Origin of the sequence: Pseudomonas sp. rhizo66 (genome assembly GCF_031931925.1) — a bacterium.
In the GTDB taxonomy this organism is placed as follows: Bacteria; Pseudomonadota; Gammaproteobacteria; order Pseudomonadales; family Pseudomonadaceae; genus Aquipseudomonas.
The window spans coordinates 227260-280234 of record NZ_JAUJWZ010000007.1; the positions used below are offsets into that span (position 1 = coordinate 227260).

Annotated in this window: 37 protein-coding genes and 1 pseudogene (1 of these 38 cut by a window edge); 22 read left to right on the plus strand and 16 right to left on the minus strand. The window is 59.5% G+C overall.

From position 1 onward, the window contains the following. From QZR14_RS11240 to tadA, 5 genes are all read left to right on the plus strand, one after another. Positions 1-198: the final stretch of a maltoporin gene (locus QZR14_RS11240; RefSeq protein WP_311996560.1), read on the plus strand. 1026 nt of this gene lie to the left of the window's left edge; 198 of the gene's 1224 nt are visible here — the last part of the coding sequence; its start codon lies beyond the left edge, outside the window; it ends in the stop codon at positions 196-198. Positions 199-260: 62 nt separating this feature from the next. Beyond that, the gene (gene ptsP / locus QZR14_RS11245; RefSeq protein WP_311996561.1) at positions 261-2789 is read left to right on the plus strand and encodes a phosphoenolpyruvate--protein phosphotransferase; all 2529 of its coding nucleotides are present in this window, start codon (positions 261-263) and stop codon (positions 2787-2789) included. Positions 2790-2791: 2 nt separating this feature from the next. Then, on the plus strand, positions 2792-3082 hold the full coding sequence (locus QZR14_RS11250; RefSeq protein ID WP_250606288.1) for a PTS transporter subunit EIIB: 291 nt from the start codon (positions 2792-2794) through the stop codon (positions 3080-3082). Positions 3083-3198: 116 nt separating this feature from the next. Then, a complete protein-coding gene (locus QZR14_RS11255; RefSeq protein WP_250606289.1) occupies positions 3199-4575 on the plus strand; it encodes a multicopper oxidase family protein in 1377 nt (458 codons plus the stop codon). Continuing rightward, entirely contained in the window at positions 4575-5075 is a 501-nt protein-coding gene (gene tadA, locus QZR14_RS11260) for a tRNA adenosine(34) deaminase TadA (RefSeq protein WP_034156281.1), read from the plus strand. The genes QZR14_RS11255 and tadA overlap by 1 nt, the downstream gene beginning before the upstream one ends. Positions 5076-5545: 470 nt before the next feature. On the opposite strand, the gene cmoB is transcribed toward tadA, so the two are convergent. The 6 genes from cmoB to QZR14_RS11290 all read right to left on the minus strand — a co-directional run bounded on the left by cmoB (position 5546) and on the right by QZR14_RS11290 (position 17128). After that, the gene (cmoB, locus tag QZR14_RS11265; protein ID WP_311996562.1) at positions 5546-6502 is read right to left on the minus strand and encodes a tRNA 5-methoxyuridine(34)/uridine 5-oxyacetic acid(34) synthase CmoB; all 957 of its coding nucleotides are present in this window, start codon (positions 6500-6502) and stop codon (positions 5546-5548) included. After that, positions 6499-7242, minus strand: a complete 744-nt coding sequence (gene cmoA, locus QZR14_RS11270; RefSeq protein ID WP_008082499.1) for a carboxy-S-adenosyl-L-methionine synthase CmoA — start codon at positions 7240-7242, stop codon at positions 6499-6501. The genes cmoB and cmoA overlap by 4 nt, the downstream gene beginning before the upstream one ends. A 161-nt stretch (positions 7243-7403) precedes the next feature. Then, positions 7404-8048, minus strand: a complete 645-nt coding sequence (locus QZR14_RS11275) for a lysoplasmalogenase (protein WP_311996563.1) — start codon at positions 8046-8048, stop codon at positions 7404-7406. 2 nt (positions 8049-8050) lie between these two features. Continuing rightward, positions 8051-8443 (minus strand): protease inhibitor I42 family protein, encoded by a 393-nt coding sequence (locus QZR14_RS11280; protein WP_311996564.1) that lies wholly within the window; start codon positions 8441-8443, stop codon positions 8051-8053. A gap of 265 nt (positions 8444-8708) precedes the next feature. After that, a complete protein-coding gene (gene lon / locus QZR14_RS11285) occupies positions 8709-11126 on the minus strand; it encodes an endopeptidase La (RefSeq protein ID WP_311996565.1) in 2418 nt (805 codons plus the stop codon). A 275-nt stretch (positions 11127-11401) separates the two neighbouring features. Then, positions 11402-17128 (minus strand): membrane-targeted effector domain-containing toxin, encoded by a 5727-nt coding sequence (locus tag QZR14_RS11290; protein WP_311996566.1) that lies wholly within the window; start codon positions 17126-17128, stop codon positions 11402-11404. Between the two features lie 529 nt (positions 17129-17657). Here QZR14_RS11290 and QZR14_RS11295 point away from each other — a divergent pair. Next, a complete protein-coding gene (locus QZR14_RS11295; protein WP_311996567.1) occupies positions 17658-17846 on the plus strand; it encodes a hypothetical protein in 189 nt (62 codons plus the stop codon). A 61-nt stretch (positions 17847-17907) separates the two neighbouring features. On the opposite strand, the gene QZR14_RS11300 is transcribed toward QZR14_RS11295, so the two are convergent. The 4 genes from QZR14_RS11300 to QZR14_RS11315 form a co-directional block, all read right to left on the minus strand. Continuing rightward, entirely contained in the window at positions 17908-18273 is a 366-nt protein-coding gene (locus QZR14_RS11300; RefSeq protein ID WP_311996568.1) for a DUF6124 family protein, read from the minus strand. Positions 18274-18796: 523 nt separating this feature from the next. Beyond that, positions 18797-19132, minus strand: a complete 336-nt coding sequence (locus QZR14_RS11305) for a hypothetical protein (protein ID WP_311996569.1) — start codon at positions 19130-19132, stop codon at positions 18797-18799. 334 nt (positions 19133-19466) lie between these two features. Then, positions 19467-21878 (minus strand): glucose/quinate/shikimate family membrane-bound PQQ-dependent dehydrogenase, encoded by a 2412-nt coding sequence (locus QZR14_RS11310; RefSeq protein WP_311996570.1) that lies wholly within the window; start codon positions 21876-21878, stop codon positions 19467-19469. 224 nt (positions 21879-22102) lie between these two features. Beyond that, on the minus strand, positions 22103-23464 hold the full coding sequence (locus tag QZR14_RS11315) for a carbohydrate porin (protein ID WP_311996571.1): 1362 nt from the start codon (positions 23462-23464) through the stop codon (positions 22103-22105). 300 nt (positions 23465-23764) lie between these two features. Here QZR14_RS11315 and QZR14_RS11320 point away from each other — a divergent pair, with 300 nt between their 5' ends. Both QZR14_RS11320 and QZR14_RS11325 read left to right on the plus strand, forming a co-directional pair. Beyond that, entirely contained in the window at positions 23765-23995 is a 231-nt protein-coding gene (locus QZR14_RS11320; protein ID WP_123453874.1) for a VF530 family DNA-binding protein, read from the plus strand. Between the two features lies 1 nt (position 23996). Then, the gene (locus QZR14_RS11325) at positions 23997-24629 is read left to right on the plus strand and encodes a Pr6Pr family membrane protein (protein ID WP_311996572.1); all 633 of its coding nucleotides are present in this window, start codon (positions 23997-23999) and stop codon (positions 24627-24629) included. A 92-nt stretch (positions 24630-24721) separates the two neighbouring features. Here the strand turns inward: QZR14_RS11325 and QZR14_RS11330 are convergent, their stop codons facing one another. After that, a complete protein-coding gene (locus QZR14_RS11330) occupies positions 24722-25510 on the minus strand; it encodes a siderophore-interacting protein (protein WP_311996573.1) in 789 nt (262 codons plus the stop codon). After that, positions 25507-26082 (minus strand): PadR family transcriptional regulator, encoded by a 576-nt coding sequence (locus QZR14_RS11335; protein WP_311996574.1) that lies wholly within the window; start codon positions 26080-26082, stop codon positions 25507-25509. The genes QZR14_RS11330 and QZR14_RS11335 overlap by 4 nt, the downstream gene beginning before the upstream one ends. Before the next feature lie 511 nt (positions 26083-26593). Here QZR14_RS11335 and QZR14_RS11340 point away from each other — a divergent pair. The 5 genes from QZR14_RS11340 (at position 26594) to QZR14_RS11360 (ending at position 32268) form a co-directional block, all read left to right on the plus strand. Further along, the gene (locus tag QZR14_RS11340) at positions 26594-27085 is read left to right on the plus strand and encodes a CS1 type fimbrial major subunit (protein ID WP_311996575.1); all 492 of its coding nucleotides are present in this window, start codon (positions 26594-26596) and stop codon (positions 27083-27085) included. A 113-nt stretch (positions 27086-27198) separates the two neighbouring features. Then, positions 27199-29721, plus strand: a complete 2523-nt coding sequence (locus QZR14_RS11345; protein WP_311996576.1) for a CS1-pili formation C-terminal domain-containing protein — start codon at positions 27199-27201, stop codon at positions 29719-29721. Positions 29722-29725: 4 nt separating this feature from the next. After that, positions 29726-30943, plus strand: a complete 1218-nt coding sequence (locus QZR14_RS11350; protein WP_311996577.1) for a hypothetical protein — start codon at positions 29726-29728, stop codon at positions 30941-30943. Between the two features lie 44 nt (positions 30944-30987). Further along, on the plus strand, positions 30988-31731 hold the full coding sequence (locus QZR14_RS11355; protein ID WP_311996578.1) for a molecular chaperone: 744 nt from the start codon (positions 30988-30990) through the stop codon (positions 31729-31731). 33 nt (positions 31732-31764) lie between these two features. Beyond that, entirely contained in the window at positions 31765-32268 is a 504-nt protein-coding gene (locus QZR14_RS11360; protein ID WP_311996579.1) for a CS1 type fimbrial major subunit, read from the plus strand. 67 nt (positions 32269-32335) lie between these two features. On the opposite strand, the gene QZR14_RS11365 is transcribed toward QZR14_RS11360, so the two are convergent. Together QZR14_RS11365 and QZR14_RS11370 are read right to left on the minus strand one after the other, a co-directional pair. Further along, positions 32336-37450, minus strand: coding sequence for a dermonecrotic toxin domain-containing protein (locus QZR14_RS11365; protein ID WP_311996580.1), 5115 nt, complete (start codon positions 37448-37450; stop codon positions 32336-32338). A 192-nt stretch (positions 37451-37642) separates the two neighbouring features. Then, positions 37643-40786: a transglycosylase domain-containing protein gene (locus tag QZR14_RS11370; RefSeq protein WP_311996581.1), complete on the minus strand. Its 3144-nt coding sequence runs from the start codon at positions 40784-40786 to the stop codon at positions 37643-37645. Positions 40787-41312: 526 nt separating this feature from the next. On the opposite strand from QZR14_RS11370, the gene QZR14_RS11375 reads away from it, so the two are divergent. From QZR14_RS11375 to QZR14_RS11410, 8 genes and pseudogenes are all read left to right on the plus strand, one after another. Further along, the gene (locus tag QZR14_RS11375; protein WP_250606310.1) at positions 41313-42734 is read left to right on the plus strand and encodes an amino acid permease; all 1422 of its coding nucleotides are present in this window, start codon (positions 41313-41315) and stop codon (positions 42732-42734) included. A 72-nt stretch (positions 42735-42806) separates the two neighbouring features. Continuing rightward, positions 42807-43000: pseudogene (locus QZR14_RS11380) on the plus strand (glucosyltransferase domain-containing protein); the annotation flags it as partial. Between the two features lie 113 nt (positions 43001-43113). After that, positions 43114-43476: a polysaccharide synthesis protein GtrA gene (locus tag QZR14_RS11385; protein ID WP_311996582.1), complete on the plus strand. Its 363-nt coding sequence runs from the start codon at positions 43114-43116 to the stop codon at positions 43474-43476. Continuing rightward, positions 43473-44942, plus strand: coding sequence for a UbiA family prenyltransferase (locus tag QZR14_RS11390; protein ID WP_311996583.1), 1470 nt, complete (start codon positions 43473-43475; stop codon positions 44940-44942). Before QZR14_RS11385 ends, QZR14_RS11390 begins: the two co-directional genes overlap by 4 nt. Continuing rightward, positions 44939-46255: an FAD-binding oxidoreductase gene (locus QZR14_RS11395; protein WP_311996584.1), complete on the plus strand. Its 1317-nt coding sequence runs from the start codon at positions 44939-44941 to the stop codon at positions 46253-46255. Before QZR14_RS11390 ends, QZR14_RS11395 begins: the two co-directional genes overlap by 4 nt. After that, on the plus strand, positions 46252-46992 hold the full coding sequence (locus tag QZR14_RS11400) for an SDR family oxidoreductase (protein WP_311996585.1): 741 nt from the start codon (positions 46252-46254) through the stop codon (positions 46990-46992). Before QZR14_RS11395 ends, QZR14_RS11400 begins: the two co-directional genes overlap by 4 nt. Continuing rightward, positions 46989-47930, plus strand: coding sequence for a lysylphosphatidylglycerol synthase transmembrane domain-containing protein (locus QZR14_RS11405; protein ID WP_311996586.1), 942 nt, complete (start codon positions 46989-46991; stop codon positions 47928-47930). Before QZR14_RS11400 ends, QZR14_RS11405 begins: the two co-directional genes overlap by 4 nt. Positions 47931-47974: 44 nt before the next feature. After that, the gene (locus tag QZR14_RS11410; protein WP_311996587.1) at positions 47975-49387 is read left to right on the plus strand and encodes a glycosyltransferase family 39 protein; all 1413 of its coding nucleotides are present in this window, start codon (positions 47975-47977) and stop codon (positions 49385-49387) included. A 56-nt stretch (positions 49388-49443) separates the two neighbouring features. Here the strand turns inward: QZR14_RS11410 and QZR14_RS11415 are convergent, their stop codons facing one another. Then, positions 49444-51063, minus strand: coding sequence for an FMN-binding glutamate synthase family protein (locus QZR14_RS11415; protein WP_311996588.1), 1620 nt, complete (start codon positions 51061-51063; stop codon positions 49444-49446). Positions 51064-51221: 158 nt separating this feature from the next. Next, positions 51222-52022 (minus strand): helix-turn-helix transcriptional regulator, encoded by an 801-nt coding sequence (locus tag QZR14_RS11420; protein ID WP_311996589.1) that lies wholly within the window; start codon positions 52020-52022, stop codon positions 51222-51224. A 125-nt stretch (positions 52023-52147) separates the two neighbouring features. Between QZR14_RS11420 and QZR14_RS11425 the strand changes: the two genes are divergently transcribed. Next, positions 52148-52969 (plus strand): carbon-nitrogen hydrolase family protein, encoded by an 822-nt coding sequence (locus QZR14_RS11425; RefSeq protein ID WP_311996590.1) that lies wholly within the window; start codon positions 52148-52150, stop codon positions 52967-52969. Positions 52970-52975 lie beyond the last annotated feature (6 nt).

Here is a 52975-nt window from a genome sequence, read left to right on the forward strand (position 1 = left end):
ACCTGGTCGCCCAAGGGCCCGGAGTTCTGGGCGCGTCCCGAGGTGCGTCTGTATTACACGTACGCCACCTGGAACGAGGCGGCCAAACGGGCGGCCAACCAACTGGCCAAAGGCTCGGCACTGTCTGACACCGGCGCCTTCGGTAGCGCTCGCCACGGTGCGAATGTCGGATTGCAGGTCGAATACTGGTGGAAATAAGCGATGCTGATGGAGCGTCGCGCTCCATGGGCACTTCAAAGCACAAAACTGCAGGTGACGTCATGGCCACACCCCAACAATTGCAACTGCTGGCTCCCTTGTCCGGTGTCCTGATAGCGCTGGAACAGGTGCCCGATCCGGTGTTTTCCGGGCGCGTGATCGGCGACGGTCTGTGCATCGACCCGACCTCGTCGACCCTGTGTGCGCCTCTGGCCGGCATCGTCAGCAACGTGCAGGCCAGCGGGCATGCCGTGAGTATCACCGATGACCATGGCGTGCAGGTATTGATGCACATCGGCCTCGACACGGTGAACCTCGGCGGGCAAGGCTTCACCCGTCTGGTTGAAGAAGGGCAGCGGGTTGCCGCCGGACAGGCGTTGATCAAGTTCGATGCCGATTACATTGCCCGACATGCGCGCAGTCTGATGACATTGATGCTGGTGGTCAGCGGTGAGCCGTTTACCTGGTTGGTCGCGTCGAGCGGAGGGGTCGAAACCGGTCAGCCGTTGCTTGAGCTTGTCAGCGCACAGGCGATCAGCGAGGAGTCAGTCGCGGCAGAAAGTCCGGCGGTGTTTTCACAGCAGTTGAAACTGCCCAACCCCAATGGCCTGCATGCGCGCCCGGCAGCAGTGTTCGCGCAAGCGGCCAAGGGCTTCGCGGCAAAGATCTACCTGCATAAACAGCAGGCTCAGGCCAACGCCAAATCTCTGGTGGCGATCATGGCGTTGCAGACCGCGTTCGGCGACAGCGTGCAAGTCAGTGCGGTGGGCGAAGATGCTGACGCAGCAATCGAGGCGCTGACTCGATTACTGGTTGATGGCTGCGGGGAAACGGTGACGGCGCTGGCATCTGTCGAAGTGGTCGAAACCGAGGTTCTGACCCTGCTGCGCGGTGTCTGCGCGTCACCCGGTTCGGCGTTGGGGCAAGTGGTGCAGATCAGCGAACCGGTGTTCGACGTCAGTGAGTTCGGCGCCGGAGCGGACGTCGAACGCGCGGCCCTCGGCAATGCCCTGATCGAAGCCGATCTGGCCTTGCAGCATTTGCGCGACACCGCCGCTGGCGAGGCCGAAGCCGAGATCTTCAAGGCGCACCAGGAACTGCTCGAAGATCCGGGCCTGCTCGATCAGGCCCAAGCGCTGATCAGTCAGGGCAAAAGCGCGGCGTTCGCCTGGCGTGCAGCCACTGAAGAAACCGCGGCGATGTTTCGCCAACTGGGCAGTGCGTTGCTGGCCGAACGGGCGGCGGATCTCACCGATGTCGGGCGCCGCGTGCTCAAGCGGCTGCTGGGGATTGGCGAGCAGGCGTTGGAACTGCCGCAAGGCAGCATTCTGATTGCCGATCAACTGACCCCGTCGCAGACCGCCGGCATCGATACCAGCAAAGTGCTGGGTTTTGCCACGGTCGGTGGCGGCGCAACCAGTCACGTGGCGATTCTCGCCCGTGCCTGCGGTTTGCCGTCGATCTGCGGGGTGCCGGTGCAACTGCTCGCGCTGAGCAACGGCACCCCGGTATTGCTCGATGCCGACAAGGGCGAATTGCATGTGCAGCCCGATCCTGCGGCCGTCAGTCAATGGCAGGCGCGGCGCGCGCAACAGCGTCAACGCCATGAGCATGAGTTGGCCAGCGCAACGCTCGCGGCACGGACCCGTGACGGCCATCACGTCGAGGTGTCGGCCAACGTCGCCTCGTTGTCGGAAACCGAGCAGGCCATGGCCCTGGGCGGTGCGGGCGTCGGCCTGCTGCGTTCGGAGTTTCTCTATCTGGGCCGTAATCACGCGCCGGGCCATGACGAACAGGTCGCCACCTACGGCGCCATCGCCCGCTGCGTTGGACCTGCGCACAATCTGGTGGTGCGCACCCTGGATGTCGGTGGCGACAAACCGCTGGCCTACGTGCCCATGGACAGCGAAACCAACCCGTTCCTCGGCGTGCGCGGCATTCGTTTGTGTCTGGAGCGCCCGCAGTTATTGCGCGAGCAGTTCCGGGCCATGCTCGGCTGTTGCGAGCTGACGCGTTTGCACATCATGTTGCCAATGGTCACGCAACTGTCCGAGCTGCGTCTGGCGCGGCAGATGCTCGACGAGGAAATCCTCGCACTGGGGCTAACGCAACGGCCGAAACTGGGGATCATGATCGAAGTGCCGGCTGCGGCGCTGATGGCGGACCTGTTTGCGCCGCTGGTGGATTTCTTCTCGATCGGCACCAATGACCTGACGCAATACACCTTGGCGATGGATCGCGATCACCCGCGTCTGGCCAGTCAGGCGGACAGTTTTCATCCCTCGGTATTGCGCCTGATTGCCATGACCGTGAAGGCCGCGCACGCCCACGGCAAATGGGTCGGCGTGTGCGGGGCGATGGCTTCGGAACGTCTGGCGGTGCCGCTGTTGCTGGGCTTGGGCGTGGATGAGCTGTCGGTGAGTGTGCCGATGATTGCGCCGGTCAAGGCGACGGTGCGCGAGCTGAAGTTGGCCGATTGTCAGATCATCGCCAAACAGGTGCTGGGTCTGGAAAGTGCCGGGCAGGTGCGCGAGGCGTTGCAGCTGTTTCACGAGGCAACCGTCGATACTTTACGGGTTCTGGAGAACTGAAGATGTTGGATAAATTGCAGAAGGCATTCTGGAAGGCCCTGACCCCGGATCTGGTGGTGGACGCACCCGAAGCACCGGCCGCGCCGAGCGACGGATTGAGCCGCGAAATTGTCGCGGCGCTGGGTGGTGTGGATAACCTTCAGTCGCAGCAACCACTGGCGTTGACGCGGGTGCGGGTTGTATTGCGTGATGTCTCGGGGATCGATCAACAGGCGTTGAGCGCCGCCGGGGTCGCGGGCGTGATGCCCTTGACGGGCGGTGTGGTGCACCTGATTACTGGACTGCGACCTTAAACCGTCAGGGGCGTGCGGCCTCAGGTCGCCCTTACTGTTTCTCAACCGCAGGTGTATCGTATTCGCCTTTTGCAGGCTTTCAGGGCCTGTCGCTGATACGTGAGGTAGTTGAGTTCATGTCCTTTACCCGTCGCCAAATCCTCGGTGGCCTGGCCGGTCTTGTTGTCGTTGGTGTCGGTGCGGGGGGCGCGTCGCGTTATTGGCTGGGGAAAATGGCCGACGCCGAGGCGGGCCACGACTATGAGCTGATCGCCGCGCCGCTGGACGTCGAGCTGGTGCCGGGGCACAAGACCGAGGCTTGGGCGTTCGGGCCGTCGGCACCGGGCACCGAGTTACGCGTGCGTCAGGGGGAATGGCTGCGGGTGCGCTTCATCAACCATCTGCCGGTGGCGACCACCATTCACTGGCATGGCATTCGTCTGCCGCTGGAAATGGACGGCGTGCCGTACGTGTCGCAACTGCCGGTGCTGCCGGGTGAGTATTTCGATTACAAATTCCGCGTACCGGATGCCGGCAGCTACTGGTATCACCCCCACGTCAGCAGCAGCGAAGAACTCGGGCGGGGGCTGGTCGGGCCACTGATCGTCGAAGAGCGCGAGCCGACCGGCTTCAAGTACGAAAAGACCTTGAGCCTGAAAAACTGGCACATCGATGACGAAGGCAATTTCGTCGAATTCAGCATCCCCCGTGAAGCCGCACGCGGCGGCACGGCGGGGCGGTTGTCGACCATCAACGGCGTGCCGACTCCGGTGATCGAGTTGCCGGCCGGGCAGATTACCCGCGTGCGTCTGCTTAACCTCGATAACACCCTGACTTACCGCATCAACATTCCCGGCGTCGAAGCGCAGATCTACGCACTGGACGGCAACCCGGTCGAGCCGCGTCCGCTGGGCAAGGAATACTGGTTGGGCCCGGGCATGCGTATTTGTCTGGCGATCAAGGCGCCGGCAGCGGGTGAAGAATTGTCGCTGCGCAACGGCCCGGTGCGTCTGGGCACGCTGCGCTCGGTTGCCAACAACGATGGACCGAGCGACTGGCCGAAAGCCTTGCCCGCCAATCCGGTGGCCGAGCCGGATCTGGCCAATGCCGAGAAACTCAACTTCAATTTCGAATGGGTCGGCTCGGTGTCGGTCAACGTCGACAACGGCAAACCGCCGAGCCTGTGGCAGATCAACGGCAAGGCCTGGGACATCACCGACAAGACCTGCGCCGACCGGCCGATTGCCAGCCTGAAACTGGGACAGAGTTACATCTTCGAATTGAAGAACATGACCCAGTATCAGCACCCGATCCACCTGCACGGCATGAGTTTCAAGGTGATTGCGTCGAACCGGCACAAGATCATTCCGTACTTCACCGACACCTATCTGCTGGGCAAGAACGAGCGCGCGCAAGTGGCGCTGGTGGCCGATAATCCGGGGGTGTGGATGTTCCACTGCCACGTGATCGATCACATGGAAACCGGCCTGATGGCCGCCATCGAGGTGAAGTGATGCGCCAGATTCGCCCTGCCGCGATCATCGACCGCAGCCGTGATCGCGATTTCATGCGCGAAGCCCTGACCCTCGCCGCACAAGGCGCAGCCCTCGGCGAAGTGCCGGTGGGCGCGGTGCTGGTGCAGGACGGCGAGATCATCGGGCGCGGCTTCAATTGCCCGATCAGCACCAGCGACCCGAGTGCCCACGCGGAAATGGTCGCGATCCGCGCGGCGGCGCAGGCGGTGGATAACTATCGTCTGCCGGGCAGCACGCTGTATGTGACGCTGGAGCCGTGCAGCATGTGCGCCGGTTTGATCGTGCATTCACGGGTGGCGCGGGTGGTGTATGGCGCGCTGGAGCCGAAAGCGGGGATTGTGCAAAGCCAGGGGCAGTTTTTCACCCAGGGCTTTTTGAATCACCGGGTGTTGTATGAAGGTGGGGTGTTGGCGGAGGAGTGTGGCGCGGTGCTGACCGAGTTCTTCCGCGCCCGAAGAGCCAAAAGCCCCTCACCCTAACCCTCTCCCAGAGGGAGAGGGGACTGACCGAGCTGGATGGGCCAAGTCCGTCGACCTGAGATTCCGAGTCGAACTCAAGTCTTGAAAAGCTCAACGATCAGCCCCCTCTCCTTGGGGAGAGGGCTGGGGTGAGCTGGATGGGCCAAGTCCGTCGACCTGAGATTCCGAGTCGAACTCAAGTCTTGAAAAGCCCAAAGATCGGCCCCCTCTCCCAGAGGGAGAGGGCTGGGGTGAGCTGGATGGGCTAAGTCCGTCGACCTGAGATTCCGAGTCGAACTCAAGTCTTGAAAAGCTCAACGAACAGCCCCCTCTCCTTGGGTAGAGGGGCTGACCGAGCTGGATGGGCCAAGTCCGTCGACCTGAGATTCCGAGTCGAACTCAAGTCTTGAAAAGCTCAACGATCAGCTCCCTCTCCTTGGGGAGAGGGCTGGGGTGAGGGGTAGCCCCACTGCGGTGTTTGGGCGATTGGGTTACTTCTTGGCAACGATCACCGCACGCATCGGCGCCGGCAGGCCTTCGATGGTTTTGCTGTGGTCTTCCGGATCAAGGAAGTCGCTCAGCGACTGATACTTCATCCACTCGGTGCCGCGCTGTTCCTCGACCGTCGTGGTGCTGACATCCACACAACGAACATCGGTGAAACCGGCCCGACGCAGCCACAATTCCAGCGCCGGCACCGACGGCAGGAACCACACGTTGCGCATCTGCGCATAACGATCTTCCGGCACCAGCACCTGATGCTTGTCGCCTTCGACAACCAGCGTTTCCAGGACCAGTTCGCCGCCCTTGACCAGGCAATCCTTCAGCGCCAGCAAATGCTCGATTGGCGAGCGGCGATGGTAGAACACGCCCATGGAAAACACCGTGTCGAAACCTTCGAGGTTCGGCGGCAAGTCTTCGAACGGGAACGGCAGGTGCCAGGCATTGGGTTGTGACAGATAACGCTGCACGGCCTGGAACTGGCAGAAGAACAACCAGTTCGGGTCGACACCGATCACGCTGTCAGCGCCGGCACCGAGCATGCGCCACATGTAGTAACCGTTGCCGCAACCGACATCGAGGATGCGTTTGCCCTTCAGATCCAGATGCGGGGCGACGCGCGACCACTTCCAGTCCGAACGCCATTCGGTGTCGACGTGCACGCCGAACAGATCAAACGGGCCTTTGCGCCACGGCGACAGGCCCATTAGCGCGGTACGCATCTGCGCACGAGTTTCCTCGTCGCAATCGGTGTCGAGTTTCAGGCCGTTGAGCAGATCGACTTCACTCGGCTGGATCTTCGGCAGGGCATCCAGCGCACTTTGCCAGCGCTCAAGATCGCCGTGGCCTTTCTCCATCTTTTTATCGAGTTGCGCTTGCAGGGTGTTGGCCCATTCGGCCAGCGATGTGCCGGCCAGACGGCGGGCGAGGGGGGACAGATCAATCATGGCAAGGCAATCAACGAGGCAAAGTTAAGACACTGGAACCACGGCACGACTTTCGAGAACCCGGCGGCCAGCAGGCGTTCGCGGTGTTCTTCGAGGCTGTCGGGCTTCATGACGTTTTCGATGGCGCTGCGCTTCTGGGCGATTTCCAGTTCGCTGTAGCCGTTGGCGCGCTTGAAGGCGACGTGCAGATCGGTGAGCAGAGCGTGTTCTTCGGCATCGTTAAAGCGCAGCTTTTCCGAGAGAATCAGTGCGCCGCCCGGCAGCAGCGATTGGCGGATGCGCGAGAGCAACGCGGTGCGCTGATCCGGGGCGATGAATTGCAGGGTGAAGTTCAGCGCCACCACCGAAGCAGGCTGGAAATCGAGGGCGAGGATGTCGCCTTCAATTACTTCGACCGGCAGCAACTCCTGAAACATCGAATCCTGACCGTTGAGGTATTCGCGGCAGCGTTCGACCATGGCGGCGGAGTTATCCACAGCGATCACCCGGCAGCCGTCGGTACGCACGTGGCGGCGCAGGGCTTGAGTGACCGCGCCCAGCGATGAGCCGAGGTCGTAGAGCACGCTGTGCGGCTGGGCGAACTGCGCGGCGAGCACACCGAGGTTTTCAACGATGGTCGGGTAACCCGGCACCGAGCGCTTGATCATGTCCGGGAATACCCGCACGACGTCTTCGTTGAAGGCGAAGTCAGGCACCTGGGCCAAAGGCTTGGCGAAAATACGATCGGGTTCTTTGCTCACGGCGGTTCCGGCGGTGTAAATGGAAAGGCCGGCATTTTAGCCAAAAGGGCGCGGGGATGCTTGGGTTGTCTGATAAAGCGGAAAATCAAAAGATCGCAGCCTGCGGCAGCTCCTACATGGGAATGCGGTTTTCTGTAGGAGCTGCCGAAGGCTGCGATCTTTTAAAGGCTAGCGCGTTTGGTCTGGGAGAACGCCGAGGCAGCGATGCCCCACTGGCCCAGCCAGTAGCTGAGGATGATCACGTAAGGCGCGGCGTGGAATGGCGATACAAACCGGTCAATGCCAATCACGCTGTCAGAGAACACAAACGCCACTGCACCGCCCGCCGCCAGTAGCGCCGAACGTTTCGGCACATCGGTTCCGAGACGAGCGAGGGCACGCCAGAGCATCGCGCTGATGGCCGTGCCATAGACAATCACTGGCACCAGCAATGGCCCAAGACCGCTGGAAATCAGAAGACCCAGCAGCATCGCGCCAACACCGAGGGCGAGCACCAGCGGCAACACCGCCAGACGCTTGCAGTCACTCAGATAAGCTTTCAGATAAGCCAGATGCGCAACCAGAAACGCACCGAGGCCAAACACAAAGAGATCCCCCGGCCACGCCAGCAACACATCACCCAGCAGCGAGAAAATCAGACCCAGACTGATCCAGCGCCGATAGTCGCTGGGCGGTGCATCGTGCAACCAGCCGAGCAACGCCAGTACCGGCAGCGGTTTGACCAACAGGCACAGCAACGCCGCATGGGTGCTGACACCGTAGAGAAACGTCACCGCGCCCATCAGCGCCAGAATCAGCCAGCCCACGATCAGTTCACCGAAATGGCGCAGTCAAAGGTTTCCACCGGCAGCACTTCCGGCGCCCATGGCTGTTGCGAAGTCAGGCGCAGGCGGCCGGTGCCGGGGGCAAAAGCCTGGAAGCGCCAAGTGGAAATCCCGGCCGCGCCGACCACGCCAGCATCCTCCGGATTGCTGTAAACCTCGGGGCTGAGGGCGCGCAACACACCGCCGGCGGAATCCTGAATGGCCCAGCGATAACCCGTGGTCGGGTTGCTTGGCAGCGTCACGATCAGGTTCTGCCCATTGGTGAGTTTCACGGGGCATTCGCTTTGTTTTTCCACGGTCACGTTGTGTTTCGGTGGCGTGGCGCAGGCGGCCAGCAACGAGAGGGCGAGGGGGAGAAACAGGCGAGTGGGGGACATAAGGTCAGCGGCTCCAGGCGTTCACGACGAACGGCGAGCATAACTGAAGATGAGACAAAGTGTGACAACGCCAAGCCCTCACCCTAGCCCTCTCCCAGGGGGAGAGGGGACTGATCGGGGGATATTGGCGAGGTACGCCGACCTGAGCGTGCGTCAGCGAATCCATAATCGACCCGGTGTTTCAGGTCGGCGCATAGCGCAAGACCGCTCGGTTGGCTCCCTCTCCTGGGGGAGAGGGCTGGGGTGAGGGGCTACGGGCTACCGGTCAGAACAGTACCTTCGCCACATCGGCAAACCGCTTGGCGAAATGCACAGTAATCCCTTCCTTCAGATAATCCGGCAACTCCTCAAAATTACCCCGGTTTGGCTCCGGCAAAATCAGCTCGAAAATCTTCTGCCGCCGCGCCGCGATCACCTTCTCGCGCACCCCGCCGATCGGCAGCACATGCCCGGTCAGGGTCAGTTCGCCGGTCATCGCCACGCCTTTCTTCGGCGGTTGATTACGTGCGAGGGAGAGCAGGGCGCTGGCCATGGTCACGCCGGCGCTCGGGCCGTCTTTCGGCGTTGCGCCCTCGGGGACGTGCAGGTGAACGAAGGCTTCGTCGAAGAACTTCGCGTCGCCGCCGAACTGTTTCAGGTGCGAACTGACGTAGCTGTAGGCGATCTCCGCCGATTCCTTCATCACCTCGCCCAGTTGCCCGGTAAGTTTGAAGCCACGGTTAAGCGTGTGAATCCGCGTCGCTTCGATCGGCAACGTGGCGCCGCCCATGCTGGTCCACGCCAGACCGGTGATGACGCCAGTGCCGGACAGCACTTGTTCGTTGCGGAACACCGGATGGCCGAGTGACGCTTCGAGGTCTTTCGGCCCGAGTTTGATCACCGCTTTCGGGTCATCAATAAGCTTCATCACGGCTTTGCGCACCAGTTTGCCCATTTGTTTTTCCAACTGGCGCACGCCGGCTTCGCGGGCGTAACCGTCGATCAAGGCTTTGAGCGCGGTGTCGCTGATGCTCAGGCTGCCCTTGGACACCCCAGCCTTTTCCAGCAGTTTCGGCCACAGGTGCCGCTTGGCGATGGCGACTTTTTCTTCGGTGATGTAGCCCGACAGACGAATCACTTCCATGCGGTCGAGCAAGGGGCCGGGAATCGAATCGAGGGTGTTGGCGGTGCAGACGAACAGGACTTTCGACAGGTCCATGCGCAGGTCGAGGTAGTGATCGAGGAATTCGACGTTCTGCTCCGGGTCGAGGGTTTCCAGCAGCGCCGAGGCCGGGTCGCCCTGGTAGCTCTGGCCCATCTTGTCGATCTCGTCGAGCATGATCACCGGGTTCATCACCTCGACGTCTTTCAACGCCTGCACCAGTTTGCCCGGTTGCGCGCCGATGTAGGTGCGGCGGTGGCCCTTGATCTCGGCCTCATCACGCATGCCGCCGACGCTGAAGCGGTAGAACGGCCGGCCGAGGGATTCGGCGATCGATTTGCCGACGCTGGTTTTACCCACGCCCGGCGGGCCGACCAGCAGCACGATGGAACCGCTGATCTCGCCTTTATAAGCACCGACGGCGAGGAATTCGAGGATGCGATCCTTGATGTCGTCGAGGCCGGCGTGGTGCTTGTCGAGGACTTTGCGCGCGTGCTTGAGGTCGAGCTTGTCCTCACCGTAGACGCCCCACGGCACCGAAGTCGCCCAGTCGAGGTAGTTGCGGGTGACCGCGTACTCCGGCGAACCGGTCTCGAGGATCGACAGTTTGTGGGTTTCCTCTTCGAGGCGCTTCTGCACCTGCGCCGGCAGGACTTTGCCTTCCAGGCGTTGCTCGAACTGTTCGAGGTCGGCGCTGCGGTCGTCCTTGGTCAGGCCGAGTTCCTGCTGGATAACCTTGAGTTGTTCTTTAAGGAAGAACTCGCGCTGATGCTCGCCGATCTTGCGGTTAACTTCCGCCGAAATCTCTTTTTGCAGACGCGCGACTTCGACTTCCTTGCGCAGCATCGGCAGGACTTTTTCCATGCGCTTGAGCATCGGCACGCAGTCGAGCACTTCTTGCAACTCATTACCTGTCGCCGAAGTGAGGGCGGCGGCGAAGTCGGTCAGCGGCGACGGGTCGTTGGGGCTGAAGCGGTTGAGGTAGTTCTTCAGCTCTTCGCTGTACAGCGGGTTGAGCGGCAGCAGTTCCTTGATCGCGTTGATCAGCGCCATGCCGTAGGCCTTGACCTCGTCGGTCGGCTCGGTGGGCTGGTGCGGGTATTCGACCTCGACCAGATACGGCGGGCGGTGGTGTTTCAGCCAGGTCTTGATCCGTACGCGGCTCAGGCCTTGGGCGACGAACTGCAGTTTGCCGTTCTCGCGGCTGGCGTGGTGGACTTTGACCAGCGTGCCGTATTGCGGCAGGGCGTCGGTATCGAAGTGGCGCGGGTCTTCCTGGGGCGTGTCCATGAAGAACAGGGCCAGGGAATGGTGTTCGGATTTGCTGACCAGTTCGAGGGTTTCAGCCCAGGGTTCTTCGTTGACGATGACCGGCAGGACTTGCGCCGGGAAGAACGGGCGATTGTGGATCGGGATGATGTAGACCTTGTCCGGCAGGTTCTGGCCTGGCAGGGCGAGGCCTTTACCGGAAGAGGTGTGTTCGATGTGTTCGGCTTCGGTGTAGTCGTCGGGGTTTTCCGGGAATTCTTGCTGGTCGCTCATGGGGCACCTGCGCAATGGGGTATGGGTCTTAGATGGGGCAGGCCTTGGGTGGTTTCAATGGGGGGCGGTGTTTCTGCTTGTGTGTTCAGGGTTTTGACAGGGTTTCTCTGCACTTGGCGATCGTTGTTTTTTATCTGAACGCTACCCGAAACATCCACGCTTGCATTGGCCTGCGCTATTGCTGTACGGCGCAGAACGGTGGCATCCGGGCTATAAAAAACCACCGGGCCGTCACGCCCGGTGGTTGTTGGCAATGTACAGGTCAGACCTGACGGTTATTTCACCTCGATCAATTTCAAATCACTGACCAGCATATCGATCAAGGTCCGCAGGTATTTGAAACCCTCGTCTTTTTTCTCCCAGCGATCAACGAAAAACAAGCCGTGATCGTTGACCTGGATCGGTGTCTCAACAATCTCACCGGACCTGGATTTATGCACCAGACGGAGCCCGTCCGTATCCGTATTTTCGATCATGAACATCCCGGACCGGGTCAGTTTGCTGCGATCGACGGCCGGCGTCGGGGCTGGCTTTTGCTTTCCGGCGACGGCCACTTCCAGCAGGAAATCGCTGCGCAAGGCCCGGCTATTGGTGCCGCGCATGCTGGCCACCACTTCCCATGTCCCGCGATGGATACCTCTGGCCAGTTCCGGCACGGTGTCGCGCACATTCAGACTGACCGCCGAGAGGGTATCCGCCAGACCCGGCACACCCAGGTTGTAGTTAGTGTGGGCATTGCCGATAAAGGCCACCCACTTATGCGGTCCGTGTGCCAGTTGGTCGGCTTCGATGACTTGGGTGGCGAAATAGCTGAACATCTCGTTTCGCGAGATATCTTCGTCAAGCACACCCTTGAGGTGATAAGACGCCGTGCAATCGAGTGCCCTGATCCGGATGTTGTACTTGGCTGCCGCCTGACACACCTCTGTATAGTTATCGTTACCGTCATAGGTGGGCATGTGGCCATGGTCCTGAGCGCGCAGGTAAGCCTTCAGTCTGTCCGGCATGCGCTGCGTCCGATGGAAAATATCCAGATCGGCCTGGTGCAAATCGGTGAACAGATGTTCCACGTACAGCGTGTCATACCCGGCTTGCTTGAGCGCCTTCATGTGCTTTTTCAGCAGCGCTTTGCTCGATACGTGGGGATGGGCCTCGCCGATCAGCAGGTTCAAGCGTGCGTCGGCCAGCAGCCGCAAAAACTCTTCGAATGTGGTGTCTGAGTTGAGCGTCGGGAGTGTGGCCGCTTCGGGGGGCGTGTAGTGAGTAAATGCGTCCCTGGCCTTTTTCTCCAGACGCCTGCGGTTGGCGATGAACTCATCATACGCCTGTCCTTCACTCGGTACGGTCGGCCTGTAGCGTGAGTCCATGGCATAGCGTTGGTTCAACATTTGCGCAATATCGTCGCGCATGGAGGGCGCGATATCGTATTCGCTGAAATGCTCGACAACGGGGGCAATCGCTGCCGGCCTGGAGACGGGCTGAGGCGCCTTGTACGCCGTCGGCCATTGCACACGATAATCGCCCTTGGCTGCCGAATCCCCGGCGATTGCCCCGGCTGAATCGAGGCTGATGCGTGCCGCCTGACCCTCTGCGACATCTTCCACGCGCACGGCGACAGCCGCGTGCAGGTCGGCCAGGCCGGGGGTGCTGTCGAAGGTGCACATGCGTGATTGTTCGGTGAGGATCACCCAGCGCTCTTCAGACGCGTCGGCGATATCGGCGGCCAGCGTCTTGTGCGAATAGAAATTCCTCAGGCTGTTGCTGCGAGGGGTCAATGGCGAAACGTCGTCCAGCACCAGAGCGCCTTCCAGTTTGTAGCTGGTCGAAGCATCCAGCGCATGGATTTTCAGGCCCTTTTCGCGAGCGGTACGCACCAGCGCCAGATAAGAAAATGGCGCGTTCTTCTCATGGCCCAGCGCACGATCGACCGCTTCAAGATGTTTTTTGATGTGTCTCCAGGATTTTCCCTTGTTCATTTTTTCCAGCTTGGCGTTGAAGACATCCGCTGCCAGGTATTCCACGTAAAGTCGCTTGAAGCCACTTTCAACGAGGGTGTCCAGATGATTGATCAGCAGTTGTTTGCTGGCGATCGAACCGGGCTGGGCACCGATCACCAGATTCTTCCCTTTGACCGCGTCACTGGCGATCAACTGTGTAAATGACAAGTCGTCGGCGATCGGCGGGACTTCGGCGCGGGCTGGCAGCGCGGCAAGGTCAGCGAAATGCGCGGCGGCGTCTGTGCTGAGCTTTTCGACCTGCTTCAGGTAAGCGGTGCGTGTCGAGGCAAGATCTTCCACGACCCCGACAAGGATCAAGCGGGGATCGCTGCCCATGTAGTCTTGACTGCTAAGGAGGATGCTTTCCCGGGTTTGCGGATTCATCACTGTTTCGATGCGCTGGCGGTATTTGGGCTCGACGCCATAGATCTTGTGCGGACCGTCTGGCTCTGGCACGGCCTCGTACTTCGGCGCACCGCCGGACACGCCGGCGCGCACCATCACCCCGTCGGAATTGCGCACGGCGAGAATGCCGCTCGAGAGGGGGGCGCCGAATTCCGGGTTGTTCAGGTAGAGCACATGACGACCGAGCAAGTCGGCATTTTCCCGGATATAGAACACCTGGCCTCTGAAAATCACCGCACTCAATTTATCCCGTTCGGGGCCGGATGACACTCGATCGATCACGGCCATTGCATTCTGTTGTTCGTTGCTGGCGCTGGCGATGCTCTGTCGCAACGGCCGGCGCGCGAGTTTGAGTGAACGCAACGCCGGACGCAGGTCGGTCAGCACCGCGCCGGCACTGTTGAACAGATAACCGAGCAGATGCTGGAAGGCTTCGCCGTGGTCACCCTGACGGTACGCGTGCAGGGCGAGCATGGTGTCCTTGAACGCCAGCAACAGGCCGGTGCTCAGGCTTAGCAGCGGGAACGGTGCAGTCGCAATGGCGGTGATCCATTCGACACTGGTCCAGACCAGACTGGCGATCATCTCGGCACGGCTGGTGGTGGTGGCGTTGACGTCGTCGATCCGGCGTTGCAGCTTCATGTCGTAAAGGGCCGTGCGCAGATCACTGACCGCCGTGACTGAGCGGGTAGCGTCATAACGTGCCGGGCTGGGCGTGGTTTTATTGAGGTCCCTGGGCAGCCCTTTCTTGATGGTTTCAAGGTGCGAACGCACCCGCGTGCGGGCACTGATGCCGACCCGCAAGGTCAGGTATTCGAGCATGCCGGACTGCTGCTGGAGCAGATAATTGAACAACCGCGCTTCGCGAAAACCGACACCGTCGGGCGCATCGGGCGTGTAGAGCAGGACCGGGTTGTCGCCATGGCTGAACAGCCACGTATCGAGCACCCATTCGCCGTCGATCATCAAACGGTGGATCGGATATTTCGTACGCATGGCTCCGGACGTCTCAGCCATGCTGTCGATACTCTGCTCCAGCCATTGCAGATCACGGCTGGCGATATGGCCTTGCAGCTGGCATTCCAGCGCGGCGCTTTTCATCTGGCGCTGGGTAATGGCCAGGGTCGCGTTGCGTCTGAAGTCGTAGCCTTCGCTCGTCGAACCTTGCAGTTCAGCCTTGACCTTGTCGATGTAGCGCTGGCCGATCCACACACCGGTGACCGAGCGCGCGACATTCTGTGCGGTCAGGCTGCTGATATCGATGCCTTGCGGGCCTTTGAAGCGGGCCGAGCGGGAAAATTTCTCATCGAGAAAACCGACGCCGTCGGCGTAGCCGTCGCGATAAAGCGTGGTGTAGGTCAACGGTTTTGGCGTCCACGAGCGCACGACCGAACTCGGCGAGTACGCCCAGACGGTATCCGGATCGACATCATTGGTCGTGCGCTTGAGCAAGCGGTTCAAGCTGATTTTGGCTTGCGCGTGGACGTAGTCATCAAACGCCGGAAAGCGACTGCCCGACAAGGCGTGGCTGTTGAATGCACGCAAGGCACCTTCAGCGTCTTCGCTCAGGGTCGTCAGCTTCCGGCGGTTGGCAGCCGTGGTGGAGCGATACCACGACGGTGTACAGAAATCGTAGTCGTCTATCCGTGTGGCCAGCACATGTTCAGCCATCGCACGCAGGCAATCGGGATGGCTGCCAGTGTGATCGAACGTGACCTTTTGATGCTCCAGCGCCTCAGGTTTGAAACTCAGCCCGGCCAGCACGTGGCGCAGCTTCGCGCGAAAGCGCATCGGCGCGCGGCTGATCAGGTAGCCGGCCATGCTCTCGGCGACATCGCTGTGCCTGGCCCAGCCCAGCAAGTGGGTCTGGCATTCGCGCTCACTGGCGAAGGCCTGGAATTGTTGCGCTCGCGGCGCCTGTGGCGTGCACAGCAACAGCCGTTTGAGCGCGCCGCCGTCGTCGTTCTGGCGCAGTACCCACAAGTCTTGCAACTGTGCACCGTGTAACGACAGGGTGGAGGCGCGCAGGCGCGCATCGCTGCCGTCACGCAGGCGCTCGATCAGTTGCAGGTCACTGTCGAGCAAGTGCCCTTGCAGCAACGCCGTGTGAGCGAGGGCGAGGATACGTTTATCGAGCATCTGCTCGATGGCGGGCTTGATCGCGGGCCTGGCCAGCAGCTCTTTTTGCTGGTGATTGAAGTCAATCCGTGGCTGCAGCTCCACGGCTTGCCTGATCAGCCACGCCGGTGTCACGTCAGCGTAGGTTGGCGGCAAAGGCGCATCATCGTAGGTGAGGGTGGTGTGCTTCAAAAATTCCGAGCCCGGTAATTCATCGCCGGTGTGCGGGCCGCGCAAGGACAGCTCAAGCAGACTGGATTGATGCACATAAACGCCGTAGCCCGGCACTCGGCGATCGGTCGAAAGGCTTAACTTTTCCGGTTCGAGATCGTCGATTTCCAGGTCTTCGCTCAGGCGTTCCAGCCATTGCTGGCGGGCCAGTGCCGTCAGGCTACCGGCCGGCTCCATCAAGTCGAGCAGTTCTTGCCGTGCCTGCTGGTAGTTGCGCAGATGTTGCGCCAGTGCGTCTTTTTGCGCAGTGCTGGCGCTTCGAAACCAGTCCGGTGCGCTGTAGCGCAGGTGGCGTTCGAACAAGGTTTGCGCGCGCAATGCCAGGCGCGGCGTGAGATCCGGCAGGGCGGCAGCAATTGCGCGTTCCAGCGCAGTGAACAATCGCTTGGGGTCTTGCTGCGGGTTATCGGCGAAGCTCAAGGCGCGCTCGATATCCTGCGTGCGTTTTTCGATCAGCGCATCGTAGGTGTGTTCGAACAAGGGTTTGCTGTCGATCGGCGCCAGCTCTAGCGGCCAGATCCCTGCTGCGCCGACGGCGTGATAGCGCGTCGGCAGCATGGCCATGAACTCCTCGCTACCGCTGGCCTGGTTCAGCGATGCACGCAGTTGGCTGTCGAGATCAGCAAGGGAGTTGAAGAATTCGATGCCTCTTGCGGGGGTGAACAGCAGGGCGAAACCCATGCTTTGGTCGGTCTGCAAGTCCTTGACGCGGCGAGTGTCCTTTTCCGTGACAACGAAGGCGCCGGCCAGCTCGACGGTGGTGTCTTGATAACTGAACTGCAGCGCGTAAATGGCCGGGCGCAGCATCGGGAGCAGATCCAGCTTTTGCAACAGTTCGCCGGCTTGCGGGTGCAGCAGGCGGTCGGTGACGGCTTGTCTGGCTTCGTGGCCGATGGCGGTGAAGCCTGCGTCGTATGTGAGGAAGGTTTTCGCCGGTTTGTCGTCGATCCGGTCGCGCTGGTCCATGTTGACCAGTTGGGTGTTCAGCCTGACTTTCAGCGTGGCGATCAGCTGTTTGCCTTCGTCGCTTTGCAGATCGCTGTTCTCCAGCGCTTGAAACAGTACGCGGCTGCGTTGCAGGTAGCTTGTTCGGTAGGTTTTCAATTGCTCTTCGAGGCGTGTCAGGAAGACCTGTTCGCTGGTCGGTTTTTGTTCGGGAAGCAATGGGGTTTGTGTACCGAACAGGTGGTGAGCGATCGCGTTGAGATCGTTTCTGATCTCTTCGGGTGTGGGGGCTGTCGCGGGGTTCATGGGCGCTTTTTCCATGCTGAGGATGAGGGGCCAGCATGGCGAGGGGCAGTGGGGGGCGGGTGGTATATATGTATGCCGCGACGCCCCATCGCTGAATTTGCAGCGACCCCCAGAGCCTATCCAGCCCATTTCCGAGGGACAACCGACACGACTTGTCGGAAACTCCGCGTAATAACCAGCGTCCGTAGGACGAGCACATTTTCCACAGACCAACACATTTCAACCTGTAGGAGCTGCCGAAGGCTGCGATCTTTTGATCTGGCTTTTAAAAACAAAGTCAAAAGATCGCAGCCTTCGGCAGCTCCTACATGGGTGATTGGCGTGCGCAAAAAAGGTGATGTCTCTCGAGGGGCATCTTCAACGGGTGCATCACTCATAGATCAAAATTCATTGCGGTTTATTTCGAAGCGGTCTTGAGCCCCTGTAATTTCTGACAGTAGACACATTGCCCGTTCGATCCGAGATTAACCAGGCGCCCTTGGGCGTCAGGATGCTGCATGCCAATCTACCGACTTCAAGGAATCAGACCGTGAGCTATACAGATTCGAGTTACAAGGATTACATCATTCGCAACTATTCCTCCGACACTCCGGGACTGCATTTTCGGGTGATCTATGGCCCGACAGAAGAGAGCTTGTTGCTTGAGACCCGCGAACAGGCTGAGAAATTGATCAATGATCGATTGCAGCGGATGAAAAGTGGAGGCAAAGCGTTTTGAGTCAGCCGGGCTAACGCTGACCATGTGCAGGAGCTGCGGCAGCTCCTGCGCAGGGGGGTTGTCAGGTATTTGCGGGGATTTCGTGGTTATCCAGCACGCGGTTCACGGCCAGTTCGGCGAGCATGATGATCTGCTGGATGGCCAGAATCGTGCGCCGCTGCGGCAGGTCGATGTAGGCGGCGATGTCGCTGGTCATCAGGCTGGCCTGGGCCAGGGATTCGCAGGCGTGGACCAGCAGGCTTTCGCTGTCCTGATCAGGGGCGACCTGGAACATGGTGCTGGGTTTGTGGAAGCGCAGGGTCAGTGCGTTGGGTTTGAGGTAGTGGTCGAGGGCGCGTTCGGCGGCTTCGTGGAATTTCTTGGAATCGGGGGATTCGTAGGGCGAGGTGTCGTTTGTTTCGGGTGGATTGGGTGTCGGCTTTTTCATTTGTTACTCCTCAGGAATTGGGCCATTCCTCTAATTGCCGCGACGCAAAAAGAGGGGTGGCAGCTGTACGCGGGTTCGCGGACCGACCTGAGGCATTCGGCATACCCGAAGGTATCCCGCGTACAGCCACCATAAAACAAGCACTCGGGGTGCTGCTGTTAAGCGGTGGCAATTATGCCCCAGAAGTCGGGCCGCGACGCCCGTTCGCTGAATTTGCAGCGACCCCCCGAGCCTATCCAGCCGATTTCCGAGGCACAACCGACACGACTTGTCGGAAAACTCCGCGCAACTTTCAGCGTCTGTAGGACGAGTACATTTCCCAAAGACAAACACTTTTCAACTTGTGGGAGCTAGCCTGCTAGCGATGGGGCCCTGTCAGCAAACAGAAATGTTTAATGTCAGAACGCAATCGCTCGCAAGCTCGCTCTTAAAGGAAGTTCGCCATTCTCAGCAAATTATTTAGCACTGGCCCCGCCGGCATCATCACCCACCGGATCGCTTGTTCAAATAAGCCGTAGTGCAATTATCTTCCCATGTACGCTGGAGAGTAGTAGTGACACGCAACGATTTCAGCCCCGTCATAGGTAGTTGATGTGACTGGTCCATGTGCGTCGCAAATCTCACGGGTTTTATTAAAGAGCTCCCCTGGGGCATGGGCTCGCCAGGACATTTCCTTCTTGGTATTGGCTTCACAACTGGCTTCGCTAGGTGTAACTCCGATAGCCTCTAGCTCTTTCAGCGCTTTTTTGCAATTTGTTTCCTTTACTACAAGAAGTGGTTCGGCGTTAGCAAGCGTTGAAGCGCCCAACGCTACGATGGCTAACAAGAGCGCAGCGCGTCTGTTTCCTGGATTGCTCATGGGGGATTCCTTGACTATTTAAGGGAACTCCTGAACTTCCGGAACCAAGCATCAGGAGGTGCGCAGCCACTCGCCTGGAGGGGAAGTGCTATTCACACAACTGCATGGTTATCTCTTTTTATTAGGGGGGGTACTGTCATAGTTGACAGTTTTTTAGTTTGTTTTTGCTGAATGTTGATCGGACTAATGCTATTTGGTTTTGGATGCTGAATTAAGTCTACATATAGCCATTGATGCCACGCACCTTGGTGTGAATGGCATTTTGGGCACTCCTCTATGTAAAAAGGCGCCACCCCTTACAGGGTGGCGCCTTTTTGTTACCTGCCGCTAAAACTTACTCCGGCAGTTTGTACGCAATCACATAGTCACCCATTTTGGTGCCCAGCGAGCCGTGACCGCCGACAACCAGCAGCACGTATTGCTTGCCGTCCTTGCCGGTATACGTCATCGGGGTTGCCTGGCCGCCAGCCGGCAGACGCGATTTCCACAGCTCTTTACCGCTGTTCACGTCGTAGGCGCGCAGGTACTGGTCGAGGGTGCCGCTGAGGAAGCCGACGCCGCCGGCCGTCACCATCGAACCGCCCATGCTTGGCACACCGAGGGTGAAGCCGATCGGGATCGGCGAGCTGTCGCGGCTGGTGCCGTTCTTGCGTTTCCACACGACTTTGCTGGTGGTCAGGTCGATACCGGCCACGTAGCCCCAGGCCGGGGCCTGGCACGGTACGCCGAACGGCGACATGAACGGGTGCATGATCACCGCGTAGGGCGCGCCAGTGTTTGGCTGCACGCCAGCGGTTTCGCTTTCGCGTTTGCTGCCGGCGGCGACTTGCTCGCGTGGCACCATTTTCGACACGAAGGCCATGTAGTTCGGGCTGGTGAACAGCATCTGGCGAACCGGGTCGACCGAGACGCCGCCCCAGTTGAACACGCCGACGTTACCCGGGTAGATCAGGCTGCCCTGTTCCGACGGCGGGGTGTACTGGCCTTCATAACGCAGTTCCTTGAACTGGATGCGGCACAGCATCTGGTCGAACGGGCTCGCGCCCCACATGGCTTTTTCGGTCAGTTCCGGGGCCAGCAGGTTGAGGTCCGAACGGGCCTGGGTCGGGGCGGTGTGGTCGCCTTTGACGGCGCCTTGCGGAACCGGGATTTCCTTGATCGGGATGATTGGCGTGCCGTCACGACGGTCGAGGACGTACAGGCTGCCCTGTTTGGTCGGAGCGATCAGTGCCGGTTTCACGCCGTCGGCGGTTTTCATGTCGAGCAGGGTTGGCTGGCTGCCAACGTCCATGTCCCACAGGTCGTGGTGGGTGAACTGGTAGTTCCAGCGCACTTTACCGGTGGCCAGGTCCAAGGCTACAACGCCGGCGCTGAATTTCTCAGCGCCCGGGGTGCGGTCAGCGCCCCACTGGTCTGGAGTCTGGTTGCCCAGTGGCAGGTAAACCATGCCGAGTTTTTCGTCGACGCTGGCCAGCGACCACATGTTTGCCGAGTTGCGGCTGTAGGTTTCGCCGGGTGCCAATGGCTCGGTGGCGTCTGGCTTGTCGCTGTCCCAGTTCCACACGAGGTGACCGTCGCGCACGTCGAAGGCGCGGATCACGCCCGATGGCTCGTTGGTCGATTCGTTGTCGGTGACGTGACCGCCCATGATCACCAGATCACGGGTAATCGCCGCTGGCGAGGTGGAGTAGTAGCCGCCAGCGGTGAACGGGCCGATGCCTTGGGTCAGGTCAACCACGCCGTTGTTGCCGAAGCCTTCGCAGATCTTGCCGGTGTCGGCGTTCAGGGCGATCAGGCGGGCATCAGCGGTTGGCAGGTACAGACGACGCGGGCAGGCCAGAGCAACGGCTTTGCCGGCTTCCGAAATCACCGCCGAGGCTGCGTTTTCAGTCTTGGCGTACGCGGCTTCGTCGTAGTACGACACGCCACGGCAAGTCATGTGCGCGAAGCCTTTGAAGCCGACCGGGCTCTTGATCTGCGGGTCGAAGCGCCACAGTTCTTTGCCGGTGTCCGGGTCCAGGGCCAACACTTTGCTGTGCGCGGTGCAGGCGTAGATCATGCCGTTGGCTTTGAGCGGGGTGTTTTCGTTGGTCAGCTCGACCGGGTCATCCGCAGTCGGCAGGTCGCCGGTCTGGATGCGCCAGGCTTCTTGCAGCTTGCCGACGTTGGCCGGGGTGATCTGCTTCAGCGGCGAGTAACGGTCACCGAACTCGGTGCGGCCATAGGCCTGCCAGTCGCCATCGGGCATGGCCGGTGCGGTGCTGGTCATGTCCGCAGTGTCGCGGCCCAGTTCGCCGAAGGTTTCGCCCGGATGGGTGAACAGGCTGGCCAGAGCGGTGACGCCGGCCAGCACTACAGCGACGGTCAGACCGCCGGTGCCCATCGGCGCCGGGCCGTTCAGCAGCAGAGGACGACGGAACCACGGCAGCAACATCACGAAGCCGAGGACGAACCACAGGGCCAGGCGTGGCACCAGTTGCCACCAGTCCAGACCGACTTCCCACAGCGCCCAAACGGTGCTGGCAAACAAGACGATGGCGTACAGGCCCAGCGCCGCGCGACGGCGCATCAGCAACAGAATGCCGGACAGCGCGATGCCGATACCGGCCAGCAGGTAGTACAGCGAGCCGCCGAGCATGCTCAGCTTGACCCCCCCGGCCAGCATGGCCAGGCCCATCAGTAGAAGCAGAATGCCGAGCAGGCTCGGTAGCAGACGGCCCCGACTCGAAGCACTTTCGGTGCTCATAGTGTGATTCTCCGTGACGTTTATGTAGTCCCGCGCTGTAGTCACTTTAGATGACGATTTGGCGCAGGCATGGTTCAGATAAAAACTTGTCTAGCTAACGAATTTTCCTTCGCCCCCTGTGGGAGCTGGCTTGCCAGCGATGGCGGTCTATCAGTGGGCATTTTCAGTGACTGACCCACCGCTATCGCTGGCAAGCCAGCTCCCACAGGTTTTTGCGGTGTTGGTTAGAACGAGGACTGGATCTTCAGTCCCGCGATCAGGGCGTCATCAACCTTGTCCACGCCACCGGGGTGGCGGATGTATTGCAGGTTCGGGCGCACGGTCAGCCAGTTCGTCACGTGCACGCCGTAATACAGCTCCGCGCTGTATTCGGTGTCTTGCGGCGGCAGGAAGGACGGGTCGTCGTAGTCGTATACGGCGTTGGCGCGGTTACTGGCTTCGGCGTTTTTGCGGAAGGCCGGGTTGACGTGCACGCGGGCGAGAGCGAAGCCGATGTCATCCTTGGCGCGCGCATCGAACGGGCCTTTATAGGTGATGCCGGCCTGCACATAGTTGTCGATCGCGTTGGTTTTCTTGTCGTGCATCGTGCCGTTGGCGAACACGCTCAAACCGCGACTGTTGTCGCTGGCCACGCTGGTGATCTGCTGCTGGATGCCCAGCCACACGCCGTGTTTGCTTGATGCGCTGCGGTAGGCTTCGCCGCTGAGGGCGGCCGGTTGGCCGTGGCTGTCTTTATAGACGTCGCTGGCGTTGGCGTTGCTGTAGTAGTAACCGGCGCGGTATTCGCCCGGCAGGCCATTGAGTTTCGGCGTCCACACCAGTTCGATCGGCAGGATCGCGCCCTGGGTGCCGCTGCCGCTGAGTTTGAAGCCGTTGCCGCGATCGAGGTTCGACGGGTTCTGCTCGTAGGCGCCGACCTGTGCATACAGCTCTGGGGTCAGGTGATATTTGACGCGCAAGGCCCATTGGCTGACCGGCCAGTTGTACCAGATGCCGCCGACCCAGTTGCCGACCTGGGAGCCGCAGAACGCGAGGTTCTGGAAGTCGCACGGGAAGCTGTTGAAGTCTTCGCCTTCGCCGAAACGGCCGACCTTGATGTCGAGTTTCTGATCGAAGAATTTCTGCTGGTACCACATCTGCGTCAGGCGCGTGGTCTGGCCACGGCCCCAGACTTCCTGGGCCGAGGTGAAGCCGCCAACGCGCGGATCGTTGATGCGGTCGTTGCTGATGTTGTTGCCGCTGCGCTTGGTGATGGTCAGTTGAAACTCGGCGTCGTCCCAGCCGAGGATCTTTTGCAGGTCCAGGTGCGTGCCCAGGCCGAATTGATCGCTGTAACGCGCAGTGCGGTCGTGGTCGTAGCCGCCGTGCAGGTTGCTGCCCATTTCGCCGGTGTAATCGAGTTTGAAGTCGTAGCCTTTTTCCGAGAGTTCGGTACGCGTGCCGTTCCAGTCGCCGAGCATGTACGGCGATTCACTGTCGAACGCGGGTGCCGCCTGGGCGCAAGTGACAAGGCCGAGGGCGGTACAGCCGCCAAGGGTGCGCAGGGTTGAGATAGCGCTGTCTCGGTAAAAGGAAAAATCGGGCATGGCTCAGTCTTTTTTTGGTGTTTTCGGGGTGCAATTCGAGCGCTTCAATATGTCGCAGGCAGTGAAGCGATTCAGCGGAAGGGCGGCAGGATAATGATCTGTTACAAAAAGACAAAGTCCTTTTGTGAACATGCAGCGTTTCGGATTCGGTAACAGTGCGGCAAACGGGCGCATTGTGAGTCGCGTCGGCGCCTGCGATCTTCGCTGGTTGGCCTACATTTGAAGTCAGGCCTTCCACCCGATCACCCCCTCGGCTAAGGTGCGCGGCTTGTGCATTTTCACTTCGTCCAAAGGCCTGGCATGAACGAACACACCCCCGATCCGCTGCACGGCGTCACCCTCGAACAGATCCTCAACGCACTGGTGGCCCATTACGAATGGTCGGGGCTGGCCGAGCGCATTGATATTCGCTGCTTCAAGAGCGATCCGAGCATCAAGTCGAGCCTGACGTTCCTGCGCAAAACCCCGTGGGCACGGGAGAAGGTCGAGCGTCTGTACGTGAAATTGATGCGCACCAAGCGACCGCTCTGAAATGGATACCGGTTGTTGGCGCCGCCGCCTGATCATCCTTGCCGCTGTGTTGGGTTGGGCAGGCTTGGGCATTCAGCTTTACCTGATTTTCTTCGCGCGTTTGAGCGTCGGTGCCAGCCTGTTGGGTGGGCTGGTGAGCTTTTTCAGTTACTTCACGATACTGACCAACACACTGGCGGCGACGGTGCTGACCTGCGCCGTGACCGCGCGTGAATCTGCCTTGCGCCGCTGGTTTTTGCAGCACTGGGTGAGTAGCGGGATTGCCGTGAGCATTGCGGTGGTCGGCCTCGCCTACAGCATTTTGCTGCGCCATTTGTGGCACCCGCAGGGTTGGCAATTTATCGCTGACGAGTTGCTGCACGACGTGATGCCGCTGCTGTTTCTTGGCTATTGGTGGCTGTGCGTACCGAAAGGCACGCTGCGCTTGTGGCACCTGCCGGTGTGGCTGATTTATCCGCTGGTGTATTTCATCTACGCGCTGCTGCGCGGGCATTTGCTCGGCGCGTATGCGTATCCGTTCATTGATGTGGCGGTGTTGGGTTATCCACAGGTGCTGCTCAATGCCGGGGGGATATTGGTGGGGTTTGTGGTGATTGGGTTGTTGGTCATTGGCTTGGACCGATTACGGCGATGAAGATCAAAAGATCGCAGCCTTCGGCAGCTCCTGCAGGTGTACGCATTCCAATGTAGGAGCTGCCGAAGGCTGCGATCTTTTGATCTGGGGATTTACTCCTCTTCGGAGGTGCCTTCGGCGCGCCAGTAGCCGACCGCTTTAATCAGTTGCTCATCCAGCCCGTGCTCATCGATCAGCACCCGGCGGATCTGCCGCGAAACCTTGGTCTCTGTCGCGACCCACGCATACAGATTGCCCTTGGGCACCTGCAATTGCTTAACCGTGGTCAGCAGGTTGTCCTTGCCACCCTCGCGCAACACCCAGATCACATTGACCTGTGCCGCACTTTCCAGCACTTGCTGTTCGGCGCCGTTTTCCACTTCGATCACCACCAGCGCCTTGCGATTGGCCGCCAGGCCTTCGAGGCGGCGGGCGATGGCGGGCAGGGCGGTTTCGTCGCCGATCAGCAAGTAGCTGTCGAAGATGTCCGGGACGATCATCGAACCGCGTGGGCCGCCGATGTGCAGGAACTGCCCGGGTTGGGCCTGTTCGGCCCAGGTCGACGCAGGGCCGTCACCGTGCAGAACAAAATCGATGTCCAGTTCCAGCGCATCGAGGTCGTAGCGACGCGGGGTGTAGTCGCGCATTGGCGGCTTCGGTCCATCGTCCTTGCCGGCGCCTAGCACCATCGTCTTCAGCGCGGCGGCTTGTTCGGCGTTCTGCGGGAACAGCAACTTGACGTGATCATCGCTGCCGAGGCTGATGAACCCGGCCAGCTCCGGCCCGCCGAGGGTGATGCGGCGCATGCGCGGGGTGAGGTCGACGACGCGTAGAACCTCTAACTTGCGGCGTTTGATTTCGTGCATCACGCGGTGAATGGTTTGGGTATCGACTGCAGTCATTCGGCTTTCTCCGGGGCAGGTTGAACGGCAGGGCCGTCGACGATGGCTTTGGCGGTGTCGTTGAGCAGGTCACGCACACGCAGGATTTCTGCGGCGCTCCAGCGGCCGTGATGCATTTGCAGGGCATGGCGCAGGTTGTGTACGGCTTCGTGAATTTCCGGCGGACGATCATGGCCGCGCAGTGAGCGTTTGCTCACATCGATACGCATGCGCACGCCGTCCAGCGCGACCGCTTGCTCGCTAAGTGATAAACGACCGGCCTCGGTGACGCTGTAGCGTTTTTTGCCGCCCTCGGCGTCGCCGGAGATCAGTTCGCTCTCTTCGAGAAAGGTCAGGGTCGGGTAGATCACCCCGGGGCTTGGGCTGTACGCGCCGTCGAACATGCCTTCGATCTGGCGGATCAGGTCGTAGCCGTGGCACGGCTGTTCGGCGACCAGCGCCAGCAACAGCAGTTTCAGATCGCCGGGGGCGAACACCCGGGGGCCACGGCCGCCGCGCTCGCGTCCGGGGCGCTTCTCGAAGCCGTCACGGCCGTCGCCGTGTTCGCGGTGGGGGGAATGATGGTCTCTCATTTCAGTCTTCTCTCGTCGTGTTTAGATACAACTTAAGATATATCTTAAGGTCTGCACAAGACGTTTTTCCCCACGCCGCGACCTCGGCTGACGAGTGGCAGCCGACCGGCCAATGCAAGCGCTGATTTTTCAGCGGGATGTAAGTCGGCGATAACTTGAAAGTTAAAGTCATCACTCTATTGATGTAGAGTATATGTTCTAAATGGCGCTAAGTTGCCGCACTGTCGGGGCGAAGTTGCTGTATGGTTTTTTAACTTTAACTGTCTGTAGGGGAGAGCTTACAGTTACTGTTTCGAATATCGTTATTTTGTTCTTTTTTCTGGCGGGTCATGGGGTTGTTTAACTACGAGGTTATCGGAAGTTACTTGCTTACTTTCCAGAGGTAACAGTCGATGATGCCCCGGCATTGAAAGTTCAAGTTTGACCTGGCTCAACTCGGGCAGCGACTCGGGCAGTGATTATCTTGAACTTTCAATGTTCATCCCCCTATCAAGAAAACAGGTACATATCGATGTTCAAGAAACTCGCAATCGCCGCTCCACTGGCTCTTCTGGCACTGGGCTCCACTGGCGCATTCGCCGCTGGTGAAGCGTCGCACTCGATCAGCCTTGTCGCTCATGTGCCGACCAACGGTTTCTATGTGGTGCCGACCGACCCGGATCTGGTCAACAAGGACCAGGACATGAGCTATCAGCCGACCACCGGCAAGATGCGTGACGTCAATGGTTACTTCGATGTGCGCAACAACAACGGTTCGGTACACGCCAGCCTCGAAAGCCAGCCGAAACTGATCGCCGGTAATACCTCGATTGACCTGCGCGTGCTGCTTAACAACAAGGAGTTGACCTTGACTCCGCAACTGGTGGTGGGTGAGTCGGAGTCCGACGTCAACTACCGTGCGCCGCTGAACATCAGCGCCGTAGGCAGCAACTTCCAGCCGGGTGATTACACCGGTTCCGTGGCAATGATCTTTGATGCCGTGCCGCCAGTTGGTGGCAACTGATCGCATTGATCGGGCAATAAGCGTGCACTTGTACAAGTGACGCTCACCGGCGGGGCAGGCCGTAGTGTTGGCCCCGCCGGACTTTCCTTGTTTGTAAATCAGAGTACGAGTTCATGTTCCCGATGACACCCATCGCGGCTGCGCTTGCGCTGTTGTTTTGTGCCAGCGCAGCCGTGGCGTCCAACTCCACCGGTACCACACCCCGCAGTCTGCTGGCGCAGGCCAAGGGTTTGCCGGCGGATTTCGAAGAGCATTTCTTTGATGTGCCTCTGGCGGTACGGGTCGAAGTCGATCAGCAGCCGTTGGGTGAGGCCATGGTGGTGTTGTCCCGCGACGATCGCATTACCCTGCTCGAATTCACCGACACCAGCGAAAACCGCCTTGGCCCCGCCGAGCGTGAAAAGTGGGCGAGCTACCTCAAGCCCGGCGTGCCGCTGGGGGCGTGCAGCGGTTCCTGCCCGGATCAGTTTCTGGCGGTGCACTACAACCTGGAAAGTTCGCTGGTCTCGATTCTCACCGAGAACGCCGAACGCGATGTCGAGGCCAAGCGTTATTACGCACAGCCCGACAGCGGCAGTCACGGCTTGATGGTGCGTAACCAACTCAACCTCAACGGTGGTCAGGATCAGGATCTCGGCGGACGTTTCGGCCTCGAAGCCAGTTCAAGCCTGGGCAACTGGAGCCAGACGCTCAATCTGCAAGTGGCGCGTCTTGGCGGTCCGGACGACAAGCTTTATCACGCCATCCAAGAGCTGCACACCCAGCGCGAACTGCAAGGCAGTTTTTTCCGTCTGGGCTATTTCACCCCCAATTCCGAAGGGCTGACGCGCCAGCCGCGCACGTTCGGCACCAGCCCCGACACCGCTGTCGGTGTGATGTACGGCAGCTCCGACAGCCTGGCCATCAACAGCCCGATGCCCAGTGTTTATCCGATTTATGTCACCGCCAACCGCCAGGGTTCGGTGGAGATCTGGCGCGACGGTCTGCTGATCAATACGCAGTCGGTGCCGGCCGGTTTGCAGACCCTCGACACCCGGCCGCTGCCCGGCGGCATCTATGAAGTGGAAGTGCGCCTGATCGAAGACGGCCAGATCACTTCTACCACCCAGGAGTTGGTGTACAAGCCCAACAACTGGCGCAACCTCGACGAGCGCTGGCGCTACAACGTCTTCGCCGGCGAAGAACAGAAACTGCTGAGCAACTGGGACACCCAGGCCAGCGGAAGCCCGACGGCGGGCGCGTCGGTGAATTACCTGCTGCATCCGCGGGTGATTCTCGGGCTGTCGGCGCGGCAGATTCGCGAAAAACTGCAATACGGCACGTCCATCGACTGGACCCTGGCCAATCACATCAACCTGTACGCCAACGTCTACAAGACCGAGGATTACGGCACCGGTCTCGATCTGCAAAGCCTTTACAACTATGGCTCCGGCAGTCTTGTCGTCAGCCATAACCGCAGTTGGCTCGACACCACCAATACCTACGATACGTTGCCGGACGGCACCCGGGTGCGCCCGCGTAATGTGTTCGTCGGCCAGACCAGCAATTCATCGCTGGCGCTCAACCATCGCCTCAGCAGCAAGAGTTCGGTCAACGCGCGGGTCTCGCACAGCGAGGGCAACGTCGAAGGCATGGGCGTGGATCTGGGCTGGACCCAGCGCGTGATGGTGCTGGGCAGCGATGCCAGTTGGCGCCTGTCGATTTTTGATCGACCGGGCAGTTTCAGCAGCGGCGATGCGCGCAATCGCGGGGTCGACCTGAGCATCAACATGGCGCTCGGCGCACCCGGTCAGCAGATCACCGGCAGTATCGGTTCGCGCACGGCCCGTGATGGCGCGCGTGACAACAATGCCTCGCTCGGCTGGCGCAAGGACTTTCAGGATCACGTCCTGCAGAACGTGTCGCTCACGGCACTCACCGACACGTATGGCGTGGGCGTATCGAGCCTGGCCAACTTCCGCACCGATGCGGTCAACGGTGACGGCTTTATCCAGCGCTCCTCCTACAACGGCAACTTCACCGGCGGCCTCAACCTCGACAGCACGCTGGTGGTTGGCGGACAGCAAGTGCTCATGACCAGCCAGACCGAAGTGCGCGGCGCCGGGCTGATCGTCGACGTCGAGTCGGACATCGAGGACATCGTCCTGCGCGCCGACGATTACACCGGTGGCGGTTCGGTGTTGAAGCCGGGGCGCAATTTCATCCCGATCACCGCATACCAGAACAGCTCGGTGAGTTTCGACTTCGAGGGCAACCACGTGCCGGCGGCGACCATCGAACCACCGCGCACCCGCTATCACCTGAACAAGGGCGGGGTGGAGTACCGCAAGGTCCGCGTGATGAAAACCCTGACCGTGCTCGGCCGACTGGTGGATGGCCAAGGGCGGCCGCTCAAGGGCCACCACGTGATCAACCACGCCAGCCGAGGGGTGACCGAAGTCGACGGGTTCTTCTCGATGGAAATGAACGCCGGTTCACCGACCCTTGAAGTGCGTCAGGGCAACCAGTTGCTCTGCCAGTTCCGCCTCAACGAGTCCGACCATCGCAGCGAAAACAATGTGCTGATGATCGGCGATCTGCGCTGCACGCCGGACACGCTCGCTGACGCCACCTCTACCGAACAGAAGGCAGGTTGATTCCATGAAGATATTTACAGGTGGTTGTGCATGGGTGCTGGCGCTGGCCATGCCCACGGCACAAGCGATCAATCAGGAAATCCGTGCGCAGTTTCAACCCGATCCTTCGCAGCCGGGCAAGAACCTGTTCGTCAACCAGACACCCAATAGCGGCTATTGCGTGGCTTTTCCCGGCAAATGCGCTGACGGCAAAATGTTCAGCATCGAGTTGCCAGTTCGGTACACCGCAAACCGCTCACTCGTACCGGGTGACGGTATCTCGTTGCAAGTCCCCGCAGATTGGCGACGGTTGACGATCACGAATCAGGATACCCAGGAAACGGAGAGCGTCGAGGTACGTATTACCGGCATCGGCTCCACATATGTTCTGAGTGATCGGGTGCAGGAGCTCACTGGAATATCGAACGCCGCGCAGGCACATGACAAGCTCTGGAGATCTGAAACAGGGTGGCTTTATGCCCCGACGCCTTGTGTCGGTAGCGGCTTGGCGGGGTATTCCGACACGACCTATCGTTTTTTCTGGCATACCCCAGTGGAGGCGTCCTGCACCAAAAATACCGTTTTCCGTATCCCCTCGATGTACTTCGACAAGCTGGATTTTTCGTATGAGCTAAAGACGCCTAACCCGTTGAGCATGTCGAGCGGTCTGTATACCGGATCCATCACCTACACCATGGGGCCAGGGGCTGATTTCCATATGGGCTACATGATGTTCCCGGATGACAGCCAGTTGACCCTCGACTTCGTGCTGGACGTCCAGCACACCCTCAAGGTCGATCTGCCACCGGGTGGCAATAAAGTCTCGCTGGAACCCGAAGGCGGCTGGGCGCCGTGGCTCGACAGCGGGCGCAAGCCGAGAAGGATCTTCCGCGATCAACCGTTCTTCCTCTCGGCGTCTTCGCGCTTCAAGGTGATGATGCTGTGCAGTTCCCAGGGCGGGCCGTACTGCAACCTTGGCAGCCCCTTGGGCGACACCACAAGGGTCAATGTCTCGATGACTTTGCCCGCGGGAATCGACGGCCCCGGCAATGGCCCGGTCAACAGAATTCCATTGAATGTCAACAACTGGATGGGCCCGTTCCAGCCCGGCATCTATGTGGATCGCAAGCCCGGCACGCTGCATTTCGAGCTGGAACCTTCGGCCATCGATTTTCTCCTGCGCCCCGGCAAGAACGACCGGCTGCGCGGCAACATCACCATTATCTGGGACTCGGATGTGTGAGCACGCCAGTCAAACCCCTTTCGATATTCATGGAGTTGAACGCGATGAACCGTGGTTTTCTGCTGGGCGTGCTCAGCGTGTTTTGCCTGACGGCGCAGGCCGGTCCGCAAATCAATGTCGGCACCGTCTACGACTATCTCGACGCCGATAAAAGTACCTACCTGAAACGGGTGTTCAACAGTGGCGACGCCACGGCGTTCGTCAAGATCAATGTGCTGGAGATCATCTACGGCGCCGATGGCGTGCCGCAGGAAGTGCCTGTGAAAAACGCCGCCGATGGCGCGTCGCGCAATGGCGTGATGGCCAGCCCGGCGCGGCTGATCGTCCCGGCGCAGGGCATGCAGGGCACGCGTTTGCTGTACATGGGCGAGCGTGACCGCGAGCGTTATTTCCGCGTGCGTTTTGTCCCGGTGGTGCCGGAAAAGGAAGACGACTTTGTGGTCAGCAGCGAGGAGCGCGAAGACTATAAAAACTCGCTCTCGGCCGGGGTCAACGTGATGACAGGCTTCGGCACGATCTTCTTTGTGCGGCCCAAGGATGCGCGTTATGCCACCGTCATCAATGACACCGACAGCCGCTACGAACTGCGCAACGATGGCAATACCGCGCTGATCGTCGATGAATTCAAAAGCTGTTCGCTGAGCAAGGAAAACGACTGCGGCGCGACCACCAAACACCATGTGCTGGCGGGCAAGACCTTTGCCTTCGACAAGGAAAAGGGCCGCGAATACCGCTTCTTCCTGATCGAAGGCAGCGAGAAGAAAACCATCAAGATCGCCAGTCGCTAGGTTTGTTTTCCATTGACGCATCGGGTAACCAACATGATCAAGCAATGCACCGCCGCCGCGCTGATGGCCGCCACTGCGCTGACCGGCGCCGGGGCGTGGGCCGCGCGCGAAGAACACACCTTCGAAGTGTCCCTGACCATTCCCAGCCGCCCGTTCTACATCATTCCGGCAGAACCGGACTGGATTCACCGACCGCAGCGCCTTGAATGGGACTACCCGCGTTCAACCCTGAACGGGCTGCAGAGGAATTTCGATGTGCGCCATGACAGCAGCGCAATTGAAGCGCGTCTGGCCTTCGACCCCTATCTGGAGAATGGCCGCCCCGGCGGAGTGATCGATCTGCGGGTCTCTTTCAATGATGTCGAGCTGAGTTCGCACGCCACCCCGCGCCAGGTGCTGTCCGAGGAAGAAGCCGCTGGCGGCAAACGCGTGGCGTTGAAGATCGATCCAATCGAGCCGGAAGGGGGGTATCTCTCCGGGGATTACCAAGGCACGGTGGTGCTGATGTTCACCGCCAGGGCGCCGGGGGCAGAATGAGCGCGGTCTGGCCAATGGTCTGATTCCGGCCAGCCCCTGAGGGGCCGGCCGGGTGGTACACCGGCTGTCAAAGGTCGGCGATCCTCATCGCTTCCCGGGTCAGTTGGCGGGACAGTTCATTGCGCTGGTAGCCGATTTTTTCCAGCTGAGCCTTGTATAGCTCTGGGGCCAGGGGCTCGTCTTTGAGCATGTCTTCCACGGAAAGGCCGAGTTGATTGGCCAGGCTTTCCAGTTTTTCCGACAGTGGTTTGATCTGACGCCGATCCTTGAGGCCAGCCCATTGCTCTTTTACCTCTTGCAATTCATCCAGCCATTCGAGTTTGTTCTCGAACAGTTGATCATTACGCTCGTATTGCGTCGGGTGGGTCTTGCGCAGATGACGCTCCCAGAAGTTGTCTGAAGACAGGTTGATCATTTTATTGACCAACCCGTCGCCCTGTTCCCGACTCATGATCATTCGGTGAGCCAGTTCGATCTCTGCGTCATTGACTCCGGATCGAGGCTGATAGCGCATGCCTTCCGATTGCCAGGGCAGTTCCAGTCTTTGCGCCAGGCCGGTTTCGAATGCCAGATGAATTTCTACTTCATCCGGTGCAGGCTTTCTCGGATCGATCAGGTTCTGTTGCACCTGGCTGCTGTATTCCACGCGAGCCTCGTCGCTCACCAAGTCCAGCCGCGCAGCACTGCGGGCCAGGCGTACGAGGGTGTTGTCCAGCACCTGGGCCGATGTCGGCGCTGTATAGGCTTTGGACACCAGCACTTTCATTCCCAGTGAGTTGAACAGTTGCGCTCCGAGATCGCCGCAGTCCTCCGGTGACACAATCTGTCTGAACAGTTTTTCGCGCAGCTCTGAATCGAGGGCGGCGGCTTCGACCATTTCCCAGACGCGTCGGGTCAACTGCCGGCGACCGTGATGGGTCCGGTAATCCGCGCTCTCTCTTTGCTTGGCAATCACGCTGAAAAAACCGGCGGAGTCCGGCTCGGCCATCAGGTCATGCCAGGTTTCTTCGCGATATTTGCTGAACGCTGATGAGGGGCTGAAACCGCCCGGCTCATCGGAAGAGACTTGCCAATGGCGAAGCTCGGTTTTGATTGCCTGTGAATAACGCTGCTCAAAAGCAAACCCTGAAGACTCCCGGTATTGGCCAAAACGCACGCGGTCTTCATTGGTGAGTCCCGATAAACCAAAACGCGCGCGACTGAGAACGAACGCCTGTTCGGTGCCCGGCGTGACCTCGGGCAAGGTGTTGATCGGCGCCTGTCGCATATCGAGCATGAAACTGCGCGGTCGCTGTCGGTCAACGCTGCCCACCTTGAACAGCCCCTCGGGCCAGGTCTGGATGTCGGTGTTAGCCAGGCTCAGCTCTTCGAGCCGGTACATCCGCCCGACATCCGGAGGCAGGTGCAAGGGGTTGCCGTTGAGGTTGAGGGTGCGCAGACGCACCAGTTCCTTGAGTTGAGGCGCCGAGCCGATGCGGTTATCGGCCAGATCCAGGTCTTCGAGTTGACGCATCCGGCCGATGCTGGAGGGTATCTCTTCGAGCTTGCACTGGCGGGCGCTCAATTGACGCAGATGAGGGAAGCTGCCGAGCAATCCCTCGGGATCTGCCGAGAGGGATGCTCTGTTGATGCGCAGTGAGGTGATCTTGTCGAGGTGCACCTTGATGTCGGGTCGCTTGCGCAGATCTTTCCACCAGCGTTCGAGATCATAAGTTCTGAGTTCGGAGCTCAGGTCCAGCGTATAGCCTTGATCGGGATCTAGGCTGCGCTCACCGAACGGATCGCTTTTGCGCTCGAAACATTCGATCAGCTGTTCTTCGATGTGCAGGCCGCCGTTTTGCATGTAGTCCACGGACGCTCCGTAGGCCGGATCTCCAGCGTCGTCCAGTCCGGCGGGATGGTCGTCACGCCATTTCTGCAATGCACTGTGAAATTCCTTGCGTTCGCTTTCCAGCTTGGCAATCGCATCGACCGCATTGCCGTCGCTCTTGCGCTGCAAGACTTCAATGAAGGCGTTCACCTCTCTTGTGTTCATTTTCGGGTAGAGCGTACTGATGCGTTGTTCCGGCGTCGGTTCAGCCCAGAACCACGGCCAACCGCGCACCAGCGTTTCGGTCTCGATCGTCGCCACTGGGCGGATCGGCGGTTCTGCCAGCGCGGTCCGGCGCTGCGCAGGGGCGGCAGCCTCTTCCATGATCCACAGTTTCAGCGGGCGTCCCTGACCGTGCCGGTAACCCACGGCTGGTAATGTTTCGGCAGGCACGGCCTGCAGAATCGACTCGTAGAAATCATCCGCGTCATGCAGCGTACGGTTGCCTGCGTCGAGCACTTCATAGCGACCCTGTTGGTCGCGGATCAGGCGCCTGACGACGCTTGCATCATCGGGTCCGACACTGCAGCGCAGTGGCCCGTCGTAGGTGCCGTCGCGCACTTCCAGACGCAGATCGGCAAAGGTGTCGGTGTTGAGCCTGAGGGTATTGAGGGCGAGGCGTTCACTGTCTGCGGTCATCAGCTCGTCATGATAAAAGCCCTCGTAGGCGCGGGTGGTGCAGGCTTCAAAAGCCATTTCGCGGGCCTGGACCTTGAGGCGCAACGGCAGGCGTTTTTCATCGGCGATTCTTTTCAGTTCGCTGGGGCTGGCCTGGGCCACGAGTTTTTCGGCAAGCGGCAGCGGCAGGTCAGGGAAGGTCTGTTTGACGATTCTGATGTCGGCTTTATCTGATCTTTCCCCTGCTTGATAGACATGACGGGATACCTCGCCACGGCGCTCATCGACGGCATTGGCGAGCCGATTGCGCAAAGCCGCGACGCGCTCGTCCCAGGGAATGTCCGGGCCCAGCAGATGGTTGAATTCTTCATCGGTGAGGAAGTTCGCCACGCGATCCGGCAACTGGCCCGCATTCAGATCGTTGAGGCTGATGCGCAAGGTATCCGCCGGTGCAGCCTGTGGATTGCCGTACTTGCGCGAATAACCGCTCAGGCTGGCATCGGCAAACACTTCCAGCGCTTTGCTGTAAGGCCAGCCCGGTAATCCGGTCAACAGCGGTTCCAGCCAGACGGCCTGTGGATCGATCGGGCGGCCAGCGCGGATGTCGGCAGCCGCCGTGAGTACATCATCGTAGGCGCTGAAGCGCCTGACCGTGTCGGTCAACAGCGGCGGAGGCGGGCTGTTGTCGATATGCATCTGACGAAGGGCGTTGTGATCGGTGCCGCTGCCGATGCGGATCTGCTCAAGTTCCGCGGGCGAAAACCGTTCGACGCTGTGGCCCAGTCGCCGCATCAGCGCGTCATTCGGCCAGTCTTGGGGCGTTTCCACTTCATGCACCCAGGCGCCGTGGCCGTTGGGTTCGATTTGCGGTCGGTAGGCGTTGGTGCGGGTCGGGTGTTTGATGCGGTGGGTATTGGACGTCGCTTCAGGCGAGGCTTTTTCGACGACGTACAGCTTGCCCTCCAGCGGCAGGACGTGTTCGTTGCCGTACTGATGCAGGCCATGGCGATCGGGTTTGGCGCCGGGCGGGAGCATCAGTTCATTGCGTTCGTAAGGACCAAGGTCCGGGTGCCACAAGCTGTTTTTGCCATTGGGCAGCTTGACCGGTTTCATGCCGTCTACCAGCGACGACAGTTTGACCCAAAAGGTTTTGCCGATCTGTGCGCCGGCGGCGAAGGCGGCAAACTGAATGATGTCGGTGACCACGCTGATGACATGCCCGGCAGCTTCTTGCCAAAGCCCTTCGGCCAGATCGACGATGCCTTCGATGACGTCGCTGGTCAGTTGGTAGGCGGTGTAGGCCAACATCAGCTCGCCCAGCCCCGGCACGAACGGTGTGGCAATCAGCAGCGCCACGTTGAAAATGTCCGACAGGATTTTCTTGAAGTTGTCCCACCACGCCCAGCGCGCCTTGCTGTCGGTGTCGGCGGTGGAGACGGCAATTTCCCGCGCGTCGTTGAGGATCTTGTTGAGCTTTTGCTTATAGGCGTGGCGCCAGTAATCACCCTGCAATTTCACTCGACCGAACTGCAGGTTGGGATTGTCCAGTGGGTCCTTGCGCCACGCCGGTCGCTGGTCAGTGGGATCCTGGCGCGGGTGATACCTGACCACGAACAGCCGTTGTTCCAGCTCGGCAAAGAAGTGTCCGCGCTGCTGATGGTCGACAAACTGACTGAAGAACTGGCGGTAGGTTTGTCGGGTCGTCTCGCTGAGCCGGTCTTCGCGAAACTGGCGCGCCAATTCATCACGGAAAGCTTTCAGAGAGGCGTATTCCTTGAGCGGATGATCCGGGTCGTGGGGGATGTAGACGATCAGGCGTCGCACGCCACGGTTGTCCGAGACCGTGTGCGTCAGCAGCAGGATCCCGGTCAGCCGGGTGCCCAGCAGCGTCAGGTCGGAGCACTGCATCGAACGGCCATTGAGCATCAGTTGCGGTTTCTCTTCGGTCAGGCTCAAGAGCATTTTGTAGGCGTCGTACTGGATGTCATCCTTGATCAGCGCCAGGTGCGCCGCAACGGCGAGGGCGTCCTTCTGGCTCTCGTTGACCTTGTATTGCAACACGCTCTCGGCCAGCGCTTCGCCGGGCAGCAGGTAACTTTCCAGGTGTTTTTTATACTGCGCGCCGATATCCAGATCGCGGCACAGCGTCTGAAACTGGCTGATCGGCATGGCGCTTTTGATCGGCACGATATCGAACAGACCGCGTTCATCGGGTTTGCTGATGTAGTCCGAGCCATGGCCGACCGTTTCACTGCTGGCGAAGTTGTGCAGGGCGGCATCCAGCAATGAGACGGTGCGGGTCACGCTGCCTGTGGAAACATCGATGGCGTACCACGGTTTGTCCTTGGGCAGGTACAGGCGTAGAAAGGTGTTTTTGACGTCCAGCTCGATGCCGTGCCGCTCCTTGATTTTCGCCTTGAGCAGCGGCTCGGCGAAAGCGTAGAGATCGGTTTTCGCCAGCAGATGGTCAACCTGGTTCTGCGAACCCCAGGCCTTGAGGTTGGCCACAGCGAGTTTGCTCAGATACGCGGAAGGCGCGTTGGTGTACCAGGCTTCATTCTTCAGAGGCGAGGCTGCCAGCGCGAGGCCTCGGCTGACGGTGGCGGTTTTGAAGGTGTCGTTGACGGCCGACTTGATGAATTCGTAGTGCCGTCCTTTGTCCGCGGTTTGCGCAGGCAGGGGAGAGAGAGACATGGCCAATCATCCTTGATTGTTGAGGAGTGATCAGCCTACTCAGGGCAGGGCAAAACAAAAGTTCAAAGATCGGGAGGCAAACCGCGTTGCGCAGCGCCAATTCGACGAAAATTCGAATCTGAAAAATATATAAATACCACCCGCCGAAGCGAAAATTCGTCACCCTGATGCAGAAAAAGCCGACACGATTTGTTACCTCGCTGTAAGGCGCGGCGCTTCGAGCATCGCCACGCTGGCGGTCTGTGTCGGCTTGCATTGCGAGTCGCTGCCCGGTTGCAGATACGGCGTCAGAATCGGTGCCATGCCCTTGAGCACCTGCACTGGCAGGGCCGAGGTGAACTTGAAGTTCTCCGCCGAGCGCCCCGGAACGAACGCGGTGAGGGTGCCGAAATGGTGATCGCCGATGAAGAAAACGAACGTCGCCGTGCGGTTGATCGACTTCGAACTGAGGATGCGTCCGCCCGAACCGATGGCTTCGATGCGGTTGTCACCGGTCCCCGTTTTGCCACCCATGGCCAGTGGGCTGCCATCAGCCAGTTTGAAACTGCCGGAAACACGTTTTGCCGTACCGGCGTCGACCACTTGCGACAGCGCCTCGCGCATGGCCGTGGCGACCTCGGACGGCATCACCCGTTTGCCGACATGCGGGTCATTGACCAGTTGTGTTTCGTAGGGCGTGCCGGCGGCGAAATGCAGGCTGTCGATGCGCAGCGTCGGCATGCGCACGCCGTCATTGAGAATGGTGCCGATCAACTCGGCCAGTGCGGCCGGGCGGTCACCGGAGCTGCCAATGGCGGTGGCCAGCGATGGCACCAGATGATCGAACGGATAGCCGACTTTCTGCCAGCGCTGGTGAATCTCGAGGAACGCTTCGATCTCGAGCATGGTGCGAATACGACTGTCGCGAGCGCCCTTGTGCTTGCTCTTGAACAGCCAGCTGTAGACTTCCTGACGCTCGAAGTGACTGGCCTTGACGATCTCGCTGAAGGTCGCGTCCGGGTGATGCAACAGGTAGCCCATCATCCACAGATCCAGCGGATGCACCTTGGCGATGAAGCCTTGATCGGGCAAATCGAAACTGCCGGGGCCGTAGGCATCGTAGAGGCGGATCAGGCGATCATCGGTGAGTTTTTCGCTGAGCCTGGCGCCTTTGAGGTGTGAGCGCACGAAGGTGTTGAAGTCTTCCTGGCTGGCCTCGGGCAGCAGGTAGCGATGCACGGCGGCCATGCGGATCGGCGTCGGGCGCATGCTGTCGAGGAAGGTGTCGAGGCGCGCCTGAGTGTCTTTGTTTTTGTATTTTTTCCAGAACTTGAGCTGGAACGCCGTGCCTTCGCGGTCGGCGAAATTCGCCAGGTATTCCTGCCGGCGCGGGTCACGATCATCCTTGAGCAGTTCGGCACTGCTGTTGGGCCCCGAATAAGTGACGTAGCGCACCACGTCGCGCATCAGGCGAATGAACGGCAGGTTGATCGATTCGCGCAGGGCATCGCGCAGGGTCGGCAGGCGGCCGTTGTCTTCCTTGCGAAAGTTGTGGAACGTGTGCAGTCCGCCGCCGGTGAAAAACGCTTCGCCGGGGCTCGCCGAGTATTTGCGGTCAAGGGCTGCACCGAGCAGCGTCGACAGGTCGTGATCCTTGTTCTGGATCAGGTAATCGATGACCCACTGGCTCAAGCGGTCCTGATCGGGAACTTCGACTTTCTTCAGTTCCGGCACGCTCATGGCGCCGTACTTGTCGTGCAGCTCGGCGATGATTTGCAGGTAAGTGGTGAGCACGCGCATTTTCGCCGTGGAGCCGAGTTCGAGTTTGCTGCCTTCGTTGATGTCGAACGGCTGGTCGGTGCTGTCGGTCTGCACCCGTACGCGGGATCCGTCCGCGGTCAGTTCGAAGAGGGTGAAGCTGTAGCGCACTTGTGTGGTGCTGGTCGGTGTCAGCAGGCGTTCACCCAGCAAGCCGATTTCAGCGGCATAGGCCGGGTCGGCGAGTTTTTTCAGGTAAGCGGTGGCCTGGGTTTGCAGGTCGCCCTGCAGGGTACTTGTAGCCGAGAGATCGAGGCGATCGAGGTCGTACAGCGGCCTGTTGAGCATGCTCGCCAGACGACTGCGAGCGACGCTGATGCCCTTGTTGGTTTCGATGGGTTGAAGGGTCGGCTGGGTCTGCCAGTCGCGGTAAGTGACCTTGCTGGCAAGCGCGGCATCGGCCAGGGCGCTGTCGATCACAGCGTTCTGCTTGAGCAGGCGCAAGTGGCTGTCGGTAAGGTTGGCGAGTTCGTCGCGGCCCTTGGTCAGGTAATGCGAAGGACGGCGCTGGGCGATCATCAGCGAGAGCATTTCACGCAGGACCAAGCCTTTGGCGGCCATGGTTTTTGCATCGGTGGCCGGGTTGTTCAGTTGTTCGTTGGCCTGGTTGAAGTCGCTGCCGTACCACACGCGCAAGCCTTCAGCCATGCCATGCACTTCGCCATGCCCCGGCACCGCCGAGAGCGGTACGCTGTTGAGGTAGTCACGCACGATGTTCTGCCGTGCCACCAGGGTTTGCGGGCCGGCCTGATAGGCGCGTACGCTGGCGGACATCATCTGCCGCAGCTTCTCGGCACCGGACACCGTCAGGCCATCCGGGGAATGCCGGTACTTTTCCAATTGCGTCGCCAGCGTACTGCCGCCCGCCGACTGGCCCGGCAGGTTCAGCAGCTTCGCCACTTGCGACCATGCGGCCATGCCGAAGCGCGGCCAGTCCACCGCCGGGTTGGCCAGCGGCTGTTTCGGGTCAAGCAGAAAACGGTTTTCGATGAACAACAGGCTGCTGACCACCACGGGCGGGATGGCGTCGAAACTTGAGTAGAGCTGTTGCGGATAGTTGTACTTGTACAGCGGCGCAGCCCGGCAATCGGTGATCGACAGCCCGGCCTGAATCTTCTCGGAATACGGCACGAACAGGCCTTTGTCGGTGTAGCTGAGCAGCGCCGGGGAAAACCGCGCCTGCTCGGTGATGACGTAATTGCGTTTGAGCAGGCGTGGCAGAAATTCATCCAGCGAGCTGTAACCCAGGCGCAGATCAAACGGCCCATTGCCCGGATAGCGAATGGCTTCGCTGGGACCGGGTTCGAGGGTGTACGTCAGTGACGCGGCGTACTGGCTGAGCTCGCGAGACTGGAAGCGCGAAGTGCGCATTTCCCTGGACGCAGCCAGCCCCACGACGATCGCGATTATCACCAGCAACAACCAGAAAGCCTTCCACCCATGCCGGTTGCGGCGGGGTTTTTCAGGGACAGGCGCTTCATCCACTCGTTCAGTCGGAACCACGGCTTTACTCGAATCGGTTTGCCACAAAGCGCCCATAGTCGATTGATCCATTCACGCAGATTGATCGGACTTGTCTGAAGCTTAGACGGTGGTTGCCGGTGGTGAAAAAAATGTGCGGGATGGGGGAGGGGAGTTGCTGAATTAATCTGGAAGGCGGGTGCCGGAGCGAAAATGAGCCTGGAGCAAACTTTGTGGCGAGGGAGATCTGAGTGGCCGCAATAGAGGCCGGTCAGCAGTGAAGGTGGCCAAGCGGACACATGACGATGCACCAATGCTGTGCAATACTCGGCGGCTTTTTCAGCGGCGAATAATCCTACGCTAAGCAGGTAAAGCCTCTCCGCAAACCGCGCTTTAACCGAGAGTTGTCGCTGAATGTTGTGGTTTATAGAGTGAAAACGCCTGCCCAAGGCTTTTTATACTGCACGCCCCGCTGATCTTGCAGGTGGTCCTGCAAGACGCGTCTGCCCACGAGGCAGGCGCGGTTTCACAGTAGCCAAGGCTTACCGGCCGACGCTTCGATACTCGGTGGTCAAATCCAATAACAAGACGAGGTTGCACCCCTATGCCAGTTGGCAATCACCTGCCTCACGGCGACACCGCTCAGGGCGGTCCGCTCAAACGCGAACTCGGCGAACGGCATATTCGCCTGATGGCACTCGGCGCCTGTATCGGCGTCGGTCTGTTTTTAGGTTCCGCCAAGGCCATCGAAATGGCTGGCCCGGCGATCATGCTGTCCTACATTCTGGGTGGCCTGGCGATCCTGGTGATCATGCGCGCCCTCGGTGAGATGGCCGTGCATAACCCGGTCGCCGGCTCGTTCAGCCGCTACGCGCAAGACTATCTCGGCCCATTGGCGGGCTTCCTCACGGGCTGGAACTACTGGTTTCTGTGGCTGGTGACCTGTGTTGCGGAAATCACCGCGGTGGCCGTTTACATGGGCATCTGGTTTCCCGATGTGCCGCGCTGGATCTGGGCGCTGGCCGCGTTGATCAGCATGGGTTCGGTCAACCTGATCGCGGTGAAGGCCTTCGGTGAATTCGAATTCTGGTTCGCCTTGATCAAGATTGTCACCATCATTGCCATGGTCATCGGCGGCGTTGGCATCATCGCCTTCGGGTTCGGCAATGACGGCGTGGCGCTGGGGATTTCCAATCTGTGGGCGCATGGCGGCTTCATGCCCAACGGCGTGACCGGCGTGCTGATGTCCCTGCAAATGGTCATGTTCGCCTACCTCGGCGTGGAGATGATCGGCCTGACCGCCGGTGAAGCGAAGAACCCGCAGAAGACTATTCCCGATGCGATCGGCTCGGTGTTCTGGCGCATTCTGCTGTTCTATGTCGGTGCGTTGTTCGTGATTCTGTCGATCTACCCGTGGAACGAAATCGGCACCCAAGGCAGCCCGTTCGTGATGACCTTCGAGCGTCTGGGCATCAAGACCGCCGCCGGCATCATCAACTTCGTGGTGATCACCGCCGCGCTGTCGTCGTGCAACGGTGGCATCTTCAGCACCGGGCGCATGCTCTACAGCCTGGCGCAGAACGGCCAGGCACCGGCCGGTTTTGCCAAGACCTCGAGCAACGGTGTGCCGCGTCGTGCATTGCTGTTGTCGATTGCTGCCTTGTTGCTGGGCGTGCTGCTCAACTATCTGGTGCCGGAAAAAGTCTTTGTCTGGGTGACCTCGATTGCCACCTTCGGCGCGATCTGGACTTGGGTAATGATCCTGCTGGCGCAACTGAAATTCCGCAAAGGCCTGAGCGCCAGCGAACGTGCCGGCCTCAAGTACAAGATGTGGCTGTACCCGGTCAGCTCGTACTTTGCGCTGGCGTTTCTGGTGCTGGTGGTCGGCCTGATGGCGTACTTCCCGGACACCCGCGTGGCGCTGTATGTGGGGCCGGCGTTCCTGGTGCTGCTGACGGTGTTGTTCTACGTGTTCAAGCTGCAACCGAGCAATGTGTCGCAAGGTGCGGTGCGTTCGGCTTCGTAAGTTACGAAAGTTGAAACGACAGAGCCCCGGTCGCGAGATCGGGGCTTTTTTTTTGTGGGTGCCGTAGCCCGTGTGCTCGTGGAAAACCTGCCCTCGGTGTGCATCACCAACGTCGTTACCGAACGTGAGCGACGCAACGCCACGCACGTCGGCTACAGGGGTATCCAGTCTTGGTGGAAAATCTGTACTACCGCATCTATCTCCTCGGCGATTACGGTTTTATCGTCATGAAAGAGCCGCCGCACGGGCGGTTGTTGCAGTGGTGAAGCACTGACCGTTGGTCGGATAAAGCCCTCTACCTGTAATTTCTGACAGTAGACCGCTCCCACACCCTGGCCTAGCTTAGACCTCCGACCCACAGCAACGGCTAGCAACGGCCATGAAAGGACTCTCTGCAACCAGCGTGATCGGACTGGCCGATGCGCTCATCCACTGGCAAATATTTTTCGTGCTCTGCAATGCGGTCGGCCTGGACCAGGCTGCCGGCAACTTTGCCGCGTTCTGTGTGGCCGCAGCGTTCTCGTTCTACTTGAACGTGCTTTACCTCTTCGAGAGAGAGACATCGGTGTTCTTCTACCTGATGTTCATCGGCCTGATGGGCAGCGTGAGCTTTGGCGTAGGGGCTATCGCGGATGTCTGGCGTTTGCCCGGACTGGTGACGGTGGCATCGTTTTCGCTGCTGAATATTGGGTCGGGGTACTGTTTCTTTCGCTTTGTATTGTTTCGGGGGCGATGGACATGAATATCCCCCTGCCCGAGTTCCCGCCGCCGTCAGCGTCTTGCGAGGCTGCAAGGCCTTTTGTGGTCGATCTGGACGGAACCCTGCTCAAGTCTGATTTGCTGTTCGAATGTGCCATGTCCTTTGTTCGCAACAAGCCGTTGCAGTGCCTGAAACTTCTCGCGTGGCTGGGGCGCGGCAAAGCGTATTTGAAAGATCGATTGGCCCAGGCGACGGACATCGACGTCGCCACGCTGCCCTACGATGCTGACGTGCTCTGGATGATCAAGGCGCAGCGCAACACCGGTCGGAAAATTGTTCTGGCCACGGCCAGCCATCACGCATTGGCAGTACGTATTGCCGAGCATCTGAAGTTGTTTGATGACGTCCTTGGGACGACCCTTGAGCAGAACCTTTCGGGCACGAAGAAACGTGATGTGCTGGTAACGTTATATGGTGAGGGAGGTTTCGATTACGTCGGTAACTCGCTGGACGACTTGCCGGTTTGGCGCTCGGCCAGGCATGCCTATATCGTCAACCCGTTAACGGGTGTCGAACGTGCCACCCGGCAATTGGGCAACGTTGTCCAGGTGGTTCGCTCTGACGTCACGTATTTCAGGGGGTTATACAAAGCGCTGCGTATTCATCAGTGGATGAAGAATGCGCTGATTTTTGTCCCTCTTATTGCTGCGCATCAACTGGCCAACCCGTTGCTGGTGGGGCGCGGTGTGCTGGCATTCGTGCTGTTCGGCTTGTGTGCATCAGGCGTCTACCTCCTGAATGACCTGCTCGACCTTTCCGATGATCGCAAACACCCGACCAAACGCCATCGACCCTTCGCCAGCGGATCCCTGTCGATCCAGTCCGGGCTGGCGGTTTTTCCTCTGTTGCTGTTGATGTCCTTCACGGGCGCCTGGTTGTGGCTGCCTCGTCAATTCCTCGCCGTGCTCGCCTGTTATTACGTGCTGACGCTGGTGTATTCGCTAGTGTTGAAGCGGCTGATGGCACTCGACGTGATTGCTCTGGCGCTGCTCTACACCTTGCGCATCATCGCTGGTGGCGCCGTTTTCGAACTCGAGTTGACGGGCTGGATGCTGGCCTTCTCCATGTTCATGTTTTTGAGCCTGGCTCTGGTCAAGCGCTATGCCGAATTGTTGATGGCGCTGCACAGCGGCATTACCGGAAAAACCGGCGGCCGGGATTACTTTCCCGCTGATCTGGCGATGCTCTCCTCTTTGGGCGCTGCATCCGGTTATCTCGCGGTCATGGTGCTGGCGCTATACATCCATGACAGCGCAACCACCGCGCTGTACGCGCACCCTCGGTGGATCTGGCTGGCGTGCCCGGTGATGTTGCTGTGGATCACCCGGATCTGGCTGCTGACCCATCGCGGCCGAATGAATCAGGATCCGGTGGTCTTCGCACTGCGTGATCGCTGGAGTCTGGCGATGGGGACGGTGTTCTGCCTGATTTTCTGGGTGGCGGCATGAAGGTCTCATTTGCCTCTTGGGGAAACTATCCTCATGCCCCTCAGAACGGTCATCCCTGCCAGTGGCAAGCCGATGTCGGGCCGCAGTGGCAGTGGTTGATCGAGGCTCACGGCACTACGTTGCCTTTTGGCAATGGTCGCAGCTATGGCGATAGCTGTCTGGCGGGCAGCGATCATGTTTTGCAGCTACGTACCCTGGATCGCTTTATCGAGACCGACTGGGAAAACGGTGAGATCTGCGCTGAAGCGGGCGTGACGCTGGGCGAGATTTTGCAACTGGCCATTCCCCGGGGCTGGTTTTTGCAAGTCACCCCCGGGACGCGGCATGTGACGCTGGGCGGGGCCGTGGCCAATGATGTGCATGGCAAGAATCACCATCGTTGCGGTACGTTTGCCGGTTCGCTGGTGTGTTTCGGTCTGCACCGCTCCGTGCAAGCGCCGATGGTTTGTTCGCCGACGGTAAACCCACAGTGGTTTGCCGCCACCATCGGCGGACTGGGCCTGACGGGTGTGATTACTTGGGTGCGCATTCGTCTGCGCAAGATCCAGTCCAGCCTGATCGACAGTACACGGGTGCGTTTTGACTGTCTGGATGACTTCTTTGCCCTGTCGGCCGACATGGATGCGCGGCATGAATACAGCGTCGCGTGGATCGATTGTCTGGCCAAGGGCAGCGCGCGAGGGCGCGGGTGCTTTACGGCTGGCGATCATTGCGCAACGGGGCCACTTGAGGTCGCAGCGCCATATTCGTTGCCTGTACCGATGCGTTCGCCGATATCGCTGATCAATCCGTTCACCTTGAAACTGTTCAATCGTCATTACTGGCAACGGCAACCGCCGACCCGCCACTATCGAACGGTTGCCTACAGCCCGTTTTTCTACCCGCTGGATCGGATCGAGAACTGGAATCGTCTCTACGGACGTAGAGGTTTCCAGCAGTTTCAGTGCGTTTTGCCGGCGTCGGTGGCTGCCGCAGCACTCGCCGAATTACTCAGGTCGATTGCGCGCAGCGGTAGCGGCTCCTTCCTCGCGGTGCTCAAGCGTTGCGGCGATATTGCCTCGCCAGGATGGCTTTCCTTTCCCATGCCGGGCACTTCATTGGCGCTGGATTTTCCACAGAACAGTGAGCTGACGAAAAGACTTCTGCCGCGTCTCGATGCCATCGTCCGGGAAGCCGGGGGACGCCTGTATCCGGCCAAGGACGCGCACATGAGCGGCAGTGATTTTCGCCAGGCCTATCCCGCTTGGGAAAAGTTGGAAACGCTGCGCGACCCGGCCCTGATCTCCCGTTTCTGGCAGCGAGTCATTCGATGAAAAAAATACTGATTGTGGGCGCCACGTCGGCGATTGCCTGCGCTTGTGCGCGATTGTGGGCGGCTGATCGGAGCGAATTGTTCCTGGTCGCCAGGGATGCGCAAAAGCTCCAGCAAACCTGTGTCGATTTGCAGGCTCGCGGTGCCAGAGCGGTGACTGCGTACGCCATGGACGCCAGTGATATCGCCGCACATTCGCTCATGTACGAGCAATGCCTGGCAACGTTGCAGACGGTGGATATCTGCCTGGTCGCCTACGGTAGCTTGCCGAATCAGCGGGCGTGCGAAGACAGCGTGGAGCAGGCGATGGAGCAGTTCGCCAATAACGGCAGCTCAATGATTGCCCTGTTGACGTTGTTGGCTAACCACATGGCTGCCCGGCAACACGGCACGCTGGCGGTTATTTCCTCGGTTGCCGGGGATCGCGGGCGTCCTTCCAACTACCTGTACGGCGCGGCGAAGGCAGCGGTATCTACGTTCTGCGAGGGCTTGCGGGCACGCTTGTTCAAGTCAGGTGTGCATGTGATCACCATCAAGCCCGGGTTTGTCGATACGCCCATGACCCGGGGGCTGGGGCTGCCAGCCTTGCTGGTTGCACAACCGGATGCCGTCGCCCGGCGAATTGTTGCGGGCATCGATCGCCAGGTTGCGGTGTTGTACGTGCCCGGATTCTGGAGGGTGATCATGTGGATGATCAGGGCCATACCGCAGCCGCTATTCAAAAGGCTGAACCTGTGAATCAGGCGCTGATGTTATCGGGTTGGCGCTATCGGGTTTTGATCGGCTCGGTGATCTGCTCCGCCCTTGCTTATCTCGCTGTCTCTTTGTGGGGCGGGTGGTCAGCTGTGAGCGCGGCGATCAGTCGTGTGGGCGGGTGGCAGGGCGGGCAGATCGTCGGCGTGGTGTTGCTCGGCTACGGTCTGCGTTTCCTGCGTTGGCAGGTTTACCTCAATGCCTTGTGCCATCCGCTGCCATGGTGGCCGAGTCTGAAGATCTATCTGGCCGGTTTCGCTCTGACCACCACACCCGGCAAGGCCGGTGAAGCCCTGCGCGGCGTTTTGCTCAAACGCTGGGATGTGCCTTATGCACACAGTTTTGCTGCGTTGTTCAGTGAGCGGCTGGCGGACCTGCTGGCCATGGTCGGCCTGGCGTTGTTCGGCTTGAGCGCGCACCCCGAATGGTTGTCGATAGTCGTCGCGAGTCTGGTGTTGCTGGTTTGCGCTGGGATGTTGGTGATCTCGCCTGGCCTTGTCCAGGCGATCGATCGACGCATTGATCAACGCCACGATGGGGTCTCCCGGTTGCTGCGCCACGCCATTGAGGTGTTACACCAGTCGCGCCGCTGCCACACCCCACGCCGCCTGATCGGCACAACGCTGTTGAGCCTGCTGGCCTGGGGACTTGAAGCGTTGGCGTTTTACTGGATTTTGCAGGCGATGGGGGCGGATGTGGGCCTGGCGTTTGCCGTATTCATTTATGCGGTGGCCATGCTGGCGGGGGCGTTGAGTTTCATGCCGGGTGGCCTGGGCAGCGCCGAAGCGGTGATGGTGGCTTTGCTGGTTTCGGGTGGGGTCGGATTGCCAGATGCGATTGCGGCGACGGTTTTGTTGCGGTTGGTGACGTTGTGGCTGGCTGTGGGAGTCGGCGTTTTGATGCTTGTCCATAACGAGCGGTGACATTGTTACATGTGGGCAGTAACTATCGACAGGGAGGGGGACTCATGTTTTCAAAGCGAGGCAAAAAGATTTTCAGAAAATACGTTCCACTGTTGCTTATCGTGCTACTCGGGATAGTGCTGCGACTCAATGATTTACTGGAGAAGAGCTTGTGGTACGACGAGGTGTTCAGCGTTGGCGTAAGTGATCCGAATAACAGCTTGAGTGAAGTTTTTCACCAGACTGTTGAAGATGTTCATCCACCCTTCTACCAGATATTGCTCTGGCTGGTTTTTCATGTTTTTGGTTACGGAGAATGGGTGGCGCGAGTATTCTCGGTTGTTTTTGGTGTGGCATTGATTCCATCTATATATTGCTTGGGGAGAAAGCTTTTTAATGAGCGAGTAGGAGTAATCGCTGCGCTGTTAAGTTCGGTTAATTTTGTTTTAATAGCTTTGTCGCGGGACGCAAGATCATATAGTTTGTTGGTGTTTTTTGGGGTTGTCTCATTCTTGTTGTTTTTCAGGCTTGTCGAGAGGAAGAGTGTTCGCGAAGTGTGTCTTTACACGGCTTGTGCATCTTTGCTCGTAAATACCCACTATTTCGGCTTCTTTCTGGTAATGGCTCAATTTATTCTATTGTTTTATTTTTCGGTCCGTACAGGTCTTGACAGACACTTGTTTATTGCGAGTTGTGCGGCGGCACTAGGAGTGGTTTTGTCATTGGTTCCGGTGCTGTCTTATATGCTTGCAAATTTCAAAAGAACTGATACCTGGATACGAAAACCGGAAGATGATTTTTTAGTTGAATGGTTCAGTCTGCTTTTTGGAAACCTGACGGTCGCGTTGATCTGTGGAATGTTTATGGTTTTTGCTTTAATGAGGCTTTTGGTGGTCGAGGATAGAAAAGATTCGTTGAAATTATTATTGGTCTGGTGGTTTCTGGGTTTCACAGTGGCGTGGCTCCGGTCATCATTTTTTACACCAGTATTGTCGTTTAGAAATATGGTTATTTTTGTACCTGTGATTTTGATATTCGTGGCCTATGGATTCAGTCTGGTGCGCGACGATTTTGTTCGTTGGATGTTGCTAGTGTTTGTTTGTGTGATGTCAATATTTTTTTATTCAATGAGTCCTGATTGTAGTAAGTTGCGAATTGAACATGATCTCCGGTCGCCTGTGAAAAAAATAATCGGAGAGGCTAAGAATGTGCCTGTGTATGCTGGTGCGATTTACGCTGGTTATTTCAATATCTTGGGCTCATCCATTCGTCCTTTGCCATACGAAGTATTGATAGCCGAATTGACGCAGAAAGCGACGCCACCGTGTTTTTACGTAATTGACATAGATCAGGTTCACGACGAGTCCGAGCGGTTGACTAAGATGCTCGTGGAACATGTGAAATATCAAAATAATTCAATTGCACTGTATGGAGTAAAAGAGGGGCATGGTTGTGAGCCGGTGATTAACGGCCCATAGAAAAGTATGATTTCAGGAAGCCGACGCCAATCCTGACCAGATGGCGCCGGTTTGTTTCAAGCCGCGGCCACTTCCTGCGGCTCAAAACTGTCCGCCCGCGCCATCTGCCACATCCGCGAGTAAAACTCGCCATTCACTTCCCCGGTAAGCAATTCCCCCGGTTTCAGGAACACGTGCAACTGCGAGAACAACTTGATCTCGGTCGCTGACATGCGCCGCACCAGGTGCTTGGCCGACAGTTGCGACGGATGTTCCAGCCCAGCTGCGGCAAGCATTTCTGCCAGCGCCTTGAGGGTATTGCGGTGGAAGTTGAACACCCGCTGCGCCTTGTCCGGCACCACCAGCGCGCGTTGGCGCAGGGCATCTTGAGTGGCGACACCCGTCGGGCATTTGTTGGTGTGGCAGCTTTGCGACTGAATGCAGCCGATGGCGAACATGAAGCCGCGTGCCGAGTTGGCCCAGTCGGCGCCGATGGCCAGTACGCTGGCGATGTCGAAGGCGCTGACGATCTTGCCGCTGGCGCCGAGTTTGATCTTGTCGCGCAGGTTCAGGCCGACCAGGGTGTTGTGGACAAACAGCAGGCCTTCGCGCATCGGCACGCCGATGTGGTCGGTGAACTCGACCGGCGCGGCGCCGGTGCCACCTTCCTTGCCGTCGACGACGATGAAGTCCGGCAGGATGCCGGTTTCCAGCATGGCTTTGGCGATGCCCATGAACTCCCACGGGTGGCCGAGGCAGAACTTGAAGCCCACCGGTTTGCCGCCGGACAGTTCACGCAATTGCTGGATGAACTGCATCAGTTCGATCGGCGTGGAGAACGCGCTGTGGCGTGACGGCGACACGCAGTCTTCGCCCATCAGGATGCCGCGTGTTTCGGCGATTTCTTTGGTGACTTTATGCTTGGGCAGGATCCCGCCGTGGCCGGGTTTGGCGCCCTGGCTCATCTTGATTTCGATCATCCGCACTTGCGGGTTCTGCGCCTGGGTGGCGAAGCGTTCCGGGTCGAAACGGCCGTCGCTGGTGCGGCAGCCGAAGTAGCCACTGCCCAGCTCCCAGGTCAGGTCGCCGCCGTGTTCGCGGTGATACGGGCTGATGCTGCCTTCACCGGTGTCGTGGGCGAAGTTGCCGAGTTTCGCGCCTTGATTCAACGCGCGAATGGCGTTGGCACTGAGCGAGCCGAAGCTCATCGCCGAGATGTTGAATACCGACGCCGAGTACGGCTGGCTGCACTGCGGGCCACCGACGGTGACGCGGAAACTGCTCGGGTCGCTCAGCGGTGCCGGACGCATCGAGTGGCCGATGAATTCGAAGCCGGATTGATAGACATCAATCAGCGTGCCGAACGGTTTGTCGGCGGTTTCGTTTTTCGCTCGCGAATAGACCAGCGAACGCTGGGCGCGGGAGAAGGGCAGGGCATCGCTGTCGGATTCGAGCAGGTACTGGCGTATTTCCGGGCGGATGCCTTCGACCAGGTAACGGATGTTGCCGAGGATCGGGTAATTGCGGCGCACCGCGTGCGGGCTTTGCAGCAGGTCGAACAGACCGAGCAGGCTCAGTACGCCGGTGACGGCGGTGATTGGCCATAGCCAGTCATGTTCGAGGAACGGCAGGCTGGCGAGGGTGAAAATCACGCAGACGGCAAAGAAGGCGTAGCGGCTCAGGAGTGACAGGCTCATACGGTATCCTTGGTTCGGACTCGGAATAATCAGCGCTGCAGTTCCTTGTGGGAGCGAGCTTGCTCGCGAATACAGTGGATCAGCCAACATAAATGTTGAATATGATGGCCCCTTCGCGAGCAAGCTCGCTCCCACAAAAAAGCGTAAATCGCGCTGTGTCAGGCGTTTTGCGCCTGAAGAAAAATCGAAAACAGCTCGGACTGGGATTTGATTCCCAGCTTGCTGTACATGTGTTTCTTATGGACTTTCACGGTTTCTACGGAGATTTCCAGCTTACGGGCGATTTCTTTACTGGAGCAACCGCTGAGCATCAAACGCCCGACATCCAGTTCCCGGGCGGTCAACTGCGCGCCCTTGAGTTGCTGCACTGACGCCTCCAGTTGCACGCGCCAGTCTGTCCGGGCAGGCGCCGCGGCGAGGGCCACGGTCTCGTTGATTTCATAAGGCAGGCGCTGGCGCAACAAACCCAGCACCCATGGCTGGATCAATGACAGCAAGGCGATATGTTCGCCAGTGAAACGTTTTTCACTGCCCAGTGACAGACACAACGTGCGCTCGCCTTCGAGCTGACAATTGAACTGGATTTCGTCGGCCACGACATTCAGACGAAAGTATCGCTGGTAATACTCGGTCAGTTCGAAATGCTCCGGCGCCACTTCCGAGAGGCGATACAAACCGGTGCGGGTTTGCTCGCGGCAGGCGATGTAGAACGGGTCGAGCAGGTACAGGCCGCGCAAGTAGTCCTGAAACAACGGGTCAGGATTGCCGTCTGCACCCGGGCATTCGGCGAAGACTTGCGGGTGTTGATCGGCGCTGAACAGCAGCGCCACCCAGCTATCGAACTGCACGTACTGGTCGAGCAGACGCACCAGTTGTGCCCAGAAGTTCGGCTTGTCCAGCGCCTCGATCAGTTGCCCGACGGCGCGGTGCCAGGTGATGTCGTCAAACGCAAGTGTCATCGATCTACCCCTATCGGGTTACCCCGGCCGCGTAATTCCCTGGCCGGCTGCTTGCTGCGCATACTGGCCCACAGACAGCCACCGGGCAATCTTTCAGCGCCCGGCGCTCATCACAAGGAATTCCCATGAAAGTCGAACTCGCGCAATTGGCGGGCCGTGACAATGCCACGGCCTACAACCTCGAACGCGCACTGGCAGCGATTGCCGCGTGCGCGGCCGACACGCAATTGATCGTGTTTCCGGAAACCCACCTGATGGGCTTTCCGACGGCCGAGACTGTCGCGCAAACCGCCGAACCGCTGGACGGCCCGACTGTCAGCGCCGTGCTGGCCGCCGCGCGCGAACGCAACATTGCCGTGGTGATCGGCATGGCCGAAAACGACAACGGTCGCTTCTACAACACCACGCTGTTGATCACCCCTGAAGGCATCGCCCTGAAATATCGCAAGACGCATTTGTGGGCGTCGGATCGCGGTGTGTTCGAGGCAGGCGACCGCTACGCCACGTGCGAGTGGAACGGTGTGCGTGTCGGCCTGTTGATTTGCTACGACATCGAGTTTCCAGAGTCGGCCCGTGCCTTGGCACAACTGGGTGCCGAACTGTTGATCGTGACCAACGGCAATATGGACCCATACGCGCCGACGCACCGCACCGCCATCATGGCGCGGGCGCAGGAGAATCAGTCCTTTGCGTTGATGGTCAATCGCGTCGAGGCCGGGGATGACGGTCTGGTGTTTGCCGGTGGCAGTGCGCTGGTCGATCCGCTGGGGACGTTGCTGTTCGAAGCGGGGCGAGAGGAGGGGACGTTCAACGTCGAGCTGGACTTCGCTCGACTGGAGACTGCGCGCAAGGATTACCGCTATCTGGATGATCAGCGTTTGAAGTTGCCGGGGGAGGTGCTGGAGCACGGCGATGGTGTTCGTGAGTTGTTGATTCCACGCCGTTGACCGCTG

Bases quoted from the DNA above. Each gene is read 5' to 3' on its own strand.
- ptsP (WP_311996561.1), top strand. From the start codon at position 261: ATGGCCACACCCCAACAATTGCAACTGCTGGCTCCCTTGTCCGGTGTC.
- QZR14_RS11250 (WP_250606288.1), top strand. From the start codon at position 2,792: ATGTTGGATAAATTGCAGAAGGCATTCTGGAAGGCCCTGACCCCGGAT.
- QZR14_RS11255 (WP_250606289.1), top strand. From the start codon at position 3,199: ATGTCCTTTACCCGTCGCCAAATCCTCGGTGGCCTGGCCGGTCTTGTT.
- tadA (WP_034156281.1), top strand. From the start codon at position 4,575: ATGCGCCAGATTCGCCCTGCCGCGATCATCGACCGCAGCCGTGATCGC.
- cmoB (WP_311996562.1), bottom strand. From the start codon at position 6,502: ATGATTGATCTGTCCCCCCTCGCCCGCCGTCTGGCCGGCACATCGCTG.
- QZR14_RS11280 (WP_311996564.1), bottom strand. From the start codon at position 8,443: ATGTCCCCCACTCGCCTGTTTCTCCCCCTCGCCCTCTCGTTGCTGGCC.
- lon (WP_311996565.1), bottom strand. From the start codon at position 11,126: ATGAGCGACCAGCAAGAATTCCCGGAAAACCCCGACGACTACACCGAA.
- QZR14_RS11290 (WP_311996566.1), bottom strand. From the start codon at position 17,128: ATGAACCCCGCGACAGCCCCCACACCCGAAGAGATCAGAAACGATCTC.
- QZR14_RS11300 (WP_311996568.1), bottom strand. From the start codon at position 18,273: ATGAAAAAGCCGACACCCAATCCACCCGAAACAAACGACACCTCGCCC.
- QZR14_RS11305 (WP_311996569.1), bottom strand. From the start codon at position 19,132: ATGAGCAATCCAGGAAACAGACGCGCTGCGCTCTTGTTAGCCATCGTA.
- QZR14_RS11310 (WP_311996570.1), bottom strand. From the start codon at position 21,878: ATGAGCACCGAAAGTGCTTCGAGTCGGGGCCGTCTGCTACCGAGCCTG.
- QZR14_RS11315 (WP_311996571.1), bottom strand. From the start codon at position 23,464: ATGCCCGATTTTTCCTTTTACCGAGACAGCGCTATCTCAACCCTGCGC.
- QZR14_RS11320 (WP_123453874.1), top strand. From the start codon at position 23,765: ATGAACGAACACACCCCCGATCCGCTGCACGGCGTCACCCTCGAACAG.
- QZR14_RS11325 (WP_311996572.1), top strand. From the start codon at position 23,997: ATGGATACCGGTTGTTGGCGCCGCCGCCTGATCATCCTTGCCGCTGTG.
- QZR14_RS11330 (WP_311996573.1), bottom strand. From the start codon at position 25,510: ATGACTGCAGTCGATACCCAAACCATTCACCGCGTGATGCACGAAATC.
- QZR14_RS11335 (WP_311996574.1), bottom strand. From the start codon at position 26,082: ATGAGAGACCATCATTCCCCCCACCGCGAACACGGCGACGGCCGTGAC.
- QZR14_RS11340 (WP_311996575.1), top strand. From the start codon at position 26,594: ATGTTCAAGAAACTCGCAATCGCCGCTCCACTGGCTCTTCTGGCACTG.
- QZR14_RS11345 (WP_311996576.1), top strand. From the start codon at position 27,199: ATGTTCCCGATGACACCCATCGCGGCTGCGCTTGCGCTGTTGTTTTGT.
- QZR14_RS11350 (WP_311996577.1), top strand. From the start codon at position 29,726: ATGAAGATATTTACAGGTGGTTGTGCATGGGTGCTGGCGCTGGCCATG.
- QZR14_RS11355 (WP_311996578.1), top strand. From the start codon at position 30,988: ATGAACCGTGGTTTTCTGCTGGGCGTGCTCAGCGTGTTTTGCCTGACG.
- QZR14_RS11360 (WP_311996579.1), top strand. From the start codon at position 31,765: ATGATCAAGCAATGCACCGCCGCCGCGCTGATGGCCGCCACTGCGCTG.
- QZR14_RS11365 (WP_311996580.1), bottom strand. From the start codon at position 37,450: ATGTCTCTCTCTCCCCTGCCTGCGCAAACCGCGGACAAAGGACGGCAC.
- QZR14_RS11370 (WP_311996581.1), bottom strand. From the start codon at position 40,786: ATGGGCGCTTTGTGGCAAACCGATTCGAGTAAAGCCGTGGTTCCGACT.
- QZR14_RS11375 (WP_250606310.1), top strand. From the start codon at position 41,313: ATGCCAGTTGGCAATCACCTGCCTCACGGCGACACCGCTCAGGGCGGT.
- QZR14_RS11385 (WP_311996582.1), top strand. From the start codon at position 43,114: ATGAAAGGACTCTCTGCAACCAGCGTGATCGGACTGGCCGATGCGCTC.
- QZR14_RS11390 (WP_311996583.1), top strand. From the start codon at position 43,473: ATGAATATCCCCCTGCCCGAGTTCCCGCCGCCGTCAGCGTCTTGCGAG.
- QZR14_RS11395 (WP_311996584.1), top strand. From the start codon at position 44,939: ATGAAGGTCTCATTTGCCTCTTGGGGAAACTATCCTCATGCCCCTCAG.
- QZR14_RS11400 (WP_311996585.1), top strand. From the start codon at position 46,252: ATGAAAAAAATACTGATTGTGGGCGCCACGTCGGCGATTGCCTGCGCT.
- QZR14_RS11410 (WP_311996587.1), top strand. From the start codon at position 47,975: ATGTTTTCAAAGCGAGGCAAAAAGATTTTCAGAAAATACGTTCCACTG.
- QZR14_RS11415 (WP_311996588.1), bottom strand. From the start codon at position 51,063: ATGAGCCTGTCACTCCTGAGCCGCTACGCCTTCTTTGCCGTCTGCGTG.
- QZR14_RS11420 (WP_311996589.1), bottom strand. From the start codon at position 52,022: ATGACACTTGCGTTTGACGACATCACCTGGCACCGCGCCGTCGGGCAA.
- QZR14_RS11425 (WP_311996590.1), top strand. From the start codon at position 52,148: ATGAAAGTCGAACTCGCGCAATTGGCGGGCCGTGACAATGCCACGGCC.